Raw genomic sequence first — 57,671 nt, 5'->3', positions numbered from 1 at the left:
CTTTATCTGGCGCGCCCTGGCGCAGGGAGAGCAAAGCCTGCTCTACCGTTAGCTGCGATGTAATGGTGGCGTATTCAGATGTGGTGGCCGAGCCGACCGAGCCTTCGGGAAAAGATGCAAACTTTAAAATATCGTCGCGCTCTGCCTTAGCCAGCGCTGGTAAGAGCAGCTCTTTTCTTTCTGCATTTAAGCGATTAAAAATATCAGCGCGCTTATCTGAAGGCAGCAGCTCAAACAAATTGACGACAATATCAGCCGGTAGGGCAATAAGGATTTTATCTTGCACGGGAGCGGCAAAATGAGAAAACAAGGCACTACGAGGGCTAGGGTCCAGCGAGCGCAGCAGCCGGGCAATTTGCTCAACCGGGTGCTCTTCCAGCACATCGGCCATATCCGCTAGGGGCGTGGTGCGGGCCAATTTGGCAAATGCATTGCTATCGTACAGACGCAGCATGGTCTGGATGGCGTTTGATAATTCTTGATGCTTCATAGAGTCGAAATCCTTCAGCGGCAGCGCGCTTCAGGAAACCACTCAATTTTTAAACGAGGGAAACCCTTCCACGCAATGCCGGAATAATATTAAAAAGTGAATACCAGTCAAAACAACAACTAGGGGGCTCTGGGTCCATCTTGCTACGGGTTTCCTTATTAAAAAAATGGCTGATTCTTGCTATAAGCAGGAATTAATCTCATTCTGAGCAATCCCACGGGGCGCTTTTTATCATTGTTTTTACTTAGTCCGGTAGGCGTATTAGTACCACTTTCAGCATCTCAGCCTTATGAGTGTCATATTGTAAATATCACCTGAATTCCCTACCCCAAAACTACCCAATCAGCATTTATTCACTCAATAAATCAAGATCTTATGAAAAACAGATCATGCAATTCGGGTAGTGGCATGAATTATATTTCAGCAAAAATACAGCTCATTAAGTTAAGCCTCCTGTTTAAATACACGGGCTTTACAGAATGAAGCATCAGGCATAAATGCTTTCAGCATCTTTGCAACAGTCTTCCTCATCCTGCTTGACCCTCGCGGTAAGACAGCCTAAATTGCCATTTCCATTCACCGACCGGAGGCAAGCCATGAATACATCTGCGCCTATTTCTACTGCGGTCGGATATATCAGCAAGGCTTAAACCCCTCTTTTATCCGACCGATCCAGCTTCTTGCCTGGCAGCCTGTGCTGCACGAGGCTTTTTGACTCGTCTTTCGGATAAGACCATGTATCCCTCTATAGAAAAACTGCGTGCAATCGGCTTCGATCAGCATGCTCTACAAGCATTTCACCTCATCCAATCAGAGCCAAGCAGCAGCCAGCTGGAGCTGGCCCGAATCAGCAATATTCAGCGCGATCGCTTCATACTGCACGATGGCGCATCTGAGCAGCCTGCACAGCTGCGGCCTGCGCTATATCACGCGCTGCAAAGCCGTGCTGAGACACTGGCCGTAGGTGATTGGGTGCTGTTCAGCCAGCAGGATCACGCATGGATAGAAAGCATTCTTCCGGCAAAAAATCGCCTCAGCCGCCGTAATGCTGAAGGGCAAAAACAAGCTTTGGTCGCCAATATTGATCTGGCCCTGCTGGTCATGGGGCTGGATCACGATTTTAATTTGCGCCGCTTGGATCGCTATCTCACCCTTTGCATCGCCAACGATGTGCTTCCACTGCTGGTGCTCAGCAAGGCCGATTGCTCGCCACAGGCGGCAGAAAAAATAGCTCAGGCCCGCGCCCACCTGCCCGCCCATATCGGGCTGCTGGCGCTGGATGGCCGGGGGGATTTGGCAAGGGAATCTTTACTGCCTTGGCTGGCCGCAGGCCAGACCGTCGTACTGCTTGGCTCATCCGGCGCAGGCAAAAGCACGCTGACCAACACCCTGATCAGCGCCCAAGTGCAGGATACGGGTGCAGTGCGCATAGATGACAGCAGAGGGCGGCACACCACCACTTCGCGCAGCCTGCATCTTTGCCCCAATGGCGCTTGCATTATTGATACGCCTGGCTTGCGCACCATTAGCCTAGATAGCGATGAAGCAGGCATCCATGCTGCTTTTTCCGACATTAAGGCGCAGGCGGCCCTTTGCCGCTTCAGGGATTGCCAGCATCAAGATGAGCCTGGCTGCGCTGTGCGCGGGCAAATCAGCAGCGACAGGCTAAAAAGCTTTCATAAACTGCTGCGGGAGCAAAGCAGAGAAAGCCAGACTCCTCTGCAAAAACAAGCACAGCTGGCTAAATGGAAAATCATCAGCAAAAGCGCCAGAAATAAAAGGAAAAGCCATATGGATTAAGCCTCCCCATGCTGCTGAGCAACTCACCCGCAGCACAATGGCTTTTGCCCGCCTGATTGGCGTGCGAAAGGCCCGTCTGTTCACTTAAATCACAAGCAATGAGCAGGTACGAAACGCCGGGCGTTTCGTGCCTCATTGCTTAAGCAAATAAATGGGCAAGCCGCCCGCGCCGCTTGTCATCATGCCTCGTAAAAACTAGATCCTGATCAAAAAGAAAGCCGCTTAATCCGCTACACTGCGGCCTTTTTTGCTGAAAACAATGAATCCTCTTCTTATGATTGCCATCACCACGGGCGTGCTTTCCGGCCTTTGGGGCTGGGCGGCTGTTTCTTTGGGCTTATTAAGCTGGGCAGGATTTTTAGCTTGCACCGCATATTTTGCCTGTCCACAAGGCGGTATACGCGGCCTGCTGCTCAGCACTTTATGCTGCGGCAGCGGTGTATTTTGGGCGATGGTGATTATTCAGGGCAGCGCGTTTGCGCCTCATATTGAGATTGCAGGCTATCTGCTAACTGGTGTAGTCGCGTTTCTGATGTGTATTCAGGCCAAGCAACGCTGGCTGGGTTTTATACCGGGCACATTTATAGGCGCGTGTGCCACTTTTGCAGCAAATGGCAACTGGCAGCTTGTGAGTGCCTCACTACTTATGGGGCTGATTTTTGGTTTTGCCATGAAAAACAGCGGCTTGTGGCTAGCCGCACGCTTTGATCGCCACTCAAATAAAGATTAAATCAAGGCACATCTTTTCTTAATTCTGGCTTTTATATCTCTTACATCAGGCTATAATAAATGCGTGCTGTGCATTTGCCGGTGCCTTAAAAGGAGTCATGCCATGAGTAAGTCTAAGCAAACCCTTAAAGAATCAAAGAAGCAGCCGCTGCTGAGCGCCAAAGAAAAGAAAGCAGCTAAACAAATTAAAAAACACGCAGGTGATGCCCTGCCTATGCTCTCTAAATAAATGTCTTATTCCACCAAAGGCGCTCGCTGCCGAGCGCCATGCTTGATCTGCCCCACGCTAATAAAATAAGCCTGAGCAGGCATTCAGCAGCAGATTTAATCAGACATTTATATTAAAAACCCAGCTTATACCATTTATAAGATTGGTTTTTTTGGCCTGTTATTACCATTTCTGGCATTGCCAGCACGGATACGATCCCAATACTGCGAGCGCAAAGCAAAATCTTCGGATGATTGAATCCAGATAATTTTATCGCGTGCGGATAAATTAGATTTACTCAGCGTATTAGCCAGCCCTTGCCGCTGTGTTAATTCATTACTCACCGATTTATCCAGCATGAAATTAATCCAGTTTTCTGCCAGCATTTTATTTTTTGCCTTAATACTGATTGCCCAGCAATCCAGCCATGCCAGAGCACCTTCTTTTGGCACGATATAACCCACATCCGCCCCGGCTGCGCGTAATAATTTAAGCTGCTGCATGCCATAGTTTGCAAACATTAAGGCGGCTTTGTTTTTTATAAAAGCCTGAGTACCTTCTTCCGGGCTGTTATAAAAAAATGGTTTCTGATCACGCAGCTCCAGCAGCCTATTGACCGATCGGGCCATTTCTTGCTTATTTAGATTAAACGGATCTTTAATTCCGATAGTCAGTGCAGTAAAACTAAAATTATGATTACTGCCATCATGCAAAACAACTTTACCAATATATTTTTTATTCCATAACTCATTCATAGAAACAGGTGCTTGCTTGATTTGTTTTTTATCGTAAATCAAGCCCATTTCAGAATAGACAAAAGGAATAGCATATAAATATCCATCCCGGTTAATACTGGGTATTTTTTCCACACGTCTGAACCGGGGCAATTGTTTTTTTGTATTCGGAATACGCACTGGTTTAACAGGAGCGGCAATAGCCTGATCAATATAGCGCTGCATTTCTGCTGTATTGGCGGCAAAAACATCAAAGTTTTCCCCTCGGTTTTTGCTCAGTTTGTCCCACAGCGCCTCATCTGTATCGATAAAAGTCACTTCAACGCGTGCATCAAAGCGCTTTTCAAACTCGCTTACCCAGTCACTGTCTGCATAGCCCGGCCATGCTAAAACACGCAAAACTTCAGCAGCCCACGCAGTAGATGATGCGCTGACACAAAGCAACCCAAACACCGAACGCAAAAAGAAGCGTTTCATTTTGACTCTCAATCCAGGTGGATTTACGAAAAAATCCGTCCCAAAGCAGCAAATTAAAAGAAAATATATAAAAAAACCGATATTTAATTATAAAGTGCCAAACTAAGGAACTCAAGAAAATTGCAATAGCAATCATAAAGTGATTTGTCATTTTTTACACGAAGAATTTTCACCTGTCGCGATATATAAACATTTAAAAATATTGCAGAGACCCATCTTAAAAAACAAAAAAATGGCACAGTCAGCCTGAATCTGTCCATTATTTATAAAAAATCACAATGCTGTTTTTTGCTTAAGACGGAAAATATTAAAAATAAAAGGCCTAGCTCCATCTTTATTCATGGCGTTTAAAACGCGCTAATATAAAGTGTGGATCAGCTTATTTATTTTCGTCCAAAAAATAGCCGCTTACACTGCTATTTTTAATCCACACTTCATCATAATCTTCAGCGGCCACAGGCCGCCCCCAGAAATACCCCTGCACTGCGGGATAGCCCATGGTGCGTAAGATTTGCGACTGATCATATGTTTCAACACCTTCTGCAGTCACATTCAGCTCTAAGCTGTTCGCCATTTGCATAATGGCCGAAAACAGCCCCACATCGCGTGCAGTTCCCGGCAGGGAAATAACAAAAGAGCGGTCAATTTTAATTCGGGTAACAGGCAGATATTTAAGCAGGGCCAGTGATGAATAGCCGGTACCAAAATCATCAATTGCTACGCTCACCCCTAATTCACGCATGCCCAGCACCATTTTTCTGATGCTGTGAAAATCCTGCAACATCGATTCGGTAATTTCTATTTCTATTTGTTCTGGCAAAATTTCATGGCGCTGGAGCACTGTTTTTAATTCATTTAAAAAATAGTTGCCGCGAAACTGCCTTGCCGAAACATTGACCGCCATAAATAAATCTTGCCGCCCCTGCTGCGCCCATTTTTTAATCTGCGCAGCAGCCTGATCCAATACCCAGCTGCCAATCGATTCAATTAAACCTGTGTCTTCGGCAATACTGATAAATTTATCCGGGGGAAGTAAACCAAATTCCGGATGATTCCAGCGAATCAGCGCTTCAAAGCCCATTAAACGGGATTCATATAAATCAATAACCGGCTGATAAAATAGAACGAATTCATTTCTTTGCAATGCGCCGTGCATGCCCTGCTCTAAATTGAGCCGGGTGCGAACGTTTTCGACCAAATCGCTTGAATAAGCACACACCCTGCCCTTGCCCTGCCGTTTGGCCTCGTACATTGCACTGTCTGCAGCGCTGAGTAAATCACTCAGTGTCTGGCCATCCTGCGGAAAAAACGCCACGCCGATGCTGGCCCCAATCACCAGCTTTTGCTCGTCTATCTGCATAGGGGCGGAGAGCGATCTTAAAATTTTATTAGCCACCAGCAAGCCTTCGCCAGAAGAAAGCACATCAGGAATCATCACCACAAACTCGTCCCCGCCAAGGCGAACGGCCTCATCGTGGCGGCGGATCTGACGAACAATCCGGCCTGCGGCTTCCTGAATAACGCGATCACCAATATGGTGACCTAAAGAATCATTAATCGCTTTAAACCCATCCAGATCAATAAACATAATCGCCACAATCCGCTGATGGCTTAATGCTCTGGCTAATTCACTTTCAAGATTCTGATCAAGCAAATAACGATTGCCAAGGCCTGTCAGCGGATCATGGTAGGCCAGATGCAGCAGCTGCCGCTCGGCCTCTCGGATGGCGGAGATATCAGAAAACGTTTGTACAAATTGCAGTACTTCTCCGTGTTGATCTTTTACGGTACAAATATGCAGCAGTGTATGCAAAATGGTGCCATCTTGGCGCCTGCAGCCTACCTCTCCCGCCCAGAAACCACTGGCTGTGCAGGCAATATCAGCATAAGAGATTTCCATATCGCGGCGGTTAACCATAAACTCGGCGGCATAATGCCCCAGCGCCGCTTCTTCCGCATAACCTGTTAATTTACAAAACGCAGGGTTTACCGATGAAATAAGCCCATCGGTATTCAGCACCATAATGCCCTCAGTAATGGTGCGAAATACAATACTGGCCTGCTGCAGCCTTTCTTCCATTTTTTTACGCGGTGTTACATCCCTCAGCGCGCCAATCACCAGCTTCTGATCCGGCCTGTTTATACGCAAATGACCAAACATTTCTAAATAAGCGTATTCACCAGAATCGTGGATCGCCCTAAAATCGCACTTAAAAAAGCCCTGTGTCTGCAAAGTGCTTTCAACATGATGCCTGTCATCCGGATGCACCCTAGCAAGCATCGCCGATAAGCTAGCAATAAATGGCTGCAGGCTGCTGCCCCAAATCAGCTTAAAGCGCTCATCCCCGATCAGATGATCGAGCGGGGATTCCCACTCCCAGGTGGCAAGCTCTGCAGCCTCGATGGCAATGGCCAGCTTTTGCTCTGATTTTGCCAAAGCAAGCTCTGCATCGTGGCGCGAGCGTGCGACCTGAATCACGGCGTTTAAATCTTTTTTATTGTAGGGCTTGGTTAAATAGCCAAAGGGTTTGGCCACAGCGGCCCGCCGAACTGTTTTTTCATCGGCGTAGGCGGATAAAAAAATAACGGGCAATTGCCAGTGCCGATAAATTTCATGGCAGGCCTCAATGCCGTCACCATGGCCCTGCAGATGAATATCCATCAGTAATAAGCTGGGCTGATGGGATGCAACCGCCTCGATCGCCCCCTCCATGCTGATCGAAATAGCACACACCTGATGGCCCATTTCTTCCAATGTTTGCTGCAAATCTAAGGCAACAACAGGCTCATCCTCCACGATTAAGATGTTTTCAGCCTTCATTAGTCACCCCTTTGCGCTTTATATTCATTGATTAAAAGAATAAAGCTGGCCCCAGCAGAGGATGATTCTGTAAGCAAACGGCCTTGCAGCTGATTTACAAACATAGGAATCAGCTGCGATCCCAAGCCTATTTTTTGATTCCAGCTAAATTGCGCGGGTAAACCACAGCCGTTATCACGCACTAATAATTGCAAATGCTGATCTGGCAGCAGCTTTAAACCGACCTCAATCAGGCCTGTTTTTTGTGTTGGAAAAGCATGCTTGATGGCATTTAAAACCAGCTCGTTTATCACAAGGCCAAAAGGGATAATCCGCGTGACATCAAGCGTAACATCCGGCTCTGCCCCTAAAAAAACGAGCTTAATTTTAGATTCTGCCACCCCGTAGATGGCCTCCATCAGAAACACCAGACGGGACAAAAAATCAGCTAAATTAACATCAGAAAGATGATCAGATTCGTACAAGAGCTGATGAACTAGGGCCATTGCGCTGATTCGCCCTTGGCATTCTGCTATTGCTGGCATCGCTTCGGGGGAAACCTTGCGGGCCTGTAAATTCAGCAGGCTGGACACAATTTGTAAATTATTTTTTACACGATGATGCACCTCGTGCAGCAGCGCCGTTTTTTCATCAAGTGCATGCTGCAGATCTTCCCGCTGACGCTTCTGCACACTGATATCCCTAGCTAATTTACACGCCCCCACCACCACGCCCTGGCGATCCCGGAGCGGGGAAATCGTGACCGAAACCTGCACCTCACTGCCATTTTTATGAATACGCACGGTTTCAAATGAAGGCACCCGCTCGCCGCTTGCGATGCGCTGCATGATGGAGGCTTCTTCACTCAATTGATTGGGCGGAAATAAGCGACTAACAGACATCCCTATCGCCTCTGCTGCCGTATAGCCCAATAAACGCCCGGCCGCAGAGTTCCAGCTGATAATGATGCCGTCTAATGATTTAGTAATAATGGCGTCATCGGATGATTCAATCACCGAAAGATAACGCTCCTCAGATAAATGCAAAGCCGCTTCGCTTTGATGCCGCTGAGTAATATCCATACCCGAAGGAATCAGATGCGTGATATTGCCTTCCTCATCCCGCAGAGGAGCCAGCATAAAATCGATCCACATCCGGCTATCGTCTTTCATTCTGACAGGCACATCATAACGGACCGTTTCGCCCAGCCTGCAGCGCTCAATGGCATTGATTAGCCTAGCCTGAATGGCTTCATCATATGACCACCAATAGCAATCCCAGAATTTTTTACCGCGTACATCATCAATACTCAGGCCTGCAGCAAGCAGCGGCGCCAGATTGGCCTCTGATAAAGTGCCATCCAGCTCTAATACCCCAACAAAAGAAAACAGATTATCCAGGACCTTAAGCAGCTTATGCTGGCTGTTCTGCAAAAGCTGCTCTGCCACATTATCCAGCGTGGAATCCTGAATAATTGCCAGCACCCCGCGTGTGTCTCCCGCCTGCCCTTTCCAGGGATAATACGAAGCAATCCTATGCACCGTATGCCCATCCCCGCCTGCTTTACCACGTATCTCCTGCTTTACAAGAGGCTGGCCGGTATCCAGCACAAACTGCAGCTTGGGCTCAATCACCATCGCAGCTTGCGGTAAAAACTCTTCCAGCCTTTTGCCAAGGTGATCTGCCACGCTCATATGATTAACACTTGCATGGCGTGAATTAATACACAGCTGCCGCAGCCCGCGATCAAGCACCGCGACACCAATTGGCACATTTTCCAGCAGCAAAGGAAAAATCTCCTGAATATCTTCAGGCAAGAGCTGATGCATGCAAGCACTCCGGCAAGGTAGCCAGCTTACTTTTATAAGTTAATATTGGTAATTAATAAGAAATTAACAAGAATTAAGCAGGTCAGGCGGCAACAAATAAAAACAAGAAAAACGTAAGCAAAAGGCATTTTCGTGGCCCTCTCCCTATTTCAACACCACCACCTGCAGCAATACCCCCGCCAGTGAGAGATAAAGTCATCAAGTACGCGCTATTATTCTGCCCTGCACTTATTACAGAAAAGACCCCATGCTATTGAACTGGTTTTCTATTACCCGGCTGGGCGAAGCCGGCTTACTTTTGCCACTCGCCTTTGCCCTGATACTGGGGCTGGCCCTAATGCGCGCCCACCCGCTTTGGGCCCAATTTGCCCTGCGCCTGCTGCTGGCAATCACCATCACGCTGATCAGCAAAATCGCCTTTTTTGCCATGGGCTTTGGCATCCCTGCCATCAATTTTATCGGCTTCAGCGGCCACACCCTGCTGGCCACCGCCATCCTGCCCGTGTTATTTGCCTGGGTATTTATCAGTAAAGAAGGCTGCTTCAGCAAAGCAGGTTTAGCACTAGGCTTAATCATCGCCGCAATCATCGGCTGGTCACGCCTAAAAGTGAATGCACACAGCAGCAGTGAAGTCATTACTGGCTGGCTGCTGGGCTATATGGTTGTGCACCCTTTCTGGAAAGCCCGCATCCAAAGCTTCGCCCCCATGAAAAGACTCATCCCCATCGCCTTTACCGCACTGGTGTTCATCATGTGGTCGCACCCCCAAACCGCCATCCACATCCCCTCCTACACATGGGAGCAAGACATCGCCAGATGGCTGATCGGGCACAACAAGATTTATACAAGGCAAGACCTGCATCAAAAAGAAGAAAGTAAGCAGCCCTAGCGCCACAAAACCCAGTCTTGAAACACTTCAGCACTTGAGAAAAGATCAACCTGATTCAGATCTTTTACTACGATCGTCTTTTTAGTGCCTTCGCCACGGTACTCAGAACCGGCCGCCACAGCAGGCATCAACATAAGTCTGATGCACTTATCCCCCCCTTTGTAAAAGGGGGGCTAGGGGGGATTTGCTTTGGTGTCTTTACTGAAAGGTGTAAACAACGCCAATTCCAAAGCAAATCCCCCTCAATCCCCCTTTAACAAAGGGGGAAGCTAAAACACTGAAGTGCCACCTGAATTTGGGCAGATAAAACATGAGCAAGCAAGCAGCAAAACCCAAATATTGAAACACGGAGGGCACAGAGAAAAACAAAGACGGAGATAAACCATCTCAGGCTTGTTCTTCGATGTGGATTTGGATTTGGATTTGGATTTGGATTTGGATTTGGATTTGGATTTGGATTTGGATTTGGATTTGGATTTGGATTTGAGATATTTTCGCCCCCAGCCATTTGAATTTATATCGCAACTCATCGCACGGGGCTTAAATCTCCCCTTGAAGCACGCCGAAGCGAGGAACAAGCGGGCGGGGTTTCGGCGAGGACTGTTTGAGCGAGCCTGCGAGCGAGTTCCGCAGCCGCCGCTCGATTGTCCGCAGTGAGGGGTTTCGTGCTGGCCGGGGCGGCCTTCTTTTGGTTCTTTTCTTAGCCGTTAAGAAAAGAACGCCCACGCGGTGGCTACCGCTCCAAAATCAACGTGCCGAAGGCACTAAAAAATAATCACTACGGAACTTTGATCACTCATTAGCCGCGTTGGTAATTTTCTTTTCTGACTCGGGTAAATACTGGGGAACGGAATGGCTAGAGGTCTCTGAGTTTAAGGAGTTTCGATTGCCGGCTACATGCTTCATAAAATCCCAAAATCCGCTGCTTTTTGCCGCTTCCTGCACAGGGCTGCCGTGATTTTCTATCTCCATCACACGCAAGGGTTGCTCATCGAGTCTATTCAGAGTGGAAGTAAACAATTTTCGGCGGAAATCATCATCCAAATCAACTGCTTCCTTACGATACCCTTCGTAAGCATTGCCAATCGAAGCCTTAAAGCTATAATCCTCAGCCAGCTTAAAGCGCTGACTGATTTGCTTAGTTGCAACCCAACTCAACCATACTGCAGGACCAATGCTCAATACCATCAGTAGAGTTTGAATCAATATATTAAGAGCAGGAATCTTCGGGTCTTGCAGTAAGGTACTAATGAGTTGTGCTCGCTCGTGGCCAACATACATCGCACCAAGCAGAGCACATAATAAAATAAATAACCAAGCATAAACTGAATTACCAAGGCTGTTCGCCCTCTGCTGAAATGCCCCCGCCAGTACGGTCGAAGTACCAATACGATGCAATTCCCTTAATTGCTTTAATAGAGTTTGGCTTTCCACAGATTGCTGATCCATCATTTCCTTGATGGCTAGGCAGGCATTTAGTTTGTCATCCAATGAACGGCGATGATGCCCACCTTCTTGCAGCATGGTTTGATAGTGCTGGTTGGATTCATTCTGGAGACGAGTAATTTCTTGCTTAGCTTGTCGGAGTTCGTCAAGGTCGGCGGGAAGGCGGGTGGCTGTTTCATCAGCAGCACGGATGCGCGCCACCATATGTTCTAGATCCTGGGTACTAGGGTCAAGCTTATTAATTCGGCTTTCCAACCCCTTCAATTTATTCCGAAGTTCTTGGGCTTTCAGAACATAATTAGCACATTCGGCTACGCTAGGATCAGGCAATGCTGCGCGTAAAAGTTGCTCTATATGAAGCAATGACAATACATAGGACTGTAATACTGCAGGATAATTACCACTAGGGAACTGAGGAAATGTATGAGTACGCAGAGCGACCAATTTGGCAGTTAGCTGCTCAATAACAATCGTAGTATCACTACTTAATTTGCCATCAAATTGTTCAATTCGGTTAATAGCCACGTGAATAACATCATGTAAATCACCCTTACTGATGCTCGGACAATTCCAACCATATGCAACAGTGAATGGCCCTTCATTTAGAATGTATTGATCAAGTGTACTGATGTGACTTTTTAGCTCGTCACTTAGGGCAACTAAAGTAGTATGCATGAAACTCCTTTATATTTTCGCATTAACCTTCATTATTGTACAAATATACAACCAAACATCATGTCAATACTTTTGCAAGTAGAACCGAGCTTTACGCAATAAAAAATTCGGTGTCTTGCGGCCCCAACCACTAATCTTTTTTATTAATTCTTGACCAATTTAAAGATATCTATATTGCTAATTACTGAATTTAATTTTTTTAGCTAAAAAGTAAAGCATAACAAGATTTTAATACCGATAATGTGGAGCGAAGTCGAACCACTTTTTTAATGATCCTTAAACTTCGCTCCGAGTAAACGGATTCAAATTATCTTATGCATAACTACTAAAAAAATGCCAATTTTTTAAATAGTCATTAAACCTCAATCCCAGCTCAAAGCCCCACCAGTCTGATACTCCGTCACCCTAGTCTCAAAGAAATTCTTCTCTTTCTTCAAATCAATCATCTCACTCATCCATGGGAATGGATTGGTCACGCCCGGGAACATGGGTTCCAAGCCAATTTGTTGCAAGCGGCGGTTGGCGATAAAGCGTAGGTATTCTTTGAATTGCGAAGCATTGAGGCCAAGCACACCACGGGGCATGGTGTCTTCGGCGTAGGCGTATTCCAGCTCTACGCCGCGCTTGAATAGGCCGTAGATTTCGGCTTTAAATTCTTCGGTCCAAAGCTGTGGGTTTTCCATTTTGATGGTGTTGATCAGATCAATACCAAAATTGCAGTGCATGGATTCATCGCGCAGGATGTATTGGTACTGCTCGGCAGCGCCGGTCATTTTGTTCTGGCGGCCCAGCGCCAGGATTTGCACAAAGCCCACGTAGAAGAACAGGCCTTCCATGATGCAGGCGAACACGATGATGGAGCGCAGCAATTGCTGATCTGTTTCTAAAGTACCGGTTTTAAAGCTTGGGTCGGTCAGGATATTGATGAAAGGAATCAGAAATTCATCTTTATCGCGGATCGAGGCCACTTCGTTGTAGGCGTTAAAGACTTCGCCTTCGTCCAGGCCCAAAGATTCAACGATATATTGATAGGCGTGGGTGTGGATGGCTTCGTCGAAAGCTTGGCGCAGTAAAAACTGACGGCATTCTGGCGAAGTGATTTGGCGGTAAGTACCCAAAACGATGTTGTTGGCAGCAAGGCTGTCAGCGGTAACAAAGAAACCCAGATTGCGTTTGACCAAGCGGCGCTCGTCATCGGTCAGGCCGTTCGGGCTTTTCCACAGCTCGATATCGCGCTGCATGTTTACTTCTTGCGGCATCCAGTGGTTTGCACACTGCGCCAAGTATTTTTCCCATGCCCATTTGTGCTTAAACGGCACCAGCTGATTCACGTCGGTGGTGCCGTTAATCACGCGTTTGTCCGAGGCATTGACGCGCTTGGCGGTGGCGGCATCCAGATTGATAGTGGTGGTGGGTGTGCTGATTTCATCGTCAAAGTTGAGCATTACAAGTCCTGTCTTACTGATGTTGATACTGAGTGATTGATATAGATGCTTACTGAGCAGGGGTGCTGAGTAAATGGGTTTTGATATTACTGGTGTCAGTGATGCCGTACTGCTGGCCCAGTGCGTAAAAATCGCGTTCGTGCTGATCGCTCATTTTTAGGCTGGATTGAAAACTCAGTGCAAGATGCACTTCACCAAGGTACGTCACTTCACCGGCTTTGACTTCAAAACGCTGCCCGATCGGCATTTGATCGCGGCGCTGCTGCGGCCAACCTGCGGCGGTGTAGCTCCAATCGCCCACCGCTTGCTGCACGGTATATTGGCCGGGGGCTAAGCTTAATAGATGTAGCTTGCCAATGGCATTTTTATTGGGCGCGGCAATGGTGTCGTGCAAAATACTGGCGTTTAAATCGCTACGGCCATTGGGGCCTTCTAAGCGCAGCCATGCATTTGCGCCATCCTGATCAAAGGAATTCAGCGTTAAGGCCACCACAACATAGCCCTGATCAGCAGGCGGGCTGAGCTTGCCTTGCAGCACCGCCACGGGAGCGGTGGCACAGGCACTTAAAAATAAGACACTGCTGAGAATGAAACTTTTAAACATTTGGCTACCTCACAGCAAGCGGGTCGTCATGTTACGGGTGTCCTGCACGCCCCACTGCTGTAGTTGATAAAAATCGCGCGGTGTCTGATCGCTATAGCTCAGGGCTGGGGCAAAATTAAGCTGAGCGTTGATCTCGCCTAAATACAGCACTTCACCCGCAGCAATTTGAAACGGCCGCTCTATTTTAAAGTGCGGCTGCCCGCCCCGTCCGTTCGATCCGTTTACCGCCCATTCTCCCCACGCTTCACTGACCGTATAGCGGCCCGCTGCCAACGGCAAAACCCATAGTCGTCCGCGTGTTTCGGCATCTGGCCCGCTGATCACATCGCGGCTGATATCGGCTCGCAGGCTATGCTTGCTGCTTACCCCGGCCAGCTCCACTTGCAGCGAAGCCCGATCCGTTGACAAAGATTGCACACTTATAGCCAGCACCACATAGCCCTGCCCTGCAGGTGGCACAAGGCGGCCGTTTTCAATTTGCAAGGCGGGCTGCGCGCTGCAGGCCGCCACTAAGGCACTCGCCACACCGGCCACGGCCTGCACACATCGTGATAAAAAACTCATTTAGCGATACAGGCGATACGTAATACTTCGGCACGCCAGCGCGCTTTATCGGCGTCTGGCAACCAAGATGCTTCAAAGCTGTGATTAATCAATTGAACGACCTCGCTGGCAGATAAATCCAAAGCAGCACGGCAAGCTAATAAGTTAGCGTTGAGATAGCCACCAAAATACGCGGGATCGTCAGAATTCACCATGGCGCACAGGCCCGCTGCCAACAAATTACGTAAATTATGTTTGGATAAATCATCCACCACACAGAGCTTTAAATTAGAAAGCGGGCAAACCGTCAGCGGCACGCGCTCTGTGGCTAGGCGCACCATCAAGGTGGCATCTTCAGTACAGCGCACGCCATGATCAATACGCCGCGCGCCCAGCAAATCCAAGGCCTCAGTAATATATGAAGCAGGGCCTTCTTCACCGGCATGGGCTACGGCAGGCAAGCCCAGATCACGGCAACGTTTAAATAATTTTTGGAATTTAGCAGGCGGGTGGCCCAGCTCGCTGGAATCCAGCCCCACTCCGTCGATTTGCGCGAGGTAAGGCAGCGCGGCTTCCAGCGTGGCTTTGCCATCGGCCTCAGATAAGTGACGCAAAAAGCATAAAATCAGTTTGGAGCTAATGCCCAGTTTATCGGTGGCATCTTGCAGGGCACGGGTGATACCACGGATCACCACGCCAATATCAATACCGCGCGCAGTATGCGTTTGCGGATCAAAAAAGATCTCGGTGTGCACAATATGATCTGAATAAGCGCGCTCGCAATAGGCCCAAGTCAGATCGTAAAAATCTTCTTCGCTGACCAGCACACTGGCACCGGCATAGTACAAATCTAAAAATGATTGCAGATTATCAAAAGAATACGCAGCACGAACTTCTTCTACATTGGCGTAAGGCAGGGTAATGCCGTTTCTTTGCGCCAGCTCGAACATCATTTCCGGCTCTAAAGTGCCTTCAATATGTAGATGCAGCTCGGTTTTAGGTAAGGCGAGGATCAGTTGATCGACAGGGTGCAGGGCTTCGGTCATTTGACTCTCAAGGTGTAGGTCTGTGAATTTAATAATTCAAAATAGGTTAGGTAATAAATTCATTACCCAACCTAATTAGTTAAAAAATCACTTTGGCTTTTTAATAGTTTCAACTACATGAGTAGTCGGATTTTGTTTTGCTGTTGCAACGCTAGTAAACTGCCCTGTCGTTGCATCCCGCCCAATTTTCTGAGCATTCTTCGGCTTTTGCGCCATAAAACGATACCTCTATGAACTATTAGAGGATGGTGTCTAGACCCAATTGTGCTAGCATCACGTTTCGATGGAGAGCAGCGCATTTAGGGCAACGGTCTAATCCTGAAACCCCGCTGCTATTGGAAGCCCCTTGGTGTTAGCGCACTAAGGGGCTTTTTTACTTCCAATCCATTTACTTACCGCTTCGACATACGTTGGGTTACGCGATAAAGCTGCTAACCCAACCTACAAGATTACTGGCAGCTCTCGCATTCTGGGTTATCAATCGAGCAAAATTTCATATCTGTAGCTGGTAATGCTGCGTCGATTGCGGCCATAGCGGGTTCTGCTGCACTGCTGCCTGCTACGGCTGCTGTGCTGCTGTAGCCGCCACTCACTGGCACGGCATTCAGCTCGCCACCGCTGCCGGTGGATTTTTCTGCTGCGGTAGCGGCCATGGTGCGCAGGTAGTAGGTGGTTTTCAAACCGCGCAACCATGCAAATTTGTACAGCTCGTCCAGTTTCTTGCCTGATGCACCCGCAAGGTAAAGATTGAGCGATTGGCCTTGGTCGATCCACTTCTGGCGGCGCGATGCGCATTCAACCAGCCAGCTTGGGTCTACTTCAAATGCGGTGGCGTAAAGGTCGCGCAGGTCTTGCGGAATGCGCTCAACTTTAGATACCGAGCCGTCAAAGAACTTCAGATCAGAGATCATCACCGCATCCCACAGACCGCGCTCTTTTAAATCACGCACTAGGTATTCATTCACCACGGTGAACTCACCCGACAAGTTTGATTTCACAAACAAGTTTTGGTAAGTCGGCTCGATACACGCCGATACACCAATGATATTGGCAATGGTGGCCGTTGGTGCAATGGCTAGGCAGTTTGAATTACGCATACCGTGGATGCGAACGCGTTCACGCAGCTGTGTCCAATCTAGGCTAGAGCTGGTATTCATTTCCAGATAACCACCGCGCTCTTCTGCCAGCAATTTAATCGAATCTTGCGGCAATACACCACGATCCCACAGGCTGCCTTTGTAGCTAGGATAAGTACCGCGCTCTTGCGCCAGCTCGGTCGAAGCCCAGTAAGCATGGTAAGCCACGGTTTCCATCGACACATCGGCAAACTCAACCGCAGCATCCGAGCCGTAAGGCAGGCGTAGCATATGTAAGCAATCCTGGAAGCCCATAATGCCCATACCCACCGGACGATGCTTCAAGTTTGATTCACGCGCTTTACGCACTGGGTAGAAGTTAATATCAATCACGTTGTCCAGCATGCGCATCGCTGTTTTGATGGTGCGTGCCAGTTTATTGGTATCCAGTTCACCATTTTTAATATGGTTTACCAAGTTGACCGAGCCCAAATTACATACCGCAATTTCGTTCTCGTTGGTGTTCAGGGTAATTTCTGTACACAGATTCGAGCTATGCACCACGCCAACGTGCTGCTGCGGGCTACGAATATTGCAAGGGTCTTTAAAGGTGATCCAAGGATGGCCTGTTTCAAACAGCATCGAAAGCATCTTGCGCCATAGCCCCAGCGCCGGGATTTTCTTGGCGATTTTCATTTCGCCACGGGCGGCTTTTGCTTCGTAGGCCACATAGGCCTGTTCAAAGTCTTTACCAAACTTGTCGTGCAGATCAGGCGCTTCGGACGGGCTGAATAATGTCCATTCACCGCCCTGCATTACCCGCTTCATAAAGAGATCAGGAATCCAGTTGGCGGTATTCATATCGTGCGTACGGCGGCGATCGTCACCTGTGTTCTTACGCATTTCTAGGAATTCTTCGATATCTGCGTGCCAGGTTTCAAGGTAGGCACACACCGCGCCCTTACGCTTGCCGCCCTGGTTTACCGCCACAGCGGTGTCGTTCACCACTTTAAGGAAAGGCACAATCCCTTGCGACTTGCCGTTGGTGCCCTTGATATGGCTACCTAGGGAGCGCACAGGCGTCCAATCGTTACCCAAACCACCGGCGTATTTAGACAGCAGCGCGTTTTCTTTCAGCGCTTCGTAAATACCTTCCAAATCATCGGATACGGTGGTGAGGTAGCAGCTAGAAAGCTGGCTACGACGGCTACCGGCGTTAAATAGCGTTGGGGTGGAGCTCATAAAGTCAAAGCTAGACAAGACGTTGTAGAACTCGATCGCACGCTCTTCGCGGTTGATCTCATTCATCGCCAAGCCCATCGCTACACGCATAAAGAAGCTTTGTGGCAGCTCAATGCGGGTGTCTTCAATGTGCAAGAAATAACGGTCATACAGGGTTTGCAGGCCAAGATAACCAAACTGGTAATCGCGGCTGTGATCGAGCGCTGCGCCGAGCTTAGCTAAATCGTACTGAGCGAGGTTTTCATCCAAGAGCTCCGCATCAATACCGCGCTTGATAAATTGCGGGAAATAACTGGCATAACGATCGGCCATTTCTTCATGGCTAATTTCCTTGCCTAATACTTCCGAGCGTAAATCATTTAACAAAAGGCGCGCAGTCACAAAGCTATAAGCAGGGTCTTTTTCGATCAGCTGACGCGACGACATAATCAAAGCGCGGCGCACTTCTTCTGCCGGTACGCCGTCGTAAACGTTTTTCAGTGTTTCAGCCAGCATCGCCGCTTGGTCAGTGGTGCCTTCCAGACCCTTGCAGCAAGATGCGATCAGCGCTTTTAACTGGGCTAAATCAAGTGGACGGCTGCTGCCATCGGCATAGCGTACATTGATGGCGTGATGATGCTCTGGCTCAAATCGCGCATGACGCTCTTTGCTGCGCTCTTCGCGGTATAAAACATAGGCGCGGGCTACATCGTGCTCACCTGCGCGCATCAAGGCCAGCTCAACCTGGTCTTGGATATCTTCAATATGAATCGCGCCGCCTTCTGGCTTACGACGCATCAAGGCCGACACCACGGATTCAGTTAGTTGGATGGCTTTCTGGCGCACAGCGGCGCTGGCAGCGGCATCACTACCTAATACAGCGATAAACGTTTTGGTCACTGCTACGGTGATTTTATTCGGTGCAAAGGGCACCACCGATCCATCGCGGCGAATGGTTTTGTAATCGGCATAGCTGCTGTGCTGCTGAGCAGTGTTAACGCTATCGGTCATAGGGCTCTCATTGAGTTGCGCGTGCGGCTGAGTGGGCACGTCTCGCTGTGGATAATTTTGTGGATTTCTTGTGGAGAAACACTATATGTAGTGTTTAACAAGAAGAGTTAACACAAATACTAGTGTCTTTCGGAGAAAGTGGCAAGCAGATGATGGGCAAGAAAAGAAGCGGCGGATATACAAAAAAAAGCGGCTTCCGCAAAGCGAGTATTTATGCGGTTTGAGCGCTGTAGCAGGAAAACGACATCGTAAAAAAAGCGACAAATCACAGCATAAACCATCGTTAAAAAATGTACTCCAACAGCATCAACGCCCCACAACTCAGAGACTGCAAAAATTGCCTAATAAACAATCATGCCCTGTTTTTGCAAGCCAAAAAAAACGGCGCCTTACTGAGAAAAGCGCCGCTCGTATAGCTTTAAAAAAACGTTCCACAGGGCGCGATGGCCACAGGCAAGACCGGTTTAATCCAGCAAATCCATATAGTCTCTTTGTCTGTAGCCTGCTGTATCGGGCCATGGCATTTCTTTTGGCATGGCTTGCGGCTCTACGGTAATGCGGCTCCAGCTGCCGCCATCTTCTTTACCAGTTTCTATCAGCCGTGGCAGTTGTAGTTTTTCTGACCACAGCACCAGGGTATACATGCCGTTTTTACGGGTTTCGAGCCACACTTCGCCTGCGGCAGCAGGAATGCCGCGCTTATCCATGGTTTTTAGCTGCTGCCTGTCCAGCATATAAGCGGCACTTTCCCACTGACCATCAAAGCCCATTTCACGAAAATCTGTAGTGCCCATTTCAATCACTTGCCGCATTTTACGATCAATAAAATGAAGCTTTACTTCGCCCTTATCCCCCAGCTCAACCAATTTGCCTGCCAGCGCAAAATTAATACTATGGCTGTGGCCCTCATGCCCCTTGGGATTGTTCTCCTGCCCGCGTGTTTCAGCCTGTGCGTTTTGAGGCACCAGCCGCTCACTCCAGATGCGGCGGGGAGTGCGCAGCCATGTTTCTTGAAAACGGGTTGTTTTAGTCACGCCTTCGGTGCTCACCATCCGTGTTTCATACGTCACCAGTGCAGTGATATCAGGGCTGGCTGCGACATGGGCGCTGAATGTGGCTGCGGCAAAAATCAAAGCGCTGAAAAAGTGTTTCACAGTATAAATTCCTTACAAAAACAGGCCAGCACCACACTGACCTGTTTTTAATAACTCACTATTAAAAGCCGAATGCCTGCTTCACTAAATCAAAGACTTTGGTATTGACCATGGTGCCCTTAAATACGCCAGACCCCGCACCCGCCGAAAACAGCATGACATCGCCACCACCATGTGTTTCTGACTGATCTTTCACCCGCACACCCCCTTCTTGCTGATAATCATCGGCCAGCACTTCGGCCTCTGTCAGCATGGTGCGAACAGGCTTGCGGTTTGAGCTATTACCAAACACCAGGGTGGTGTAATTCATGCCATCCGCGTCTTTGGCTTCGGAGCCATCTTTATAGTTTTTAACCGTGCCCAGAATATTGCTGCCCCGCTTACCATAGCCATTAATCGTCAGCGTATGGTCGTGATCCGCAGTCACCACAATCAGGGTATTTTTTAAGCCCGGATCGCGCTTTTGCATATCATCCAGAGCGGTTTTGATTGCATCATCAAAGGCAATGGTGTCTTCCATCACGCGCTTTGCATTATTGCCGTGCAAGGCATGATCAATACGCCCGCCCTCTACCATCAAAAAGAAACCAGCTGGTTTTTTGGCCAGAACTTCAATAGCCTTGCTGGTCATTTGACTAAGGCTGGGCTGATCCAGATTTTTTTTAACCCGATCTAACTCGTAATCCATATGGCTGGCGCTGAACAGGCCAAACAACTTATCCGTTGTGCGGGCATCCAGCGCTGCCAGCTCGCTGCCGGTACTAGCATAGCGATAACCCTTGGCTTTCATTTCTGCGACTAAATCGCGGCCATCGGTACGTACACCGCTTTTAACGGAGGCAGGTAAAAAGTGCTTTCTGCCGCCCCCCATCAACACATCCAAGCCATCTGCACCCAGCTTGCTGTTGTAGCCCTCACCGCCTGGCACGGCTTGCATCGCAATCGTGTTTTCTGCATCGCGATGGCAAACATGGGCATAGGTTGTAGCGGGTGTGGCATGGGTAATACGGGTGGAGGTAATCGACCCCACGCCCTTACCCTTAGCTTTTGCGATTTCTAAAATGGTATCAACGGCCTTGCCATTATCTGCCGGGCAGATACTGTCGAAGCCCTTATGATCAGCACCACTCAGATAAGCATTGCCATTTGCATCGATGGCCTGTGTTTCCGGGCTCATCGAAATGACTTCGTTATTCATTTTTACGCCGGTCATATAGGCAGCCATTGAGGGCGCGGAATCCGTTGTCTGGGCGTCGTTAGAATAGGTTTTGATGCGGGCCGTGCGGGACTGGCCGTTTTGCAGCTTCTCCATATTTAAAGCACCTTCTTCCTGGTACTTATAAATACGTGCCGCCGTAACCGTTGCCGGCCCCATGCCATCGCCTAAAAAGAAAATAACATTCTTGGCTGCAGCCTGTGCGCCCTGTGCAAAAGCCAGCAGGCAGGCCGTTGCGAGGAGTGATTTTTTCATCATGATGATAATTCCTTAATCTGTGCAGGGGCAGGCTTACAGGCCGGCAGCTTCGCGAATGAGTTTAAATACATGGGTGTTATCCATCACACCAAAGAACCGCTCACTCCCCTTGCCCATCGCGCCCAGAAAAACATTGGTGCCGCCGTGGGTTTCATCACCGGCATTTCTGCGAATCGCCGCTTCTTGGTGATAGGTATTTGCAAACACCGTGCTGTCATCTAATGCAGCGAAGCTTTTACGCTCGCCCTGAGTGCGGTTTTCACCATTACCAAAACCAATAATGGTGTAAGGCATGCCCTCTGCATCTAATGAAGCCTTATTGCCCACCACATCTTTTACGAGACCCAATACGCCGGGGTTTGTGGCTGTCGATTTGCCCGTACGCTTGGCATAGCCATTCAGCACCAGAGTATGGTCATGATCTGCCGTGACCACGATCAGAGTGTTTTTAAGCTCTGGATCCGTTTTTTTAACTTCAGTGATCGCGGCTTTAATTGCATCATCAAATGCAACGGTATCCTGCAGCGCTTTTTTGGCCGTTGTTTCATGCAAAGCGTGATCAATACGGCCGCCTTCCACCATCAGAAACAGGCCCTTGCTGTTTTTCTTTAATCCTTGCAAAGCCTTGACTGTCATTTCTGCAAGGCTTGGCTCTTTAGCAGGATCGCGGTCCAGATCGTAGCTCATATGGCTGGCTGTAAATAAGCCGACAAACTTAGCGGTCTTTGCTGCATCCAAGCCATCAAACTCTGCACGATTTGTGGCAAAGCTGTAGCCCTTGGCCTTTAATTCTGCAAGCAGATCACGATCATCCGTGCGTTTACCCTTAGCACTGGCAGGGGTGAAAAACTGCCTGCCACCGCCCATTAAAATATCCACGCCATCCTGTAAGGCCACGTTATAACCCTTGCCTCCCGGCACAAACTGGGCAGCAATATCGTTTTCTGCATCGCGGTGGCAAATATGGGCGTAGCTTGCTGCCGGTGTGGCATGAGTAACGCGGGTGGTGGTGACCACACCCGTTGCAAGGCCAGCCGCTTTGGCTATCTCAAGCAGGGTGCGAACCGGCTTGCCATTGTCGCTAGGGCAGCGGCTGTCAGCGCCGCTCAGGTAAGCATTGCCTGCCGCATCGGATGCCTTGGTATCTGGGCTCATAGAGATGACTTCATTATTCATCTTTACGCCTGTCATATAGGCAGACATCGACGGGGCAGAGTCCGTGACTTGCGCATCATTTGAATATGTTTTGATAAAGGCCGTTTCTGGCAGGGTATCCATCGTGAGATCACCCTCTTCGCCCACGGCATAGATGCGCGCAGCGGTCATGGTCGTTAAACCCATGCCATCGCCAAGAAAGAAAATAACGTTTTTAGGTGCCACAGGCGCGGCAACAGCAGCAGAAAATGCACTGGCCATCAGGCCTGTAATAAGAAGGCGTTTCAATTTGACGCTCCCAGAGAGGAAGAGCGCAAGGTAAGCCTGTTTTCTTAAATATTTGTTACATCTATGCTAATAAAATATTTCAACTACAGCTCTGTCACCAAGACGGCCTTATTTTCTTTCGAAAAATGGCAAATAAATGACATTTCATTGCAAAAAAACCATACCTCAGAAATATGACATTTACAAAAGTGTAATATTTACACTCTGTAAATCCCCCACTCAAAACGGTTTTTCTTGTCAAAACCTGAATGACGTCCGTTTTGGGAGCACAAAAAAAAGCGAGCCTGAGCCCGCTTTCTCTTCGATCAAACCAAAATCATCTTAGTGATGATGGCCGTGCTCGCCGTGCACATGACCGTGCTCCAGCTCTTCTTCAGTCGCTTCACGAACATCTGAAACGGTACCAACAAAACGAATAGTCATGCCGGCAAATGGGTGATTAGCATCCACTACAACGCGATTGCCTTCGATTTCTGTAACACGGAATAACAATACTTCGCCTGTTTCAGGATCATCGGCTTCAAACATCATGCCGGCTTCAACTTCCATAGGGAACGAAGATTTTTCTTCTTCACGTACTAAATCTGCATCGTGTTCGCCGAAAGCGTCTTCTGCTTCCATAGTCACATCAATGCTGTCACCCACGTTTTTACCTTCAAGTGCTTCTTCTACCAGAGGCAAGACATTGTCGTAACCTCCGTGCAGGTAAGCAATCGGCTCTTCGGTTTTGTCGATTTGCTTGCCTGAGGCATCAAACATTTCATAATGTAAGGTTACAACGGTATTTTTTGCAATTTGCATGGGTTCACCCTAGCTGTTTCACGAGTTTAAGAATTTCCGCCGCATGGCCCTTCGGGACAACGTGATAAAACGCATGGCGGATCACGCCGTCCTTATCGATTACAAACGTGGAACGGTCTATGCCGTATCTTACCACGCCATGTGCCTCCCACTCATGCAGAGCGTGATAGAGCCGGCTTACTTCGCCTGTTGTATCGGCCAATAAGTCGAATTCTATGCCCTGCTCGTCTTGAAATTGCTCGTGCGACAAGCAATCATCCATGCTGACACCAAGGATAACTGTGTCATATTGCCGAAATGCTGCGACACGATCACTAAACTCAACCGCCTCGGTAATACCACCGGGCGTGTGATCTTTATTAAAAAAGTACAACACAAGGTGAGATTTGCCCCGAAACTGCGCTAATTGCACATTTTCCATCTGAGCATCAGACAAAATAAAATCTGGCGCTCTATCTCCAGCGTTCAGCATGTGTTCTCCATGCGATAATTGTTGTAATCCATTCTGTTATAGAGCAAAAAAATGCAACTTTTAGGCGGACTCAGTCCGGAAGAATTTTTAAGAGATTACTGGCAAAAAAAACCATTACTCATCCGCAATGCCTGGAGCAATTTTCCCGAGCTGATTGATTACGCACGCCTCACCGACCTTGCCCAACAGAGCGATGTGGAATCAAGACTGATTGAATATAAAGAGGGCCGCTGGAAAGCCGAATCAGGCCCTTTCAGAGCATCCCGCTTCAGCCGCCTGCCAGAAACAGACTGGACCGTATTAGTAGGGAATGTGAACCATCTGGTTCCGCATATTGAAGATTTACTCTATCAATTTAACTTCCTTCCTTACACCAGACTGGATGACCTGATGATTTCTTACGCGCCGCCCGGCGGCACGGTTGGCCCGCACTACGATTCTTACGATGTATTTCTACTGCAAGTGGGCGGAAAGAAACGCTGGCAAATTTCAAGCGACGACGCCAGCGGCTTTATTGAAGACGCCCCAATCCGGGTATTAAAAGAGTTTCATCCCGAGCAGGAGTGGGTGCTGGAACACGGCGATATGCTGTATTTACCGCCGATGTACGCCCATTACGGCGTGGCTATAGAGCCCGGGATGACTTACTCCATCGGCTTCAGAGCACCCAAAACCCAAGAAATCGCCGGTAAATTTTTAGAGTTTCTGCAAGATGAGTTGTGCCTTGAAGGAATGTATAGTGACCCGCAGCGCCAGCCCACCCATAAACCCGCAGAAATCGATAACGAATTTGTCGGGCAAATCGGTGAAATGCTGAAAAACATCACATGGAACGACGAAACCATCCGGCGTTTTGTAGGCAGTTATTTCACCGAGCCTAAGCCTCATGTATTTTATGATCAGCCGGATGAGCCACTGGATTTGGATGAATTTGCCGCAGCAGTGGCAGCGGGCGGCATTAAAATCGATGCCAAAGCACTGATGCTTTATGAATCTGAGCGGGTTTATGCCAATGGCGAAGCGCTGGAATTTGAGCCTGAAGCGCTACCTTGGCTGCAAAAACTGGCTGATCAGCGCAAATTGCCTGCGGCAAATTACCCTGAAAGCCTGATCACAATTCTTTATGAATGCTACGAATATGGCTACTTGCAGCTTTCCTGAAGCCCAAACTTTTGATGCCTATGCGGCTTACCCGGCCGCTGTGGCGCAATTATTGGCTTCGGCGCAACATGAATTACTCCTTTGCGAGCGCAACTTTTCACACTGTGATCTGGGCAGCAAAGCCGTTTTTGATGCTTTATGGGCATTTTTTACATCTCAACCAGCGGGGCATCTGCGGCTGATTACTTTTGATACTCAATACCTTAGCCACAGATGTCCGAAATTTTTACAATTGACAGAAAAATTTCCTTCGAAAATTGAATTGCGTCTTGCCTATGAATCTTGCTCCAGCTGGCAAAAGGGCTTTATTCTGGCGGATAAAACCTGCTTATTACACCGCTATCATTTTGATTGGGCGCGCGGAGAAATCACAACAGAGCCTCATATTGTTGCGATGATGCAACAACAATTTAATGCGCTTTGGGAGCAATCAAGCCCAAGTAATGAATGGCAACGCATATATTTATAGGTATTTAACATGTTGTTACATGGCGTTGCAGAATTCTTGCCTAAATAGCGGTATTCATAATGTGTTGGACTGTTCTTTCAAATAAAACGTGATATTATTTGCGCTGTCGGTCGGTCACTGAATGATTGCAGTTTTTCAGCATCGATCCACGGTTGATTGCACCTATTTAATTTCGTTTGTCCCATTCGTCTCTGTCAAAGGTAAGTTCATAATGAAAAAGTCCCTGCTAGTTGCTGCTCTGATCGCTGTTGCTCTGTCCGCTTGCGGCAAGAAAGATGAAGCTCCTGTTGAAGCAGCATCTGCTGTTGTTGAAGCAGCATCAGCTGTTGTTGAAGCAGCTTCAGCTGTTGTTGAAGCAGCTCCTGTTGCTTCCGAAGCTGCTGCTTCCGAAGCATCTGCTGCTAAGTAATTAGTCAGTAGCATCGCTTTAAAAAAGCCGGCCGCAAGGCCGGCTTTTTGTTTTTCCCTTCCCGCATTCAATACAGCTCAAAAATGAAGGCCAGAATCAAATCATTCCTCTGGCATTAAAAGATCATAATCAGATCAATTCTGCCTTTACAATCAAAGCACAAAACAATTTCAATCATTCTATTTATGCCCATTAAATAAAAACAGGCCCTGCTATTTTTATCGCTTAATTCGAGACGATTCCATGCAGATTATTGCACCCCGCTGGCTTATTCCAATTGAACCCCGGGCTCAGGTATTAACGAATCACGCCATCATCGTTGATCGAGACACAATTATCCAGATCATGCCGCTCACTTCAGCGCGCAGCCACTACCCGGCAGCCCAAGAAATCCAGCTGCCCGAACACGCCCTCCTCCCCGGCTTTATTAATACGCATACCCATTCTGCAATGAGCTTATTACGCGGCTATGCCGACGATTTAGCCCTGATGACCTGGCTGAATAAGCATATCTGGCCAGCAGAAACAGCACATGTCAGCGATGATTTTGTTTGTGATGGCACAACGCTCGCCATTATGGAAATGATTGCCGGTGGCACAACGTGCAGCAATGATATGTATTTTGAGCACAGCGCCGTGGCACGCGCGGCGGTTTCCAGCGGATTCCGAATGGGGATAGGCTGCTCTATTTTAGAATTCCCCACGCCCTATGCCTCTGATGCAGATAGTTATATTAAAAAGGCGCTTAACTCGCGCTCTGAATTCAGCGGAGAGCCATTAGTCCACTTTACCCTGGCTCCGCACGCCCCTTATACGGTGAGTGACCAAACCTTCAGCAAAGTAATTACCCTTGCCGATGAATTTGATCTGGGCTTGCATTGCCATATCCATGAAACTCAGGATGAAATCACAAACAGCCTGAAACAATACGGCGTTCGGCCTCTGGAGCGGCTCGCCGCTCTGGGTTTTTTAGGATCAAACTTAGTTGCAGCACACATGGTGCATACCAGCGATCCAGAAATCGCTCTGCTGGCTAAATATGGCGTCAGTATTGCCCACAATCCAGCCAGCAATTTAAAGCTGGCCTCTGGCATTGCCCGCGTTCATGCCATGCAGCAGGCTGGCATCAATGTCGGCATTGGCACAGATGGCGCGGCCAGCAATAATAAAATCGATCTGTTGGCCGAAATGCGCCTTGCAGCCCTGCTTGCAAAAGCCGAAGCAAGCGACGCACATGCCATCCCTGCGTGGCAAGCCTTAGAAATGGCCACCATAAACGGTGCCAAAGCCATGCGCCTCGATGATAAAATAGGCAGCATTAAAGCAGGGAAACAAGCAGATCTGATTGCCATTGATTTATCTGCCGCCCACACTCAGCCCTTATATGATCCGCTATCACAAATTGTATATGCCGCTGATCGCTCACAAGTCAGCCACGTATGGATTGCTGGCCGCTGTGTTTATCAGGAAGGGCAGCATTTCAGCCTTCATGCCCGCGAAACGCTTAACCGCGCCCGGCGCTGGCAACAACGCATTAGCTCTAAGACTAAGGAAACCGAATGACTGAAGCACCTATTAATGTCGACCCTTCCGAGATCGCCAAATTCTCTGCTCTTGCCCATAAATGGTGGGATACCGAGAGCGAATTCAAACCCCTGCACGAGATCAATCCGCTGCGCATCGATTTTATGCAAAAGCACGTAGACTTGGCCGGCAAAAAAGTTCTCGATGTAGGCTGCGGCGGCGGCATTCTGGCCGAAGGCTTGGCCCGCCAAGGTGCACAAGTAACCGGCATTGATCTGGCAGAAAAGTCGCTAAAAGTCGCCAAACTGCATTTATTTGAATCCAAACTGGAAGTCGATTACCGCTGTGTGCCGGTAGAGCAACTAGCTACAGAAGCGCCAGAAAGCTATGACATCGTTACCTGCATGGAAATGCTAGAGCACGTGCCAAGCCCCGCCAGTGTGGTAGCTGCCTGCGCCCGCTTGGTTAAACCGGGCGGCTGGGTGTTCTTTTCTACTCTCAACCGCAACGCCAAAAGCTATATGCTGGCCGTGGTGGGCGCTGAATACGTGCTGGGCATGCTGCCACGCGGCACGCACGACTACGCCAAATTTATCAAGCCATCTGAGCTCGCCCGCATGACCCGCAATGCCGACATCGAAACCGTATCGCTCAGCGGCTTGAGCTATAACCCGCTCACCAAAATCTATAAGCTGGACGACGATGCGGCCGTGAACTACCTGATTGCCACAAGGAAAGCCCCTTAAATCAAAACAGACCATTCATTTAACCTCACAAGGAAAACACCATGATTACCGCAGTCCTGTTCGATCTTGACGGCACGCTGGCAGATACCGCACCTGATTTAGGTGCAGCACTCAACCGCCTGCTGGCCGAAGAAGGCCGCAAACCGCAGCCTTACTCCGCCATCCGCCCACTGGCCTCCCACGGCGCACGCGGCCTGATCGAGCTGGGCTTTGGTGTTATTCCGCAAGACCAGCAGTTTGCTGCGCTGCGTGAGCGTTTTCTGGCCCTGTACGAAGCCGGCCTCTGCGAAGAAACCGCCTTGTTTGAAGGCATTCATGCCCTGATCGAAAAAATTACCGCCCGTGGCATGCAATGGGGCATCGTCACCAATAAACCAGCCCGCTATACCGACCCGCTGATCGCCCAACTCCCCTTCCCCAACCGCCCCGGCGTAGTGGTATCTGGTGACACCGTTGGCGTGGCCAAGCCCGATGCCAAACCCATGTACTTTGCCGCCGCCCAACTAAGCGTAGACCCAGCCCGCTGCATCTATGTAGGCGATGCAGAACGCGATATTGAAGCAGGCCGCAAAGTAGGCATGCGCACCGTACTGGCCGATTACGGCTATATCAGCGGCCAAGACAAACCCCATGAATGGGGCGCCGACCACCGCATCGCCCACCCGCTGGACCTGCTGCAACACCTGCCAAGCTAAACAAACCGCTCTGGCAAGCAGGCCTAGCCCGCCTTGAAACACGCAAAATTCAAGCAAAGTCAATTTCTGTAAGATTTTGACCTTGCCTCCCCCTTTGAAAAAAGGGGGACTGAGGGGGATTTAGCACCGCTTCAACAGAAATAATCGCCCAAGCAGCGCAAACCCCTCACTCCAAAACATCCCGAATAAGCCTTTGTTATTGCTAACAAATCAAGCCAACGTCTCCAGCAAGCTTCACCAGAATCCAGCGCAGGCAAAGGCTATCGTTGTGCAAGAGCAGGCTTACGCGTATAATCAGAGATCTTCATTGGGGCCGCCATGGTTTCGACGGGGGTTGCAAAGTGGATGAGGGCATACCGGGGTCTCAGATTCCCGTAAAACACTGAATTTATATAGTCGCAAACGACAATAACTACGCTCTAGCCGCTTAATCGCGCTAGACTCTGCACTACAGGGCCCATCGGGTAGGTCGCCTAAAAACGATACGCAGAGTCATTAAGATGGGATCGCTTTTGCTCGGGTTACTTGGGCAGAGGTTAAATCTAAGGTAACTCGTTCTCTCCAAGCCTGTCGGTCGGCGTGGTCGGGAATTAAAACCAAATGACATGACTAAGTATGTAGAACTCACTATAGAGTGCTTCCGGACGCGGGTTCGACTCCCGCCGGCTCCACCAGTATAAAGCAATGAAATCAGCCACTTAGAGAAATCTAAGTGGCTTTTTTTATGCCTAAAAAGGCCCTTTTGTTTCAGGACCAGCACCTTGCCAGTGCGGTGGTGATCTGCTCCAAGTATAAATAACCAAAGCGACACTTTCTGCCACACCCGCCTTAATTTATTTGTGCAATTCGCCGCAGCCGGTGTAGGATTCTGGCCATTCGTTTTATCAACCGCACTGTTTAAAGGAGAACACATTATGCAAAACACCACTACATTCTCCGCAGTCCGCGCCTAGTTTAATCAAGACTTCCCTCCAGTAAGTCCCATTGACCCGGCTTCGGCCTGCCACATCAACTTTAAAATTTGATATGGATTTATCATGGGCAATTACGTTCAAAATTTGTCTGCGCGCGTTAATTTAATCGCGTCTGCAGATACATGGATCGAAGGCGATGCGATCCAGCAATTACAAAACACCGCCAAACTTCCCGGTATGCAATATGTTTCCGGTATGCCTGATTTGCATCCTGGCCGGGGCTATCCGGTGGGTGCGGCTTTTTTCTCTACTGATTATATTTATCCGGCTTTAATTGGTGGCGATATTGGCTGCGGCATGGCTTTGTGGCAAACCGATATTGCGGTGCATAAAGCCAATCTCAGCAAGCTGGAGAAAAAACTCGGCAATATTGATGGCCCTTTGGGCGAGGAGTGGCAGGATGAAATGGCCAACTCAATCGCGGCACAAACTGGCTTTCAACAGGCACTGGGTACCATAGGCGGTGGCAATCATTTTGCAGAACTGCAATCAATCGATAAGGTTTACGACGCCCCCCTTCTGGATGCACTGGCGCTCAATAAGCAGCAGCTTCAGCTTCTGGTGCATAGCGGCTCGCGCGGCCTAGGGCAGTTTATTTTGCGCCAGCATATCGATCTGCATGGCCACCATGGACTAGCGGTTGATTCGGCAGACTGCGCGGCGTATCTGCAAGCGCATCAGCAAGCAGTGCAATTTGCCATGCTAAACCGCAGGCTGATTGCCCGGCGGATATTGTCGCGGCTAAACGCAAATGGCCAGGCACTGCTGGATATCAACCATAATCTGGTTCTGCCCGCGCAAATGCATGGCCTGCAAGGCTGGGTGCACCGCAAAGGCGCAACGCCGGCCGATGTTGGCCCGGTGGTGATTCCGGGCTCACGCGGCGATTTCAGCTACCTGGTTTTACCGCTGGCCAGCGATCTGAGTCTCTGCTCACTGGCCCATGGTGCGGGCCGTAAATGGATGCGCAGCGAATGCAAAGGCCGCTTAAGCCCGCGCTATACCGTGACCCAGCTAAGCCGCACCAAGCTGGGCAGCCATGTGATTTGTGCCGACCGGCAACTGATTTATGAAGAAGCCCCCGAAGCCTATAAACCCGCCGAAAACATTATTTCAACCCTAGAAGGTGCAGGGCTGATCAAGGTGATTGCAAGGCTGAGGCCGGTACTCACTTACAAAACCCGCGGGGAGTGCTGCGAATGATTTTATTACAACTCTCTGCCGCCCAAGGCCCACTGGAATGCCAGCTGGCCGTTTCCAAAGCCCTGCACCGCCTGATATTTGAAGCCAGACAACGGCAACTCAAGCTGGATATTTTAGAGCAGGAAACAGGTGATAAAGCTGGTGTTTATCGCTCTGTTTTATTCAGCCTTGATGGTGCAAGCGCTGAAGAGCTGGCCTGCCAATGGGAGGGCACGGTGCAATGGATCTGCCCCAGCCCTTACCGCCCACGGCAATTACGCAAAAACTGGTTTATTGGTGTTTTGCGCTGTACAGAAACCCAGCGCGATTTATCAGGGGAGATTCGTTTTGAAACCACGCGCTCATCCGGCCCAGGCGGCCAGCATGTAAACAAAACCGAATCCGCAGTGCGGGCAACCCATCTGGCAACAGGCATCAGCGTAAAGGTGCAAACCGAGCGCAGCCAGCACGCCAATAAGCGCCTTGCAGAAATGCTGATCGCCCACAGGCTGGCCTGCCTTGCCGAAGAAGCCAGCGCCAACCAGCGCAGCGAGCGGCGTTTAATGCATTACCAAATTGAGCGTGGCAGACCAAAGCGCGTTTTTAAGGGTGAGCAATTTATCGAAAGCGTCGCTTAATAAATTTGCTGATATTGCTATGTAGCAACTTTATTGTAATTGATACATGGCAATACCCTTAGCTTTGCACCTAACTCTTGATAGCAAAGCGCCATGCTTCGCTGCCGTCGAAGCTTAAAAATAAACAAGATCAATCAGGTGAAAAAATGAGCAATAAAGACAATAGCTTTAGAGAAAAACGCTGGAAAGATATTTATCTGCGTTCGGAAAAAATAGCGCGCGCCCAACAATTGGGTTTTGAGTATCCACGCACCACTGAAAAACAATTAGTACAGGAAGAAGCCATGAGGCAATCCGCAGAACGCTGCAAAGTGCTATTTATTTGCAGCCGTAATCAATGGCGCAGCCCGACGGCGGAACAGAGCCTGCGCAAGCATCCCCAATTACAGACCCGCTCGGCAGGGACCAGCCCCAATGCGCGTCACACCGTTTCGGTTGACGATATCCGCTGGGCCGATGTGATTATGGTGATGGAAGAAAAACACAAATCTCGTCTTGTCGCGCAATTCACGCGTTTGCTCAACAACAAGCCGCTTTATGTGCTTGATATTCCAGACGATTATCAATTTATGGATCCGGAGCTGATCGAGCTACTGGAGCAATCGACCCACAGCATTCTTAATCTCACCAAGCAGTTTTAAAATAGACCTAGCAGCCTGTCAGGCTTAATCAGGCGTTTTTGTCGCCGATTTAAACTCTGCACTGCAGGCCGCTAGATCTTGTCATATTGAAGTATTAACTCTAATTTCTATGCTCTCTTCCAAAGGCGTCTGCGTCATTTTAACCGCTAAAAAACGCTCAATTACGCCGATATTGGTCAGCAAATGGGAAGATGCTTTGGTGCAGGTGAAGCTGCCTTCACCCGCAAGCGCCATGCTCAAAAGTAATTGATCGCCAAGGTGCTCGCCCACCGCGCCTTGGCTTTCTAGATAGATTTTTGCTAGGCTGGCAGCCTGATTGCCTACTGCTTCCGCACTGGTGCCCTTCTCGCCAAAACCTGTAAAAATCTCAGAAAGATGCTCATGTACCACTTCAATCAGAACCGCATTACCGGGGCCCTGATCGTTGCTTAGAACATGAATCTCCCCTGTCACCCCTTCAATCCGCAAACTAATCTGATCAAGCTCCCGCTGGGCCACCTTGCTAGGCACACCCGCAACGAGTGCTTCGGCCTTTATCTGCTGCAAATCACCTCTATTGCTTAAGTGCAGTGCGGTCAGCGCAGAAACAGGCTTTACACTGGCCGTGATTTCCCCTCCACCAGCAGGGTAAAAACCATAACGTTTTAAAACAATATCCTGCTGCACGCCCATCTTTGCCAGCAGCGGCTGCCACACGCGGATCAGGAAATCGGCAGGTGGAGCCGCCTTATTATGCGTGCCACCACTTACCGAAACCGTGCTGGCCTGCTTTGCAAACCAAAGCGCGGGCAAGATGGTTTGCAATACCAAGGTACAGCTGCCTGCCGTGCCAATGGCAAAACGATAATCCCCGCCCTGCACCGGGCCGGGAATAAAGCGCAGGCTTTGCGAGCCCACCGCCGCGCCTTCAACACTTGCGCCACATATAGCCACCGCGGCCTCCACCGCCGTTAAATGCTGACGCAACAAGCCCGGCTTTTGCCGCTTGGCGCGAATGTTTTTAATCTTAAAGCTCTGGCCAGTGATCATGGAAAGCGTAAGCGCACTCCGCAATACCTGCCCACCGCCTTCCCCAACCGCCCCATCCAACTCAATCATTTATTTTCCTTCTTGTTTTAAGCAGCATCTGCAAGTACCGCTTTACTGAGCAAGCGATCAAGTGCAGTAAGCTGAGCAAGCGGCCTTGGGGAGCTTGTTTCTGCCACTTCCTGCGCCAGTAATTGCTCAATAAAGGCGTGAATACGTGGGAAACGAGCACCGTATTCGGCCTCGCCAGCACTCATTTTTATCGCCAATAGCTGGTTGACTTCATCTGCCAGTGCGCTCTGGTCTGCAAGCATCGCCTCGGCCAAATCAGCAAATCTCATAGGAGGCATATTTGCTCGGCTATCTATCCACAACATGGCCAACAGGGGGCGCAGCACGTAGAGATACTTTTTCATTCTGACCGTATCTCCTTGCAAATACCCTCTGAAATTCTTTTTTGCCATCGATAAATAATGCCAGCGCGCTTTTTTTGCTGAGAAATACTCGGCCTTTAAAGCCTGTAGTTCATCGCAAAACCAATCTTCCTGCCGATAAATCACAGGCGAATCCAGCCATTCAAATAGAGTGGGATTCGATTTACCCAGCAAACCCAGTGCTTTGCGCAGCTCCCAGCCACAGATATCCAGCTCATCGCTGATGGGCACTTCAATCACATCGCGCTGTTTTTCAATATTGAGATACCAGTCTAATGAGTGCACATAGATAAAACGCACATCGTAATCACTATCGGGCGAGGCAAATCCCCAGCCCCGGCTACCCGATTCACAAGCAAATAATATCTTTACCTCATGCTTTGCTTCGATCGCGCTCAATTCATCCATGATGCGCTCGCGAACGCGGGCTTTTATCGGGTGGGCGCTCAGTATTTTCATTTTAACTTCCTCATAAAATTGCCCCATCCAGTGCTTACCCCTTCACACAAACCACCTGGCGCAGGGTATGCACAATTTCTACTAGATCAGACTGAGCGGCCATTACCGCGTCGATATCTTTGTAAGCCATGGGAATCTCATCAATCACCTCTGCATCTTTGCGACATTCCACATGCGCTGTAGCGTTGATCTGGTCTTCCACCGTAAAGAGTTTTTTGGCCTTGGTTCTGCTCATAATTCGCCCGGCACCGTGGCTGCAGGAGCAAAAAGCCTCTTCATTACCAAGACCACGGACAATAAAGCTTTTGGCCCCCATCGATCCCGGAATAATCCCCAGCTGGCCTTTTTGTGCCGAAACGGCCCCTTTACGCGTTACCAGCACCTCGGCACCAAAGTGCGTTTCTTTTTGCACATAGTTATGGTGGCAATTCACCGCCTCTACATCAGCCAGAAAGGGCTTGCTGATCACTTTTCGCGCGGCCGCAATCACGTTTTGCATCATCACTGCCCGGTTACGGCGGGCAAAATCCTGCGCCCAGCCCACGGCTTCCACATAATCATCAAAGTGCTGGCTGCCTTCCTCAAAATAAGCCAGATCGCGGTGCGGCAAGTTGGCAATATGCTGGCGCATATCGGCCTGAGCCAGCTCGATAAAGTGCGTACCAATCGCATTTCCTACCCCACGGGACCCGGAGTGCAACATAAACCACACTCGGTTTTCCTCATCAAGACACACCTCGATAAAGTGGTTTCCTGTACCCAGTGTTCCCAAATGCTTGCGATTATTGGTTTTAATTAAGCGGGGATATTTATCGGTAATTTGCTTAAACCCATCAGCCAGCTCTCCCCACATGGCATCCACGGTGTCAGGTGGTGTATCCCACGATCCTTTATCTCGGCCGCTTCTGGTTGAAGTACGACCATGCGGCACGGCGGCCTCAATCGCACTGCGCAAGCCGGCCAAATTATCGGGTAAATCTCCTGCCATCAGCGTGGTTCTGGCGGCCATCATTCCGCAACCAATATCCACACCGACCGCAGCAGGAATAATGGCCCCACGGGTAGGAATCACGCTGCCGATGGTCGATCCCTTACCAAGATGCACATCGGGCATCACAGCCAGATGCTCAAAAATAAATGGCATTTTGGCGGTATTAATCAGCTGCTCACGCGCCTCATCTTCCAACGGCACGCCCTTGGTCCAGAGCTTGATTAGCGATGCGTTTTCCACATTAATCTGGCTGTAATTGCTCATTTTTTATTCTCATTTTTTGCTGCGTTCTTTCTTAACACAGCGATTTAATTAAAGTTGGCCTTGTATGATCTATAGGCTGGATGAAACCCGCGCATCTTTCAGCATTGCCTGCGAGATTTATCCGCCCTAGCTAACTATGCAAACGCTGTGCCACTACCTATAAAAACATATCAATATATCAACAACCATTTGATTTATATACAAAATAAAAATATTAAACCTCAATTTACCCATACCATCCTTAGCGAGAAATAGATAAAATATGATAAATTAAGCTAGTCATTTATATTTTTGGATAAGAAAGATGCAAAAGACCGTGGTATTTGGCTTTGTTGGCACCGTGCTGGATTATGTGGGCCGTGGCAGCCAGCGCTGGGAAAAGTGGCGCCCTACCATTGGCCTGTGCCAGCAGGAAGAGCTACTTATCCACCGGATAGAGCTACTGCACGATCTACGCAGCCGTAGCCTGTTTGAAAGGCTAAAACAAGATATCAAACAGGTTTCCCCCGAAACTGAAGTGGTTGGCATTGAAATTAACTTAAGCAATCCATGGGATTTTGAAGAGGTCTACGCCGCGCTGCATGATTTTGCCCACGGCTACCGCTTTAATACCGAGGCCGAAGACTATCTAATCCATATCACCACCGGCACACATGTGGCGCAAATTTGCTGGTTTTTGCTGGCTGAATCGCGCTATTTGCCCGCCAAGCTAATCCAAACCTCGCCAGATCGTAAAGAACAAGGCCCGGCTGGCCGCTACACCCTGATTGATCTTGATTTATCCCGCTATAACAAAATCGCCAGCCGCTTTGCCCAGCTAAAAGACGAAAGCGTTTCTTTTTTGAAATCAGGCATCGCCACACGCAACCCACGCTTTAACCGCATGATTGAGCAAATCGAAAGGGTAGCGATTCGATCTAAAGCGCCTATTTTGCTGAGCGGCCCTACAGGCGCAGGCAAATCATTTTTAGCCCGCCGTATTTATGAAATGAAAACCTCCAGGCACCAGATTAGTGGGCGTTTTGTAGAAATAAACTGTGCCACGCTGCGCGGCGATAGCGCCATGTCTACCTTATTTGGCCATGTAAAAGGCGCATTTACTGGCGCACAAAACGAGAGAGCAGGCTTGCTGCGCAGCGCCGACGGCGGCTTACTTTTTTTAGATGAAATTGGCGAGCTGGGGCTGGATGAGCAAGCCATGCTGCTGAAAGCCATCGAAGAAAAACGCTTCTTCCCCTTTGGCAGCGATAAAGAAGTCAGTAGCGATTTTCAGCTGATTGCAGGAACAGTGCGCGACCTAAAACAATGGGTCGCCACAGGCCGCTTTCGAGAAGACTTATACGCTAGGATCAATTTATGGCTCTACGAATTACCCGGCCTTGCCGATCGCAGCGAAGATCTGGAGCCCAATCTGGAATTTGAACTGCTGCGCTATGCCAAAGAGCAAGGCGAGCAAGTACGCTTTAATGCCGAAGCCAGACAAAGCTATTTAAAATTCTCCAGCAGGCCAGAGGCAAAATGGTCTGGCAATTTTCGCGAGCTATCAGCCTCTGTCACCCGCATGGCCACGCTGGCAGAAAACGGGCGTATCACCCAGGAAAACGTAAACGAAGAAATCACCCGCCTACAGCAAGCCTGGCACAACCACACCCCTAATGAATTAGACGAATTATTGGGTGGCAAAGCTAGTGAGCTCGATTTATTCGACCGCATGCAGCTGGAAAAAGTCATCCAAATCTGTAAATCATCTGATTCGTTATCTGATGCAGGCAGAAAACTATTTAATATATCCCGCCAAGAAAAAGCAAAAAGCAATGACGCAGACCGCTTAAGAAAATATCTGGCGAAATTTGAATTGGATTGGGGCAAGGTAAAAGGGAGTGGCCTGGCGGGTGGCGTTTAAATATGAGTATTGCGCACTGCATCGCTCTGCAAAAAAACCACAAGCGACGCTAGGCAACTGTTTCATAACAAACCCAGCCGGCCCAGCCGCACATATTTTTTATGCAAAATGAGCAAATACTTTGCCTGCTCATACATTCACAGTATCATCAATAGAACGTTCGTTCTAATTATATTGAGAGGCTATGGATTCATCGCTTGTTATTCAATTGCGGCGGCATGCTTTAACACGACAAGGCTTACAATCTGAAACCCATTTCGGCCATGGCCTCGCAGCTACGCTTGCGGCAATAGAGCATCTTGGCTATGTGCAAATAGACACGATTTCAATCATCGAACGGGCGCATCACCATATTCTTTGGTCACGTGTTCCAGATTATCAGCCCAGTTTTTTGAATCAGCTGCTCGAAAACCGCCAGATTTTCGAATACTGGTTTCATGCCGCCTCTTACTTACCCATGCGTGATTATCGTTTTGCCCAGCATCGCATGGCCGCAGTCAGAAACAGCACTTGGGCCAATTACCACGACATCCCCGCCAGCCTAATGAATGAAATCTTGCTAAGGGTGAGAGATGAGGGGCCGTTGCGGGTACGAAATCTGGAAAATAATAAAGGAAAAAGCGGCAGCTGGTGGGACTGGGGGCCGGGTAAACGGGCCATAGAAAAGCTGTTTCTGCAAGGCGATCTGATGATCAGCCAGCGCATCGGCATGGAAAAAGTCTACGAGCTGCGGGAGCGTATGCTGCCTGCCAACTTAGATACACGCCAGCCTGATCTGCCCGATTATGCGGGCTATCTGCTGCAAAGCTATTTACGCGCGCACAGCGTGGTGACATTCGAGCAACTCACCCATCTGCACACCGATCCAGCATTAAGAAAAATCATGCGTGAACTGCTGGATGCCCAAATAGCCAGCCATCACATTCAGGCCATTAGTCATAACATTCCCAAAGCCTACGCCGAAACCAGTGCGCTCACGCAGCCCCTATCAGCCGCGCCCTGCGTGCACCTGCTATCGCCATTTGATAACGCCATCATCCACCGCAAACGCCTAAATCAGCTATTTGGCTACGACTATAAGCTGGAATGCTATGTGCCCGCAGCCAAACGCAAATTCGGCTATTTCTGCCTGCCCATCCTCTACGGTAACCACTTTGTAGGCCGCATCGACTGTAAAGCACACCGGCAGGAACAAAGGCTGCAAATCATCAGCATGCACCTGGAATCCCCAATCAATGAGCCCGCCCTATTTACAAAAGCATTTATGCAAAAGCTAAAGCAATTTGCAATTTTTAATGCCTGCAAATACCTTGATACTCAGAATATTGAAGGTGTTTTAGCAGTCATTGAAGGCAAGATAAAAACAAGTGAATTACAAAAAGAAAGTGGAAGGACAATTTAGACGAATTACAGGGATAGATGAACCCAAGACATAGTGAGCATAAAAATGACCTACTCCTTTTACTAAGGTAATAGAGTGGGTAGATGTCACCTTGATCCCCAACAAGGCCACAGATGCATGCAAAATGAAGTTCCTGTGCAAAACGACTTTGACACACTTGATCGGTTAAAAATGTGTGTCGTAGCAATAGTCGTAGCAAAACAAGCCATCTAGCTTGAAATAAAAAATGAGCTACAACCGAAAGGCTGTAACTCATTGTTTATATTGGTCGGAATGAGAGGATTCGAACCTCCGACCCCTTGCACCCCATTCGCCAACTCAAACACTTTTAACACAATGATTACAATAGAAAAACAAAAACAATGTTCTAATAATTTTATGTTTAATTGAAGCTGATAAAGCCGCATTTTTATTGACCTAATAAACAACGTATTAGAATAATTACGCCCCAAGCAGCATGAGTAAGAAGGCTAGTTTAGGATTCACCAGGTTGTGAGTGCCTATGGGATCAGGTCTACGGCCCACCATGCTTCACGAACTAGGCTGGCGTTCAGAAGTAATTGAGCGGCAACTAGCACACGCAGAGCGAAACGAAGTGAAAGCCGCTTATAACCACGCCGAGTACATGCCAGAAAGAATAAAAATGATGCAAGAATGGGCGGACTGGATTGATGCACTGCCGCCAGCGCTGAGCGGTAATCTAAAATAAAAGGACAATGCGAAACCTTACTCAATTTATCCACCAAAACTCATCGAACATCGCCACCCCGCTTACCAATTACGCCACAATCAACCAAGGGCTAACGCTCTGTTGAAACGATTGGGTTAGACTGAGCGACAGGCCGCAATCGGCCAATAGCGGACGCTCGAAGTTTAATAGTTATCGTATCAACGAGGAAAAAATGGAAAACGCCCCTCTTAAAACGTCATGGAGAAAAATTGAAGATTGGCTGTTAGCTAATGCTCCTAAAATTCACTCTTCGTTAAATAAGCCTGCAGCAGTTGACTCAATTGATGAACTTAAAAAATTGATTGGGAGTGAGCTGCCGTTGCAATTGATTGAACTTTATGAAATCCACAACGGAATTGAGTCAGAATCCATTGCTAATTTGGTTTATGGGATGAAATTTATTTCCATTGAAGACGCAATAAATTTAGTCAACAATATTGATGCTAATTCATCACCGCTAAAGTATGCAGATTCACAAATTAAGGCAGGCTACACTTTACATAAAAAACGTTTCCCTATAGCGGATGACAATGGTACATGCATGCTGTGCATCGACCTTGACCCTTCCGAACTAGGGAAAATTGGACAAATAATATTCATTGATTACGATTGCAATGTTGCAATTAAACTCGCTGACTCATTGGAAGATTTATTTCATAATTTCCAAGAAGACCTATACTCAGAGAAGTACTCGTTTTTAGCTGAGGCACTTGAGGATAACAATGAATGGCTGAATCCAATTAGAGAAATTGACCCGGTAAATTGGTTTAACTCTCCAACGTGGGCACATATAAAAGTATGATTAAAAATCGATGTAAAATAGAATATTAATGTTCTATCCATGAGAGTCTGCTCTGGGGCGAAAACAGGCGGTAGTCGGCCAGAAGTAGGCATTTTTACTTTTGCATTTTTTGAGATTTCATTATGACGTCAGACCCGTTTCGTATTCCCTCAGACGAGGAGATTAAAAATGCAGAAGAAAAGCTTAAGTTCAAATTTCCGAATGAATATATCGCCTTTTTAAAAGGAGGTGGAAATGTGGCAAATGCGGTTTTTGATGCTGCAGTAGTATTGCCAGGTAGTGGTTATCTCGATATTTTTGAAATAGCGGATATAGCTTGGAATAAAATGGGGCTAAATAAAAAGTGGTTACCATTCATCGAGGATAACGGCGACTACTTCTGCGTTTCAGAAAATGGGGTCGTTAAATTTTGGTCACACAATGGCTGCACTGATGAAAAATGGACTACATTTTCGGCATGGTTTCAGCAAGTTTGTATTGAACGGAAGTAGTAAACATGTACTTCCGTATTGGGTCGATAGGCGATCTATGGTGAGTGAACATTAATAAATATGCAAATAAGCATCTATGATGGCGCTAATAATTTTTCTTCTGGACAGTACACGTCTGACTATAAATTAATTAACTCACATGGATTTATTTTATTATGAATATTAATATATAATTAAACCTAGTTAAAGTATAATTAGGTTTGAAAAAACGAATGACTCAAGAGGTAATTATGCTATCTTTTGTTTGTGTTGCCGTTTTTGTATTCATGTTTATTTACCTATTGAGAATTAAGTATTTGAGCTCATCTGATCTAATATCAGATTGGATTGGAGACAATAATTATACAATAGAAGACAAAAGTGATAGCTCGCGTAAAATAGATGTATTATGTTGGCCAATAAAAGCAAGAGTGGTTGCCGTTGACTCAAATAGCGAAACTTTTGAAATACTATTTTCAATAACAGTAAATGTCGGCACTCATGCAAAAGGTACAATAATTAGTGTGGAGATAAACCCATTAAAAAAGAAACTCCTCCATAAATAAATATTTTTTTATCAGGATCAACTAGCTGGCGGCGGCTGCCCAGCCTTGAGGCTGCGCCCCAGCAATTGGCAGGGCCAGCCATTCACGCGAAGGCCGCATGCGCTCATACCCACAAGACTCATAAAAACGCACCAGCGCCCTCGTTCCACCACCGTAGCAGTCTAGGTGCAGACGTTCAGCTTAAACCACTGTGCGGCAGCTTCACTTTCGTTACTGCCACTCATAAAAATGCTAGCTGAATGTCGGCAGTGGGTCGTAAGCTGCCCCTTGCACCCCATGCGTGAGGGGCTTAAATCTATCCAATACAATCAAACACTTAGAACTAGGCCCCACTGAAGGGCATCACCACAAATCGCAACAGATGATCACCCTGCCCCGCAAGAATCCCGCAGAAGGATTAATTAAACAAAGCAGCTAACACATCTATTTTCATGGCAAATTCAGGCATCCACCTTACGCTGAACTCTAAGTAATCAATCGCTAACCTGACCAAAAAGCAAAACAAAGGTGGGAATCACCGTTCAATCGGGTGTAGTATATTGGCATAAAACACTTCAGATCGCCGCCGCCCCGCAAGGGCTTTAAAGTGGACACGGCGTTTTTCATACACCCAAGGTATTGATTTTTCTGCCATTTTAGGGTTTCTATATCTTATTATGTCTAATTAAAACTGAGGCTATATGGCACTTTCTGTATTGGATTTAAAAGGTATCGCAGTATCTGGCGGTGGAATGATTTTGGACGCACGGCAATTCACAGCGCTTGATCTCAATAGTATCGCTGCTTCCGCTTCAGGCAAGAAAGCTCAAATAGTTCTAAAAAACTTGCAAGGTAAGTCGGCGCTAGACCTCAAGGGGATTGCAGCATCAGGAAATGGATGCGTAGTTTTTGACTTCACCGAACCTACATAACATGGCGCTCAACCGCAGCGCGGTTATAGTGCGGTTTTGTTTATTCAGCTTTCCGGACCGCGCACGGTTAACTCTACGTTAGATTCACCCCATAAAAAGCCACTACTATGAAAAATATTTCTTTAGTTACGCTATTTGTTATCTCCATTACGGGTTGTAGCAGTACGGGAATAATTAAACCCGTTGATAAATCCGCATCACGTACTTTAATGCTCACCAAATCTGAGACCTCAGATAAATCAATTGCAGCCCAGAAATTGGATGAGGAAGTAAACAATAAAAAATTAGAAGATGCTCTTTCAGAAGTCCTTGATTATTGCAAACCACTTTTGTCAGGATACGAAAAAGACTCTGCAGAGCAAGCTAGAAATGCCTACTGGCTATCAATGAGTGGCCTAGTTGCAGGATCTGTATTTGCTCCCGCACTAATCGCTGCTAGTGCATCAAATGGAACAGCTGTTGCAGCTCTTAGCGGTTGGGCTGGAGCGACAAATTTTGCTGGCCAAGCATTAAAAACGTCGGGACTGAGTGGCTCTACTATTGCCCAAACACGCAACGACATCATTAATGGTTTGAAAATTGAGATTGCGAATGCAACCGATGGAAGCAAGTCTTTTGAATTTCGGCGAAGTGCATTAATGAGAGCAAAAGCTGGGTGTGTCATTTATGACATTTCTGTGCCTAGCATTCCAGAGGCAAATTGAATCTAACCCGGCAGTCAACATGGGCGCGACGCTAATTGTCCGAAGGCGCAGCAGCCTTAAACTTTAGGTCGGTCTGGGTCTATTGCGCAAAAATTCAGGAGGAACATATGGCTAAGACAAAAGTATTCATCAGCTTCGACTACGACAATGACGCACGGCAGAAGGATTTGCTCGTTGGGCAGTCGAAGCACCCAGACACCGACTTTGAGTTTGCTGACTGGTCATCGAAAGAACACCTCACCGGCGACTGGAGGGCAAAGATCAAGGCGAAAATGTCGTACGTCGACGTGGTGTGCGTTCTCTGTGGCAAGAACATGTCTACCGCAACAGGTATCGCATATGAAGTCACAATAGCCCAGGAAATCGACAAGCCGTACTTCTTGCTCTCTGCCTACCAAGATGGCTGTTCTAAGCCACCTACCGCGAAAGCCAGCGACAAACTCTACAAATGGACTTGGGAGAACTTGAAGAAGCTCATCAAAGGCGATCGTTGAATGGTCTCGCCACAGGTTGATCGAGCCGGTCTGTTCAACGAGATCGCTGAGGGTACGACCTACCCGCACAATGACAAGTGGTACAGCCATCTTCTAGATCAATACAAACTCTATGTCGAGATGGCTGACCGCATCAGCCAGAGGCGCGCCACGGCCAATACCTACTTTCTCAGTTTAAATTCGGCAATCTTGGCTTTTGTCGGATATCTCTCGGTAAAGGACACTGGCGAGTACAACTGGATGCTTGCGTGCGGTGGAGTGGCGCTTTCTTGGCTCTGGCGAACTCTCATTATCTCCTACTCGAATCTCAATACCGCCAAATTCAAAGTCATTCACCAGATTGAAAAGCGACTTCCCATTAGTCCCTACGAAGCGGAGTGGGACGCGATGGAGCGTGGAACAAACCCAACTCTTTACAAACCACTTACTCACATCGAACGCAATGTTCCTCTGGTCTTCATTGCGTTGCACGTCATTGTCTTCACTCGAATGTTCCCATGGTTTTTGCTTACCGTCTTCCTCGAACTACCTTTGCCGAGTTGCGGCTGCTGAATGAGTTCAATGCTATCCACGCACGCCCAGCTGATGCCTAACCCGTCATTCCAGCTGACCCGCTGCGGCATGGCACCTCGTCTGCCTAGGCTATGCCGCAGCGGGCAGCTCAATTCCAACGTTAGAAATCATAGGAGAGTCTTGTGGCATATCAAGCAACAGTAATACCAGTGATGATCGCCTCACCAGGCGATGTATTTGAGGAACGTGAAATCGTTAGAGAGGTGGTTCATACGTGGAATTACATAAACTCCACAAGAAACGGGGTTGTTTTAATGCCAGCAGGTTGGGAAACGCACTCATCACCAGAATTAGGATCACGTGCCCAAGAGCTAATAAATAGTCGCGTACTGAAAGATTGTGACTTGTTGATTGGCGTTTTTTGGACCCGCCTTGGGACTCCTACTGGTGAAGCTAAAAGCGGAACTGTCGAAGAAATCGAAAGGCACATAGAAACAGGCAAACCTGCCATGATTTATTTCTCATCAAAACCAGTGGCGCTACAAAGTATTGATTTAACACAGTACCAAGCTCTCCAAGAATTCAAAAAAAAATGCGAAGGTTTGGGACTTGTTGAGGAATTTGAAAACACAATTGATTTCAAAGAAAAAATTAGTCGCCACCTTCAGCTGTGCATTCATCACAATCCACATATTAAAAGCCTATTCGAAAGCCGGCCAGATACTACTGAAGATGTTGATTTTGTAGCCACATACGTAGAAACAAGGAATCACGAGTTATCAGATGAGGCGCAGGTTCTATTGAAAGCAGCCTCCAAAGATACGAACGGCACAATTTTGAAAATTGCTGTTATTGGATCGCGGTTTATCCAAGCCGGCGAATCATCGTTTGGTGGTCAAGGAGGAAGAGAAAGCGCTCGTTGGGAATATGCTCTTAATGAGTTAGTTGATCGCAATTTTGTTGTTGAACGAGGTCACAAAGGTGAGGTCTTTGAGCTTACCCATGAAGGCTGGGCACTGGCAGACACACTTCCGGATGATCTCTAACCCGGCTGTCGAGAGGGACGGCCCAAAAGCTGCGCTTTTGGGTGCACTTCGCTCTTCGCGCTCCGACCACCCCACACTTCTACGTTAGGCCTCATTAATCATGTTTGCGCAAATTAAAGGTGTAGTTGATTTACTCAGATCTGGAGTTTCAGATTTTAGGAACTTCAAAACTTCAAAGGAGCGTGAAGAGGCCGTTCTCTATCTCTTGCGTGTGTATTTTCTTTTGAAGGACTGTGTAGATGATGGTGAGGAACTTGTTTCCGAAGCACAACCTAATCCTGTTGAAAAAATCACTGGAATGGATGCGCCATCGGCGCTAGCGACCATTGGGAGATGGGATGCCACAATTCGGAAACAAGGCTCACGGCTATACAAGTTACAAAGTGGCCTTCTTGGCCAAGATTACATTGCCGTAATAAATCCGACATTACAGAAGCGTCTAAGTGAGGCCATAGGGTACAAGATGGATCGCACCATCACGTTGCACGGCATAGGCTCCGCCCTCTTTTTCAAGAATATGTTTCCTATTGCAAATACAAATGAAGAAAAAGCACGGTACATTTCCGTGATGGCAGGAGAAGAAGAAGATAGCCTAAATATGATCCGTATCGGCTCTGAAATTGAAAGCCTTCGAGAGTCACTAAATCAATACCGCTCAGTTGTCGAACGAATGGTTTCAAATGCCGAATTACTACAACTTTCAACACGTGCCAGACAAGAAACTCAATTTCCCGATGAGGCCTAACCCATCATTCAACACTGACTGGCGCGATAATACCGCGACAACCGGTTAATTCAAACGTTATGTCTGACAGAAGAGTGGACTTAGTAAATGAGCTTATTTGCAAAGCTGATTAAATTCCGAAAAAAAATCAGGGAAAATCGAACGAGGGTTATTGACACAATAGTCAAAGATCACTCGGCTCAAATATGTATATTTTGTGGTGAAACTAAAAATCTGACTAGGGAGCATGTAATTCCTCAATGGGTTTATAATCGCTGTACAAAGAGCACTTTCATTACAACCACTAATGGTAACGCACAAACCTACAATACAACTACAGTTCCTGCCTGCAAGGACTGCAACTCTAATATTTTAGGTTCTCTTGAAAGGCATCTTAAGCACGAGTTTGATAGAGTCAATGTTAAAAACGAAGGTTTTTCTTTGGAAACATTGGAACTTATTATTCTTTGGCTTGAGAGTTTGGAGTATAAATTTCAAATCCTGGACTTGCGTAGAAATTTAAACAGAGTAAAAGACGCTGAATATATTCCTTACATTGGAAAACTACCTATTTCAATGTTTCAAGGGCCAATAGATACAAGTCCAGCAAAAGTGTTTTCAAACTTACGCTCTGCTTTAAGAGTTCTTAGTGTTAAATCAAAAGTCCAAAGGTTAAACTCGCTGTGCGTTCTTTTTACAAATAATCAAGATTTCCATTTTTTTCACTCAACAAATAATTATATATTTATTGAATTGGCAAAATTTAATATAGCATTCTTCTATTTCTATAAAATGGACTTCGAAAGCAATGAAAGTGCAATCTCAAAGGCTCAGGATATAGTTAAGAATGAGTACTATGGGAAAAACACATAACAAATCACTCAAGCACCGAAAACTTCGTGTGCTGGATAGTTTTTAAGTCGCAGTTTTGTGGTTTTACTCCGAAAAAGTATTCAACAAAACTGCAAATTTATAAATACCGCTCAACGCGGCATTATTAGGTCTACTAGATATGCCCGTCTACTTTGTGTCAGATGATTTACGCAACCAAGTAAAGATTGGACGCAGCACCGATGTAAAGCGTCGCGTAAAAACACTGCAAACAGGCAACCCCTCAGCATTAAAGCTAATGGGCTGGATCAATACCGCTAACGATGCTTCTATGGAAAGCGAGCTTCATGAGCACTACAAAGGCCTCCGCGGGATTGGTGAGTGGTTCTCCATCGGTCCCACCGAGGTGCTCAACGAACTAAAAAGACATTACGGGTTCGTACCAAAACCGACCGACTCGTTTGAGATAATCGGCTTTGACAGGGATGGTATTCCGGAATACCTAGGAGTCTGCGAATGGGGAGACTTTGAAATCTATGAATGCTGTCCGTTCTGCGGCTGTTTCTGTGGAATGCATTTCCAAGACGCAAGCTCAATGCATCACTGTATTAACTGTGACACGCTGATCAACTTCGACGAGCTACACCCTCCTCAAGACTGGAACGAATGAACTCGTCAAGCTCGGAAAACATTGGTGAACGGCAAGCTTGATTGGTGCCAGAATATCTGGGCAGATATGTAACACTTAAAGAGGTGCCTTATTTATGTCAAGCACAGAAAGTCCTGACTGATTGCTCAAGCTGACGCCAAAAGCTGTACTTTCAACCTGAAGGGTTATGATTTGCATTTGACATAGATGAAATCAATTCAACCGACTTTGCAGACCACTGTAGATTTTATTCCATGCAAAATATAAGACTTGGCCCCTTGCTTTGTAATTAGAAAACTTAAAAAACCATTAAATATTTCTATTTAACAAGCTCGTAGGTAATACTCCTCCCACATGGTGGATACATAGACGTCGAGTCTCTTTCAATATATTTAGCAATAATATTTCCTTCCGGATCCATCTGATCATACATAGTAAGATCGGTATCCTGCCCTTTCCTTTGCTCCCATTTCGTTCCCGTTTGCACAAGAGTATGATCCACTGGAATATTAAATTTATTTCTTAACGCTTCACACATACATTTCCCTTTGTTTACTATTACATAAAAATAAAAAATTAGAATAAACTGATCATAACTTGACATTACTCAAAGACAAATCATATTACTGGCCTATAAATAAAAATCCTTTAATCACATCAAAAATCAGGGGGAATTTTCCAAAATCAAGTGTATGCAAGGTAAGTAACACCCAGCTAAACAACAAAACAACGCTGACTTTAATTGGTGCTCTACTGACAGAAAATGAACTAAGAATAAGAAAATTAGTCATTCTCTCCCCCCGATTTTTTCTAAGTCTTGACTCAACTTTTTGATATACATCATCGGTTGATACTGCAAACAAATCAAAAAATTCAGGTTTACTCTCTTCGCTATACTCTTTAAGTTTTCCTTCGTAAAACTCTAACCTACTTTCCCACCACTCCTGCCAATATTTAGCGCCAGAAGCCATTTGCATTTGATAAAATGAAACAAGAACACCTGCAAAACAAATAATAAATTCAAGAATAGGTTTACTATTTTGATCTTGCAATGCAGCAGCAAGTAGCACACCCTGAAACAGCATGAAAAAGTTATTACGTTGTGTTAATTTATTTATTTCAAAATTTCTAGTTTCAATACAAATTTTATACACAGATTTAATTGACTAATACCGTTTATCTTTTTCCAAACATCCAGGTAAATATTTCTCTTCCATTTAAATGGTCCTTTGATTTCTAACCAAGAGGTAATGTCTAAGCCATTTATTAAATCTTGCGTATCTTTGCCCAATGCTAGCTACCAGCAGGAAAATTCAACACGGGAGCATAAATGACGTAAGAATTTTGAAATAAATAAAATAATTCGCACTCTACTCACTGACATTAAACTCGTCATCTTATTTTTTCTTACGTTTGCTCAAAAGATTAGGTAATAAGTAAATTTTCAACTAAGACATTCATCCGGCTATATCAACACCAGCCCTTGCAAGAACCAGCAACAAATCCGCAAATAACGCAGGGTTTCAGAGTGGGATTTTCTACCGCTCAGAGCCATATCTGACGTGGCTTCGAGATGCATCATGCAGGTGCATAAAAAATAATGGGTTAAGTGGGCAGGCGTGGCGGGGTCATGAGGGCGCGCGCTGGGTGTTAACCTCAAAATCAACCATCAAAAACATACATAGAAGACTTGTATCAGCTCATAGATACATAGACCTACTGAACAATACTTAGGATGCACTTAGACCAAGGCTTCTTATGTTACAATTCCTTTCGCTATAATTTCAGCCAAGCTCATCTAGTAAGCATAGGTAAAAGAGTCCCTTAGGTGTGTGTACTATCTGCCATAAACACATCCATATGATTGAATATAAATAGAAAATTATAATTGCATAGTTAGTTATGCACATAATCAAAACAGATATACACCTGAATAGGTGTATATCTCACGTTAGCTAAAATATATGAAACTTATAGACAAATTAACCCAAGGATTGCCTAAAAAGCATAAACCTAAAAGAGCTGTAAAAGGTCTTGTTGCAAGAAATTTCTATATTGATGGCAACCTTTTTATAGAAAAATTTGATCAAGTTAAAAATACTGAATCAATGCAGATGAGAAACTTTAGAGCTAAAGCAATTGTTGATTTAACTATGTCAATTGAATGCTCATTAAAATCAATAATATTATCTCTTAGTAAAGATAACGAATTGCCTTCTGATGCATATAAAAAAGCTAGAAAATGCTCTCACAATCTCGACAAACTTTACGCTGAAGCTATATTAAGAGCTAAAAATAGATTTTTATTTCCTCCTAAAAAGCAAGCACTTTTTGATGATCTAAAAAGCCTAGGCGTAGGTTCAAGATACTCATATGAAATTTGGTCTCTTCAATTTAATAGTCAAGCAGGAACAATCTTTCTTGGAGAAAATATTATTTCTAGAACAATTGATGATATTAAATGGGCAAATAATTTAAGAGACGTAGCAGTGCTTTTAAATAACATATCAAATAATTGCTATTATAAATTTTTATCAAAACATTGCACATTATATGGAAATAAAAATAACACTTACGAAAAACATTTAAACTTATTTCTAGATGAAATTAAATAGCTAACAAATCATTCAACCGGACATTTTACCAGCTGCGCTGGTAAAATTCCCTCCACTGACGTTCCGGTGCCGGTTAATTCTAACGTTAGGCATCGCAGACATGCCCAGCCATGAGCAATATCACTTTGCGGTGCGTACAGAATGAAAGCGGAAAGGTAAACTGTGAAAGGTAAAATGCCCCCCTCAGTCGAGAGGGACTGCGCAAAAACGCGCAGCCCCTCACTTTTACGTTAGGCTCGTATGGATGAAAAGCTCTCTATTCAAATCTGGGTATGGTACCTCGCGGACGAGTTCAAACCTGTTTTGGAGCTATGTGTCTTATGTCAAGCACTTGAGTTTTTGTCTTTGGAAGCAGTGGAACAAAGTTCAACAATCGCATATTGCCCTGCCTGCGAAGTCTGGTCTGACATGATGCTGCCGTTGAATAATTTTCTAGAAAATTTCCCGGAAAGACTTACCCAGGAAATGCGAATAAAAATCGAACGCCTCTGGAATATCTGCAACGAGCTTAGCGAAGTCGCATTTCATTGTGATGATTATGAAATATTTCACAACCAAGAATGGAATCAGGTTAGATCTGAAGCTCGCGAAATATTGAGCGTTGTTGATTGGCAAAATGTTAAGAACGATGCAGATGATCTAATGCTGAAATGTCGAATGTCTTTATATCCTTACATGTATAAACATTAGGCAGGTTGCTGAATATGGGCACCAAAGCCTAAGACAAAACGCATCAAAAAAATATTTAAAAAGTCTGTTTTGATCAGCAAACAGGCTCTATTGCTTCCTCAATTAGTCTTAATTAAATCAGCCCCATTTATTGGGGCTGATTTGATTTACTCTGCCGTAACTGAATACGTTTTAAACCGGATCACCTCCACCCCCAGCCAATCATTTAACTCCTTCATCCGCTCTTGTAATGGCTCAATCTCGTTATACGCAAACACGGTCGCCGCTTTCTCTACGTCACCTAAGCCGCCGGTGTTGTTGGGGATGATGCCCATCAGTTGCGCGGGTACGCGGTGGGCGCTCAGTTGGTCGTCGCGGGTTACGTTTTTGATGTTCCAGAAGTCATCCTTTGCCGCCACTTCTGAGATGGGCAGGATTTGCATGCCGTCTTTCTTACCGCCAGGCGCGTACACCATCAGATTTTTGAAATTGCCAGGGCCTTTGCTGCCTTGTAATGCAGTGCGCAGATCATCGATATAGCTTTCGTTTTGCGCGGCGTCGGTCATGTACAGGATAAAACCGGCGTGGCTGCCGTTGGCAAAGTAGCGGCGGCGAAACAGCGTGGCGGATTCATTCAGCCAGGTAGAATTGAGCGCCGACAGGTATTCAGGCAGGCCGTAAATCTCCTGATTAATATCTGGCTCTAATAAATGGAAGATGGCCCCTTGCTGAAACTGGTGCTCGTTGGCGTAATCAAGGATCTGAAAGTATTGCTCTTCTTTCATCCCCACCCGCATATATTTAGCCAGCGCATGCTTCAGGCCCAGCACCTTACCGGTGCGGCTGGTGATCTTTTCTAAATAGGCGTTGCCAAAAATCAGGTAATCCAGCGCAAACTTTGAGAACTCAGACCGGCTTAACAGCGGGTGCGGGATAAAGGTTTTTAACAGGATATTGCGCTTTACCTGTAAGGGGCTGGAATGGTGAACGGTGGCGCGGTAAGTTTTAGCCAGGCCATCAAACGACATCGGCGGCTCGTACCATTTGCCATTGTTTACGCACTCTAAGAAGTCCAGCAGCTCGCGGCGATCGAGCACGGCGGAAGGCTCGCCAAAGGTGAAGGCCACAGATTGATCGGGCGCTTTTGCTTCTGGCGTTAAGGTTGCTTTTGCTTGGTAAAAAGATTGTTTTTTCATTTAATAGATCGCCATAAAGCCGGAATTAGTGGAAGTCGAGCCTTCTAACGGCTCATTGAGTAGCGCGTGCATACATGCCCAAGCAAGGTCGGCGTGGCTCAGCTCTTCGGAACGGCTGGCCGAATAAGTGACATGCCGCCCGCTGGCGGTCATGGTTTTTTGAATTGCCATAAATGCGGCCGCAAGATCCGTCCAGCCCGCGTCAAACTCCAGGCGCCCATTGCGGATCACGTCTTGCGCCTTCATGACTAAGCGCCCTTTCATCTCCACGCTGTAATTGATGGCTCTCGCCGCTGGGTAGAACTGTTTAACCAGTTGATAAACGCCCTGCCCGATGCCGGTCGTATCAATGCCGATATAGGCCACGTTGTATTGGCTGCAGATATCCTTAATCCCTTGGGCCTGCGCGGCAAAATCCATGCCTTTCCATTGCCGTTTCTCCAGCACGCGAAACTTGCCGCCAGGCACCAGCGGCGGGGCCAGTACGATCAAGCCCGCGCTGTCCCCGGATAAGGCCGGATCGTAGCCAATCCACACAGGCCAGTAGCCAAAGGGGCGCGGGGCAATCGCCTTAAAGTCTTCCCACTTCTCCCAGCTATCCACCATGCACTTTTGCAATTCAGATAAGGGAAAAATACTGGCGCTATCGTCGATAAACTCGCACATCAGCAAGTTTTGATAATCGTTTGGGTTGTATCGTTTTTTAATCTTGTCCAGATCGAACAGATTGCAACCGCCTTCAATCGCGTCTTCAATCGTGACCACTTGCCGCCACTGATCGTCCTCACAGAGGCGGCCTTTAGCGAGGCTGGCGGGTTTTACATCGAGCTGAATGCGATCAGCTTTGGCGCGGCCTTTATTGAAGGCGTCACCCGACCAGAATGGGTAAGCATCGTGATTCAGGCTGGAAGGTGTCGAGAAATAGGTTTGCCGCCAGTGCGAATGCAAGGCCATACCCGAGGCGACTTTTTGGAGTTCCTGAAAGCGCGGAATCCAGAAATACTCATCCACGTATAGATTGCCGGTGTAGCTCTGCGCGGTGCGGGCATTGGTGCCCAGAAAGTGCAGTGTTGCGCCGTTTGGTAAGACGATGGGATCGCCTTTTAGCTCTAAATCGGCGGCGTCTTTGGCAAAGGCGATGATGTATTGCTTGAACACATGGGCCTGCGCCTTGCTGGCACTTAAAAAGATCTGATTGCGGCCCGTGGTCATCGCATCGAATAAAGCCTCCCGGGCGAAGTACCAGGTTGCGCCAATCTGCCGGGATTTTAAGACATTGCGAAAGCTATGTTTCTTGCCTGCCTCAAACCAGCCGTGCTGATAGGCAAACAAAGAATCCATAAAGGCGTCTTTGATTAAATCGACGTGCTCATCGTTAAAATCGTTCTTTGTGGCCTTCTTGCGCTCTGCCTTGTTGCGGCTGGCAATGTTCGGGTTTAAATCAGCTTCATTCCCCCCGCCGTTGTATTTATTGATCCGTGCGACTCTTTCCATTTGCCGCGAGAGCAAATCAATTTCTTTAAAGTCGATCCCTTCTTTTTTGTCCTTATTCAAAAGAAAGATATAGCGCGATTCCAGCGACTCTTCGACGCGCTCAATCAGCTTCTTTTTGTCCCATTCATCGCGCCGTTTCCAGCTATGCACCGTGGCGGGTTTTTCGCCTAATGATTCCGCAATCCGTGAAATACGCCAGCCCGACCAATACAGGTGGCGGGCCTCTATACGCGGGTCTTTGCTGTTTATATTTTCCATAGCCAAAGGCTAAGGCAATCAAAGACGGCTGTATTTTGTTGGCTTTTGTGGCTTGGCGATTCACACCGAAAGCAAATTGATGACCCTTTCTTTTGTGGCGATAGTGGGTGCCTTCAGGAATTAACCCCGCTATTCAATCAAATCGCAGAAGGGTCTATGGACAAAAAATTTAAATCATTTCGGGTCGCTACCGAAGGCGCAACCACCGATGGCCGCACCATTACCCGTGCATGGCTCAGCCAGATGGCAAAGAACTACAACCCGGCCACCTTTGGGGCGCGGGTGAATATGGAGCATATCCGGGGCATTTACCCGGACAGCGCCTTTAAATCTTACGGCGATGTGGTGGCACTGGAAGCCAAAGAAATCGACGGCAAGATGGCCCTGTTTGCCACGATTGACCCCACGCCCGAACTGGTGGCGATGAATCAGAACCGCCAGAAGGTTTACACCTCCATCGAGTGTGACCCCGACTTTGCAGGCACCGGGGAAGCCTACTTAACCGGCTTAGCCGTCACCGATAACCCCGCCAGCTTGGGTACATCCATGCTGCAATTCTCAGCCTCAGTCGGCGGTGCCAGCCCGCTGATGGCCCGTAAAACCAATAAAAACTGTTTATTTACCAATGCCATCGAGTTTGCACTCGAAGAAGAAGGAACGCAGGCCGTGTCGATGCTGGAATCTGTAAAGAATATTTTTTCTAAAAAAGCAGAAAAAGAAAACCTGCAATTTGCGGATATCCAGCAAGCCCTGGAAGCCATCGCCGAGCAAACCGCAGAAAACAATGATGGCTTTCGCACCATGGCAAGCCGCATCGATGAATTGAAAAACGAAATGGCCGAATTACGCGAATTCAAATCGAAGATTGAAAACGAGCCAGCGCATTTTTCAGGCCAACGCGACAAAGCCACCGGCGGCGCGGTGTCTTTAGAAACCGACTGCTGATGCACCCATACCCCGCCATTCCATAAAAACAATTCAAAACCAGAATAAGGAAACACCATGCGCAATGAAACGCGAATTGCCTATAACGCTTTTGAAAAGAAAGTCGCGCTATTAAATAATGTTCCCGATGCGAATAAAACCTTTACGGTTGATCCATCCATCCAGCAAAAGCTGGAAACCCGCGTGCAAATGTCGAGCACCTTCCTTAGCAAGATCAATATGCCTTCCGTCAAAGAAATGGAAGGCGAAAAGCTGGGGCTGGGCGTGACCGGCACCATTGCAGGCCGCACCAATACCAAAAAGGGACCGCGCAAGCCACGCGATGTATCCGATTTAAGCTCTGGCCGCTATCGCTGTGTAAAGACCAACTTTGATACCGGCATCAGCTACGCAAAGCTGGATATGTGGGCCAAGTTCCCAAACTTTCAGACCAAAATCCGCGATGTGATCGTCCACCAGCAAGCGCTTGATCGAATCATGATTGGCTTTAATGGTGTATCCGTGGCCGAAGATACCGACCGCGAAAAATACCCGTTGCTGCAAGACGTAAACAAAGGCTGGCTGCAGCAGTACCGCGAAAACGCCCCAATTAATGTAATGACAGAAAGTAAGCCAGGCTCCGGCAAAATTATTGTGGGTAAAACCAAGGTCAAGGGTGAAGACGACGTTACCTGGAAGACTGAAAAAGGTGATTACAGCAATGTCGATGCGCTGGTGTTTGATGCAGTAAATAGCCTGATTCACCCCGAGTACCGCGAAAATCCCAATTTAGTGGTGATCGTTTCCAGCGAATTACTAGCCGATAAATACTTCCCAAAAATCAATGGCGAGCACGCCCCGACAGAAGAAATGGCGCTGGATATGCTGATTAGCCAAAAGCGCATTGGCGGCAAAACCGCCGTCACGGTGCCTTTCTTCCCAAAAGACAAAATGCTGATTCTGCCGCTGGCTAATTTGTCGCTGTACTGGCAAGAGGGAGGCCGCCGCCGTCATGTACGCGAAGAGCCGGACTATGACCAGATTGCGGATTACGAAAGCGCAAACGACGCTTATGTGATTGAAGCGTATGAAGCGGGCTGCCTGATTGAAAACATCGAGCTACTGCCCGAAGAGCGCACAGAAGAAAAACCCGCAGAGGCAGGAAAGTGAGTCCCGCAAAAGCCCACTTGTTGCGCATGACGGCGGCTCAGCGCTCAAAAGAGAGCGGTTCGGGTGCCCATGTGAATGCAAGCGGCTACGCGCTGATGTTGCATAAGCTCGCGGGCGACAAGCGACGGCTTAAGCAGATCCAGTCCCTTAGCCGCAAGATCGATGCCAAGCGCGAAATGCTGCCCGATTACGCGCCATGGATCAGCGGCGCTTTATCCGCCCAAGGTGGCGGGCAAGATGAAGTGCTGATGACTGTCATGGTGTGGATGATCGACACCGGCAACTTCACCGACGCGCTGCCCATTGTGCGCTATGCGATCAAGCATAAATTGTTTCTGCCGGATCAGTACCAGCGCACCTTGGCGTGTTTGGTTGTCGAGGAAATGGCCGATACCGCGATGAATGGCCGGGCATTGGGCGAAGTCATCGATGTAGCCGGGCTGCAAGAGATTGCCGAAATCACCCAGGCCGAAGATATGCCCGACCAGGTGAAGGCCAAGCTGTTTAAGGCCATTGCCTACGGCTTATCTGAGCAAGACAAACCGGCGGCGGTGGACTACTTCCAGCAAGCCCTCGCGCTTCACGATAAATGCGGCGTTAAAAAGGATCTGGAAAAACTCCAGCGCGAGATCAAGAACATGGCCGCTGAAAAGTAGCCGACCGAGCGTACCCCGCAGCAAGAGGCAGGGGGAGGCGAAGCCTTTTAAGGTTCTTTCAAATCCCCCTCCACCTCTTAAGGACAGATCATGGGATTTATTGCAGCACAAAAAAGCGGCGAAAGCTTAGAGCCGCTGATTAAAAACAGCGGTTTCTGGCCAGATATCGATATGGCCGACGCAAGCTTAGCTTTACGCATCGATGGCACCGTTACCGAGCCAAGGCTAAGAATGGCGCTGATTGCGGCGATGGCCAGCGCCAATCAAGACCTACGCAAATTTAAAGCCAAACATCTGGCCGATGGCATCCAGAACTTAGCCGAAGTCGAAAGCGAAACACTGGATTGTCAGAGCGTATTAGTCAGCCATTACATCCGTGCCGTGTACTGCTTAGCCAGGGCAAACCTGATCGAGCGCTACCGCGATTTTGATAGCACCGGCGACGGGCACGATAAGGCAGACAAATTGCTTGACCCTATCGAAGACCTACGCCGCGACGCACGTTGGGCTATTCGGGACTTACTCGGATCAAACCGCGCCAGTGTTGAGCTGATCTGATGCAAGTCGTGGCCAAGCAAGGCGACACGCTGGACGATATTTGCTGGCGTATTTACGGCAAAACCGCAGGCGTAACCGAAGCAGCGCTGGCCGCTAATCACCGGCTGGCCGACTTGGGGCCACTGATTCCCATGGGAACCCTGATCGATCTGCCCGACGCCATCCCGCCCGAATCCAAAAAAACCATTATTCAACTATGGGACTAAACCAATGACCGAACCACTCACCGGCACCGCCGCCTCTTTCACCGTGTTTTTACTCACCATTGCGGGCTTGTTCTCAGGCATCCACGCCGACGTACTGATGGGCAGTTTTGCGGGGGCCGTGGTGTTTATCATGACCGCGCAAAAGCTCAGCGTTTTACAGAAGATCGTTTTCTTTTTGACCGCCTTTGTGGCCGGTTGCG

The 57,671-nt window shown here is 47.6% G+C and carries 56 protein-coding genes and 1 other RNA gene (2 of these 57 running past the window's edge); 36 read left to right on the top strand and 21 right to left on the bottom strand.

Going from position 1 to position 57,671, the window contains the following annotated elements:
- Window positions 1–490 carry the 5' portion of a magnesium transporter gene (gene mgtE, locus DYD62_RS01880; RefSeq protein ID WP_115225809.1) on the bottom strand. Its footprint begins 887 nt before the window's first position, so the window shows 490 of its 1,377 coding nt (coding positions 1–490); it begins with the start codon at window positions 488–490; its stop codon lies beyond the left edge, outside the window.
- Between the two features lie 735 nt (window positions 491–1,225).
- On the opposite strand from mgtE, the gene rsgA reads away from it, so the two are divergent.
- The 3 genes from rsgA (at window position 1,226) to DYD62_RS24190 (ending at window position 3,248) form a co-directional block, all read left to right on the top strand.
- A complete protein-coding gene (rsgA, locus tag DYD62_RS01875) occupies window positions 1,226–2,290 on the top strand; it encodes a ribosome small subunit-dependent GTPase A (protein WP_115225808.1) in 1,065 nt (354 codons plus the stop codon).
- Window positions 2,291–2,549: 259 nt separating this feature from the next.
- Window positions 2,550–3,020, top strand: coding sequence for a DUF1097 domain-containing protein (locus DYD62_RS01870; RefSeq protein WP_115225807.1), 471 nt, complete (start codon window positions 2,550–2,552; stop codon window positions 3,018–3,020).
- A gap of 102 nt (window positions 3,021–3,122) precedes the next feature.
- Window positions 3,123–3,248 carry a hypothetical protein gene (locus tag DYD62_RS24190; RefSeq protein ID WP_267896104.1) on the top strand — a complete coding sequence of 42 codons (126 nt, stop codon included), beginning with the start codon at window positions 3,123–3,125 and terminating at the stop codon, window positions 3,246–3,248.
- Between the two features lie 134 nt (window positions 3,249–3,382).
- Here DYD62_RS24190 and DYD62_RS01865 read toward each other — a convergent pair whose 3' ends face one another.
- The 3 genes from DYD62_RS01865 to DYD62_RS01855 all read right to left on the bottom strand — a co-directional run bounded on the left by DYD62_RS01865 (window position 3,383) and on the right by DYD62_RS01855 (window position 9,067).
- Complete coding sequence (locus DYD62_RS01865) at window positions 3,383–4,438, bottom strand: extracellular solute-binding protein (RefSeq protein ID WP_115225806.1); 1,056 nt, start codon at window positions 4,436–4,438, stop codon at window positions 3,383–3,385.
- Between the two features lie 379 nt (window positions 4,439–4,817).
- The gene (locus tag DYD62_RS01860) at window positions 4,818–7,259 is read right to left on the bottom strand and encodes a two-component system response regulator (protein WP_115225805.1); all 2,442 of its coding nucleotides are present in this window, start codon (window positions 7,257–7,259) and stop codon (window positions 4,818–4,820) included.
- Window positions 7,259–9,067 carry a PAS domain-containing protein gene (locus tag DYD62_RS01855; protein WP_115225804.1) on the bottom strand — a complete coding sequence of 603 codons (1,809 nt, stop codon included), beginning with the start codon at window positions 9,065–9,067 and terminating at the stop codon, window positions 7,259–7,261. Before DYD62_RS01855 ends, DYD62_RS01860 begins: the two co-directional genes overlap by 1 nt.
- Window positions 9,068–9,314: 247 nt before the next feature.
- Between DYD62_RS01855 and DYD62_RS01850 the strand changes: the two genes are divergently transcribed.
- Window positions 9,315–9,956 (top strand): phosphatase PAP2 family protein, encoded by a 642-nt coding sequence (locus DYD62_RS01850; RefSeq protein ID WP_115225803.1) that lies wholly within the window; start codon window positions 9,315–9,317, stop codon window positions 9,954–9,956.
- A gap of 792 nt (window positions 9,957–10,748) precedes the next feature.
- Here the strand turns inward: DYD62_RS01850 and DYD62_RS01845 are convergent.
- From DYD62_RS01845 to DYD62_RS01795, 11 genes are all read right to left on the bottom strand, one after another.
- Window positions 10,749–12,077, bottom strand: coding sequence for a hypothetical protein (locus DYD62_RS01845; RefSeq protein ID WP_115225802.1), 1,329 nt, complete (start codon window positions 12,075–12,077; stop codon window positions 10,749–10,751).
- 362 nt (window positions 12,078–12,439) lie between these two features.
- A complete protein-coding gene (locus tag DYD62_RS01840; RefSeq protein WP_115225801.1) occupies window positions 12,440–13,522 on the bottom strand; it encodes a ribonucleotide-diphosphate reductase subunit beta in 1,083 nt (360 codons plus the stop codon).
- A gap of 49 nt (window positions 13,523–13,571) precedes the next feature.
- The gene (locus tag DYD62_RS01835) at window positions 13,572–14,126 is read right to left on the bottom strand and encodes a hypothetical protein (protein ID WP_115225800.1); all 555 of its coding nucleotides are present in this window, start codon (window positions 14,124–14,126) and stop codon (window positions 13,572–13,574) included.
- A 9-nt stretch (window positions 14,127–14,135) separates the two neighbouring features.
- The gene (locus DYD62_RS01830) at window positions 14,136–14,690 is read right to left on the bottom strand and encodes a hypothetical protein (protein WP_115225799.1); all 555 of its coding nucleotides are present in this window, start codon (window positions 14,688–14,690) and stop codon (window positions 14,136–14,138) included.
- A complete protein-coding gene (locus tag DYD62_RS01825; protein ID WP_115225798.1) occupies window positions 14,687–15,715 on the bottom strand; it encodes an adenosine deaminase in 1,029 nt (342 codons plus the stop codon). The genes DYD62_RS01830 and DYD62_RS01825 overlap by 4 nt, the downstream gene beginning before the upstream one ends.
- 449 nt (window positions 15,716–16,164) lie before the next feature.
- A complete protein-coding gene (locus tag DYD62_RS01820; protein WP_115225797.1) occupies window positions 16,165–19,023 on the bottom strand; it encodes a ribonucleoside-diphosphate reductase subunit alpha in 2,859 nt (952 codons plus the stop codon).
- Between the two features lie 464 nt (window positions 19,024–19,487).
- The gene (locus DYD62_RS01815) at window positions 19,488–20,177 is read right to left on the bottom strand and encodes a hypothetical protein (protein WP_115225796.1); all 690 of its coding nucleotides are present in this window, start codon (window positions 20,175–20,177) and stop codon (window positions 19,488–19,490) included.
- A 61-nt stretch (window positions 20,178–20,238) separates the two neighbouring features.
- A complete protein-coding gene (locus DYD62_RS01810) occupies window positions 20,239–21,651 on the bottom strand; it encodes an alkaline phosphatase (protein ID WP_115225795.1) in 1,413 nt (470 codons plus the stop codon).
- Between the two features lie 33 nt (window positions 21,652–21,684).
- Window positions 21,685–23,094: an alkaline phosphatase gene (locus DYD62_RS01805; protein WP_233702857.1), complete on the bottom strand. Its 1,410-nt coding sequence runs from the start codon at window positions 23,092–23,094 to the stop codon at window positions 21,685–21,687.
- A 321-nt stretch (window positions 23,095–23,415) separates the two neighbouring features.
- Window positions 23,416–23,895: an FKBP-type peptidyl-prolyl cis-trans isomerase gene (locus DYD62_RS01800; protein WP_099399779.1), complete on the bottom strand. Its 480-nt coding sequence runs from the start codon at window positions 23,893–23,895 to the stop codon at window positions 23,416–23,418.
- A 4-nt stretch (window positions 23,896–23,899) separates the two neighbouring features.
- A complete protein-coding gene (locus tag DYD62_RS01795; protein WP_115225794.1) occupies window positions 23,900–24,367 on the bottom strand; it encodes a peroxiredoxin in 468 nt (155 codons plus the stop codon).
- A gap of 51 nt (window positions 24,368–24,418) precedes the next feature.
- Between DYD62_RS01795 and DYD62_RS01790 the strand changes: the two genes are divergently transcribed.
- From DYD62_RS01790 to DYD62_RS01745, 10 genes are all read left to right on the top strand, one after another.
- Window positions 24,419–25,528 carry a ribosomal protein uL16 3-hydroxylase gene (locus DYD62_RS01790; protein WP_115225793.1) on the top strand — a complete coding sequence of 370 codons (1,110 nt, stop codon included), beginning with the start codon at window positions 24,419–24,421 and terminating at the stop codon, window positions 25,526–25,528.
- The gene (locus DYD62_RS01785) at window positions 25,506–25,997 is read left to right on the top strand and encodes a DUF7931 domain-containing protein (RefSeq protein ID WP_115225792.1); all 492 of its coding nucleotides are present in this window, start codon (window positions 25,506–25,508) and stop codon (window positions 25,995–25,997) included. The genes DYD62_RS01790 and DYD62_RS01785 overlap by 23 nt, the downstream gene beginning before the upstream one ends.
- A gap of 211 nt (window positions 25,998–26,208) precedes the next feature.
- Window positions 26,209–26,406, top strand: a complete 198-nt coding sequence (locus DYD62_RS01780) for a hypothetical protein (RefSeq protein WP_115225791.1) — start codon at window positions 26,209–26,211, stop codon at window positions 26,404–26,406.
- 243 nt (window positions 26,407–26,649) lie between these two features.
- On the top strand, window positions 26,650–27,969 hold the full coding sequence (locus DYD62_RS01775; protein ID WP_115225790.1) for a TRZ/ATZ family hydrolase: 1,320 nt from the start codon (window positions 26,650–26,652) through the stop codon (window positions 27,967–27,969).
- Window positions 27,966–28,676, top strand: coding sequence for a bifunctional 2-polyprenyl-6-hydroxyphenol methylase/3-demethylubiquinol 3-O-methyltransferase UbiG (gene ubiG, locus DYD62_RS01770; RefSeq protein WP_115225789.1), 711 nt, complete (start codon window positions 27,966–27,968; stop codon window positions 28,674–28,676). Before DYD62_RS01775 ends, ubiG begins: the two co-directional genes overlap by 4 nt.
- 41 nt (window positions 28,677–28,717) lie before the next feature.
- Window positions 28,718–29,371: an HAD family hydrolase gene (locus tag DYD62_RS01765; protein ID WP_115225788.1), complete on the top strand. Its 654-nt coding sequence runs from the start codon at window positions 28,718–28,720 to the stop codon at window positions 29,369–29,371.
- Between the two features lie 309 nt (window positions 29,372–29,680).
- Window positions 29,681–30,045: a transfer-messenger RNA gene (ssrA, locus tag DYD62_RS01760) on the top strand.
- Between the two features lie 363 nt (window positions 30,046–30,408).
- The gene (locus DYD62_RS01755) at window positions 30,409–31,548 is read left to right on the top strand and encodes an RNA ligase RtcB family protein (protein WP_115225787.1); all 1,140 of its coding nucleotides are present in this window, start codon (window positions 30,409–30,411) and stop codon (window positions 31,546–31,548) included.
- Complete coding sequence (gene prfH, locus DYD62_RS01750) at window positions 31,545–32,165, top strand: peptide chain release factor H (RefSeq protein WP_115225786.1); 621 nt, start codon at window positions 31,545–31,547, stop codon at window positions 32,163–32,165. The genes DYD62_RS01755 and prfH overlap by 4 nt, the downstream gene beginning before the upstream one ends.
- Before the next feature lie 146 nt (window positions 32,166–32,311).
- Window positions 32,312–32,806 carry a low molecular weight protein tyrosine phosphatase family protein gene (locus tag DYD62_RS01745; protein WP_373280360.1) on the top strand — a complete coding sequence of 165 codons (495 nt, stop codon included), beginning with the start codon at window positions 32,312–32,314 and terminating at the stop codon, window positions 32,804–32,806.
- 81 nt (window positions 32,807–32,887) lie between these two features.
- On the opposite strand, the gene rtcA is transcribed toward DYD62_RS01745, so the two are convergent.
- The 3 genes from rtcA to DYD62_RS01730 are packed head-to-tail and all read right to left on the bottom strand — an operon-like array spanning window position 32,888 to window position 35,980.
- A complete protein-coding gene (gene rtcA / locus DYD62_RS01740; protein WP_115225785.1) occupies window positions 32,888–33,904 on the bottom strand; it encodes an RNA 3'-terminal phosphate cyclase in 1,017 nt (338 codons plus the stop codon).
- Window positions 33,905–33,921: 17 nt separating this feature from the next.
- On the bottom strand, window positions 33,922–34,725 hold the full coding sequence (locus DYD62_RS01735) for a nucleotidyltransferase domain-containing protein (protein WP_115228172.1): 804 nt from the start codon (window positions 34,723–34,725) through the stop codon (window positions 33,922–33,924).
- Window positions 34,726–34,759: 34 nt separating this feature from the next.
- Window positions 34,760–35,980 (bottom strand): RtcB family protein, encoded by a 1,221-nt coding sequence (locus DYD62_RS01730; protein ID WP_115225784.1) that lies wholly within the window; start codon window positions 35,978–35,980, stop codon window positions 34,760–34,762.
- 304 nt (window positions 35,981–36,284) lie between these two features.
- Here DYD62_RS01730 and rtcR point away from each other — a divergent pair, with 304 nt between their 5' ends.
- From rtcR to DYD62_RS01655, 14 genes are all read left to right on the top strand, one after another.
- A complete protein-coding gene (gene rtcR, locus DYD62_RS01725) occupies window positions 36,285–37,883 on the top strand; it encodes an RNA repair transcriptional activator RtcR (RefSeq protein ID WP_115225783.1) in 1,599 nt (532 codons plus the stop codon).
- Window positions 37,884–38,067: 184 nt separating this feature from the next.
- Complete coding sequence (locus DYD62_RS01720; protein WP_115225782.1) at window positions 38,068–39,285, top strand: winged helix-turn-helix domain-containing protein; 1,218 nt, start codon at window positions 38,068–38,070, stop codon at window positions 39,283–39,285.
- Window positions 39,286–39,811: 526 nt separating this feature from the next.
- On the top strand, window positions 39,812–39,994 hold the full coding sequence (locus DYD62_RS01715) for a hypothetical protein (RefSeq protein ID WP_207916271.1): 183 nt from the start codon (window positions 39,812–39,814) through the stop codon (window positions 39,992–39,994).
- A gap of 193 nt (window positions 39,995–40,187) precedes the next feature.
- A complete protein-coding gene (locus DYD62_RS01710) occupies window positions 40,188–40,817 on the top strand; it encodes an SMI1/KNR4 family protein (RefSeq protein ID WP_115225781.1) in 630 nt (209 codons plus the stop codon).
- Between the two features lie 122 nt (window positions 40,818–40,939).
- A complete protein-coding gene (locus tag DYD62_RS01705; RefSeq protein WP_115225780.1) occupies window positions 40,940–41,308 on the top strand; it encodes an SMI1/KNR4 family protein in 369 nt (122 codons plus the stop codon).
- Between the two features lie 212 nt (window positions 41,309–41,520).
- Window positions 41,521–41,853, top strand: a complete 333-nt coding sequence (locus DYD62_RS01700; protein ID WP_132038591.1) for a hypothetical protein — start codon at window positions 41,521–41,523, stop codon at window positions 41,851–41,853.
- A 680-nt stretch (window positions 41,854–42,533) separates the two neighbouring features.
- The gene (locus tag DYD62_RS01690; RefSeq protein ID WP_132038590.1) at window positions 42,534–42,764 is read left to right on the top strand and encodes a hypothetical protein; all 231 of its coding nucleotides are present in this window, start codon (window positions 42,534–42,536) and stop codon (window positions 42,762–42,764) included.
- 107 nt (window positions 42,765–42,871) lie between these two features.
- Window positions 42,872–43,468 carry a hypothetical protein gene (locus DYD62_RS01685; RefSeq protein ID WP_115225777.1) on the top strand — a complete coding sequence of 199 codons (597 nt, stop codon included), beginning with the start codon at window positions 42,872–42,874 and terminating at the stop codon, window positions 43,466–43,468.
- 107 nt (window positions 43,469–43,575) lie between these two features.
- On the top strand, window positions 43,576–43,962 hold the full coding sequence (locus DYD62_RS01680; protein WP_115225776.1) for a TIR domain-containing protein: 387 nt from the start codon (window positions 43,576–43,578) through the stop codon (window positions 43,960–43,962).
- Window positions 43,963–44,514 (top strand): RipA family octameric membrane protein, encoded by a 552-nt coding sequence (locus tag DYD62_RS01675; protein ID WP_115225775.1) that lies wholly within the window; start codon window positions 43,963–43,965, stop codon window positions 44,512–44,514.
- A gap of 143 nt (window positions 44,515–44,657) precedes the next feature.
- Entirely contained in the window at window positions 44,658–45,521 is an 864-nt protein-coding gene (locus tag DYD62_RS01670; RefSeq protein WP_115225774.1) for a DUF4062 domain-containing protein, read from the top strand.
- Between the two features lie 100 nt (window positions 45,522–45,621).
- The gene (locus tag DYD62_RS01665; RefSeq protein WP_115225773.1) at window positions 45,622–46,266 is read left to right on the top strand and encodes a hypothetical protein; all 645 of its coding nucleotides are present in this window, start codon (window positions 45,622–45,624) and stop codon (window positions 46,264–46,266) included.
- Window positions 46,267–46,353: 87 nt separating this feature from the next.
- On the top strand, window positions 46,354–47,118 hold the full coding sequence (locus tag DYD62_RS01660) for a hypothetical protein (protein ID WP_115225772.1): 765 nt from the start codon (window positions 46,354–46,356) through the stop codon (window positions 47,116–47,118).
- Window positions 47,119–47,257: 139 nt separating this feature from the next.
- Window positions 47,258–47,746 carry a GIY-YIG nuclease family protein gene (locus DYD62_RS01655; RefSeq protein ID WP_115225771.1) on the top strand — a complete coding sequence of 163 codons (489 nt, stop codon included), beginning with the start codon at window positions 47,258–47,260 and terminating at the stop codon, window positions 47,744–47,746.
- Between the two features lie 602 nt (window positions 47,747–48,348).
- Here DYD62_RS01655 and DYD62_RS01645 read toward each other — a convergent pair.
- Entirely contained in the window at window positions 48,349–48,879 is a 531-nt protein-coding gene (locus DYD62_RS01645) for a RipA family octameric membrane protein (protein WP_207916269.1), read from the bottom strand.
- An 810-nt stretch (window positions 48,880–49,689) separates the two neighbouring features.
- On the opposite strand from DYD62_RS01645, the gene DYD62_RS01640 reads away from it, so the two are divergent.
- The gene (locus DYD62_RS01640; protein WP_115225768.1) at window positions 49,690–50,340 is read left to right on the top strand and encodes a hypothetical protein; all 651 of its coding nucleotides are present in this window, start codon (window positions 49,690–49,692) and stop codon (window positions 50,338–50,340) included.
- 240 nt (window positions 50,341–50,580) lie between these two features.
- Window positions 50,581–51,030 (top strand): hypothetical protein, encoded by a 450-nt coding sequence (locus DYD62_RS01635; protein WP_115225767.1) that lies wholly within the window; start codon window positions 50,581–50,583, stop codon window positions 51,028–51,030.
- A 146-nt stretch (window positions 51,031–51,176) separates the two neighbouring features.
- On the opposite strand, the gene DYD62_RS01630 is transcribed toward DYD62_RS01635, so the two are convergent.
- Both DYD62_RS01630 and DYD62_RS01625 read right to left on the bottom strand, forming a co-directional pair.
- Window positions 51,177–52,205, bottom strand: coding sequence for a phage portal protein (locus tag DYD62_RS01630; RefSeq protein WP_115225766.1), 1,029 nt, complete (start codon window positions 52,203–52,205; stop codon window positions 51,177–51,179).
- Entirely contained in the window at window positions 52,206–53,957 is a 1,752-nt protein-coding gene (locus DYD62_RS01625; protein ID WP_115225765.1) for a terminase ATPase subunit family protein, read from the bottom strand.
- A 156-nt stretch (window positions 53,958–54,113) separates the two neighbouring features.
- Between DYD62_RS01625 and DYD62_RS01620 the strand changes: the two genes are divergently transcribed.
- The 6 genes from DYD62_RS01620 to DYD62_RS01595 all read left to right on the top strand — a co-directional run.
- Complete coding sequence (locus DYD62_RS01620; RefSeq protein ID WP_115228171.1) at window positions 54,114–54,902, top strand: GPO family capsid scaffolding protein; 789 nt, start codon at window positions 54,114–54,116, stop codon at window positions 54,900–54,902.
- Between the two features lie 57 nt (window positions 54,903–54,959).
- Window positions 54,960–56,051, top strand: coding sequence for a phage major capsid protein, P2 family (locus tag DYD62_RS01615; RefSeq protein WP_115225764.1), 1,092 nt, complete (start codon window positions 54,960–54,962; stop codon window positions 56,049–56,051).
- Window positions 56,048–56,707: a phage terminase small subunit gene (gpM, locus tag DYD62_RS01610; protein WP_207916267.1), complete on the top strand. Its 660-nt coding sequence runs from the start codon at window positions 56,048–56,050 to the stop codon at window positions 56,705–56,707. Before DYD62_RS01615 ends, gpM begins: the two co-directional genes overlap by 4 nt.
- A 90-nt stretch (window positions 56,708–56,797) precedes the next feature.
- On the top strand, window positions 56,798–57,265 hold the full coding sequence (locus DYD62_RS01605) for a head completion/stabilization protein (protein WP_115225762.1): 468 nt from the start codon (window positions 56,798–56,800) through the stop codon (window positions 57,263–57,265).
- On the top strand, window positions 57,265–57,471 hold the full coding sequence (locus DYD62_RS01600) for a tail protein X (RefSeq protein WP_115225761.1): 207 nt from the start codon (window positions 57,265–57,267) through the stop codon (window positions 57,469–57,471). The genes DYD62_RS01605 and DYD62_RS01600 overlap by 1 nt, the downstream gene beginning before the upstream one ends.
- A gap of 4 nt (window positions 57,472–57,475) precedes the next feature.
- Window positions 57,476–57,671 carry the 5' portion of a putative holin gene (locus DYD62_RS01595; protein ID WP_115225760.1) on the top strand. It continues 173 nt past the right edge of the window, so 196 of the gene's 369 nt are visible here — the first part of the coding sequence; its start codon is at window positions 57,476–57,478; the stop codon falls past the right edge of the window.

The organism is Iodobacter fluviatilis (assembly GCF_900451195.1).
Lineage (GTDB): Bacteria > Pseudomonadota > Gammaproteobacteria > Burkholderiales > Chitinibacteraceae > Iodobacter > Iodobacter fluviatilis.
The sequence above is the reverse complement of the archived record's forward strand: the minus strand, read 5'-3'. Positions and strand labels throughout refer to the sequence as shown.

Bases quoted from the DNA above. Each gene is read 5' to 3' on its own strand.
- rtcR (WP_115225783.1), top strand. From the start codon at position 36,285: ATGCAAAAGACCGTGGTATTTGGCTTTGTTGGCACCGTGCTGGATTAT.
- DYD62_RS01600 (WP_115225761.1), top strand. From the start codon at position 57,265: ATGCAAGTCGTGGCCAAGCAAGGCGACACGCTGGACGATATTTGCTGG.
- DYD62_RS01830 (WP_115225799.1), bottom strand. From the start codon at position 14,690: ATGAGTTTTTTATCACGATGTGTGCAGGCCGTGGCCGGTGTGGCGAGT.
- prfH (WP_115225786.1), top strand. From the start codon at position 31,545: ATGATTTTATTACAACTCTCTGCCGCCCAAGGCCCACTGGAATGCCAG.
- DYD62_RS01775 (WP_115225790.1), top strand. From the start codon at position 26,650: ATGCAGATTATTGCACCCCGCTGGCTTATTCCAATTGAACCCCGGGCT.
- DYD62_RS01635 (WP_115225767.1), top strand. From the start codon at position 50,581: ATGGATGAAAAGCTCTCTATTCAAATCTGGGTATGGTACCTCGCGGAC.
- DYD62_RS01855 (WP_115225804.1), bottom strand. From the start codon at position 9,067: ATGCATCAGCTCTTGCCTGAAGATATTCAGGAGATTTTTCCTTTGCTG.
- ubiG (WP_115225789.1), top strand. From the start codon at position 27,966: ATGACTGAAGCACCTATTAATGTCGACCCTTCCGAGATCGCCAAATTC.
- DYD62_RS01660 (WP_115225772.1), top strand. From the start codon at position 46,354: ATGAGCTTATTTGCAAAGCTGATTAAATTCCGAAAAAAAATCAGGGAA.
- DYD62_RS01735 (WP_115228172.1), bottom strand. From the start codon at position 34,725: ATGAAAATACTGAGCGCCCACCCGATAAAAGCCCGCGTTCGCGAGCGC.
- DYD62_RS01785 (WP_115225792.1), top strand. From the start codon at position 25,506: ATGGCTACTTGCAGCTTTCCTGAAGCCCAAACTTTTGATGCCTATGCG.
- DYD62_RS01755 (WP_115225787.1), top strand. From the start codon at position 30,409: ATGGGCAATTACGTTCAAAATTTGTCTGCGCGCGTTAATTTAATCGCG.
- DYD62_RS01765 (WP_115225788.1), top strand. From the start codon at position 28,718: ATGATTACCGCAGTCCTGTTCGATCTTGACGGCACGCTGGCAGATACC.
- DYD62_RS01850 (WP_115225803.1), top strand. From the start codon at position 9,315: ATGCTATTGAACTGGTTTTCTATTACCCGGCTGGGCGAAGCCGGCTTA.
- DYD62_RS01865 (WP_115225806.1), bottom strand. From the start codon at position 4,438: ATGAAACGCTTCTTTTTGCGTTCGGTGTTTGGGTTGCTTTGTGTCAGC.
- DYD62_RS01620 (WP_115228171.1), top strand. From the start codon at position 54,114: ATGGACAAAAAATTTAAATCATTTCGGGTCGCTACCGAAGGCGCAACC.
- DYD62_RS01840 (WP_115225801.1), bottom strand. From the start codon at position 13,522: ATGCTCAACTTTGACGATGAAATCAGCACACCCACCACCACTATCAAT.
- DYD62_RS01675 (WP_115225775.1), top strand. From the start codon at position 43,963: ATGGTCTCGCCACAGGTTGATCGAGCCGGTCTGTTCAACGAGATCGCT.
- DYD62_RS01845 (WP_115225802.1), bottom strand. From the start codon at position 12,077: ATGCATACTACTTTAGTTGCCCTAAGTGACGAGCTAAAAAGTCACATC.
- DYD62_RS01655 (WP_115225771.1), top strand. From the start codon at position 47,258: ATGCCCGTCTACTTTGTGTCAGATGATTTACGCAACCAAGTAAAGATT.
- DYD62_RS01625 (WP_115225765.1), bottom strand. From the start codon at position 53,957: ATGGAAAATATAAACAGCAAAGACCCGCGTATAGAGGCCCGCCACCTG.
- DYD62_RS01700 (WP_132038591.1), top strand. From the start codon at position 41,521: ATGACTCAAGAGGTAATTATGCTATCTTTTGTTTGTGTTGCCGTTTTT.
- DYD62_RS01820 (WP_115225797.1), bottom strand. From the start codon at position 19,023: ATGACCGATAGCGTTAACACTGCTCAGCAGCACAGCAGCTATGCCGAT.
- DYD62_RS01720 (WP_115225782.1), top strand. From the start codon at position 38,068: ATGGATTCATCGCTTGTTATTCAATTGCGGCGGCATGCTTTAACACGA.
- DYD62_RS01690 (WP_132038590.1), top strand. From the start codon at position 42,534: ATGGCACTTTCTGTATTGGATTTAAAAGGTATCGCAGTATCTGGCGGT.
- DYD62_RS01615 (WP_115225764.1), top strand. From the start codon at position 54,960: ATGCGCAATGAAACGCGAATTGCCTATAACGCTTTTGAAAAGAAAGTC.
- DYD62_RS01640 (WP_115225768.1), top strand. From the start codon at position 49,690: ATGAAACTTATAGACAAATTAACCCAAGGATTGCCTAAAAAGCATAAA.
- DYD62_RS01665 (WP_115225773.1), top strand. From the start codon at position 45,622: ATGTTTGCGCAAATTAAAGGTGTAGTTGATTTACTCAGATCTGGAGTT.
- DYD62_RS01835 (WP_115225800.1), bottom strand. From the start codon at position 14,126: ATGTTTAAAAGTTTCATTCTCAGCAGTGTCTTATTTTTAAGTGCCTGT.
- DYD62_RS01710 (WP_115225781.1), top strand. From the start codon at position 40,188: ATGGAAAACGCCCCTCTTAAAACGTCATGGAGAAAAATTGAAGATTGG.
- DYD62_RS01790 (WP_115225793.1), top strand. From the start codon at position 24,419: ATGCAACTTTTAGGCGGACTCAGTCCGGAAGAATTTTTAAGAGATTAC.
- DYD62_RS01630 (WP_115225766.1), bottom strand. From the start codon at position 52,205: ATGAAAAAACAATCTTTTTACCAAGCAAAAGCAACCTTAACGCCAGAA.
- DYD62_RS01795 (WP_115225794.1), bottom strand. From the start codon at position 24,367: ATGCTGAACGCTGGAGATAGAGCGCCAGATTTTATTTTGTCTGATGCT.
- DYD62_RS01780 (WP_115225791.1), top strand. From the start codon at position 26,209: ATGAAAAAGTCCCTGCTAGTTGCTGCTCTGATCGCTGTTGCTCTGTCC.
- rsgA (WP_115225808.1), top strand. From the start codon at position 1,226: ATGTATCCCTCTATAGAAAAACTGCGTGCAATCGGCTTCGATCAGCAT.
- DYD62_RS01680 (WP_115225776.1), top strand. From the start codon at position 43,576: ATGGCTAAGACAAAAGTATTCATCAGCTTCGACTACGACAATGACGCA.
- DYD62_RS01825 (WP_115225798.1), bottom strand. From the start codon at position 15,715: ATGACCGAAGCCCTGCACCCTGTCGATCAACTGATCCTCGCCTTACCT.
- DYD62_RS01810 (WP_115225795.1), bottom strand. From the start codon at position 21,651: ATGATGAAAAAATCACTCCTCGCAACGGCCTGCCTGCTGGCTTTTGCA.
- DYD62_RS01730 (WP_115225784.1), bottom strand. From the start codon at position 35,980: ATGAGCAATTACAGCCAGATTAATGTGGAAAACGCATCGCTAATCAAG.
- DYD62_RS01800 (WP_099399779.1), bottom strand. From the start codon at position 23,895: ATGCAAATTGCAAAAAATACCGTTGTAACCTTACATTATGAAATGTTT.
- DYD62_RS01860 (WP_115225805.1), bottom strand. From the start codon at position 7,259: ATGAAGGCTGAAAACATCTTAATCGTGGAGGATGAGCCTGTTGTTGCC.
- DYD62_RS01715 (WP_207916271.1), top strand. From the start codon at position 39,812: ATGCTTCACGAACTAGGCTGGCGTTCAGAAGTAATTGAGCGGCAACTA.
- DYD62_RS01745 (WP_373280360.1), top strand. From the start codon at position 32,312: ATGAGCAATAAAGACAATAGCTTTAGAGAAAAACGCTGGAAAGATATT.
- DYD62_RS01870 (WP_115225807.1), top strand. From the start codon at position 2,550: ATGAATCCTCTTCTTATGATTGCCATCACCACGGGCGTGCTTTCCGGC.
- DYD62_RS01605 (WP_115225762.1), top strand. From the start codon at position 56,798: ATGGGATTTATTGCAGCACAAAAAAGCGGCGAAAGCTTAGAGCCGCTG.
- DYD62_RS01705 (WP_115225780.1), top strand. From the start codon at position 40,940: ATGACGTCAGACCCGTTTCGTATTCCCTCAGACGAGGAGATTAAAAAT.
- DYD62_RS24190 (WP_267896104.1), top strand. From the start codon at position 3,123: ATGAGTAAGTCTAAGCAAACCCTTAAAGAATCAAAGAAGCAGCCGCTG.
- rtcA (WP_115225785.1), bottom strand. From the start codon at position 33,904: ATGATTGAGTTGGATGGGGCGGTTGGGGAAGGCGGTGGGCAGGTATTG.
- DYD62_RS01685 (WP_115225777.1), top strand. From the start codon at position 42,872: ATGAAAAATATTTCTTTAGTTACGCTATTTGTTATCTCCATTACGGGT.